The 57,671-nt window shown below is 67.6% G+C and carries 53 protein-coding genes and 1 tRNA gene (2 of these 54 only partly in view); 33 read left to right on the top strand and 21 right to left on the bottom strand.

What is annotated here, in order from left to right; genetic code table 11:
- On the top strand, window positions 1-1,383 hold the 3' portion of the coding sequence (locus RJ1_RS17260; protein WP_073361887.1) for an ABC transporter ATP-binding protein/permease. Its footprint begins 405 nt before the window's first position; 1,383 of the gene's 1,788 nt are visible here — the last part of the coding sequence; its start codon lies off the left edge, out of view; it ends in the stop codon at window positions 1,381-1,383.
- Window positions 1,384-1,389: 6 nt separating this feature from the next.
- Here the strand turns inward: RJ1_RS17260 and RJ1_RS17265 are convergent, their stop codons facing one another.
- The 3 genes from RJ1_RS17265 to RJ1_RS17275 all read right to left on the bottom strand — a co-directional run bounded on the left by RJ1_RS17265 (window position 1,390) and on the right by RJ1_RS17275 (window position 3,919).
- Window positions 1,390-2,415, bottom strand: coding sequence for a glycoside hydrolase family 183 protein (locus RJ1_RS17265; protein ID WP_073361889.1), 1,026 nt, complete (start codon window positions 2,413-2,415; stop codon window positions 1,390-1,392).
- A gap of 20 nt (window positions 2,416-2,435) precedes the next feature.
- Window positions 2,436-2,939, bottom strand: a complete 504-nt coding sequence (locus tag RJ1_RS17270; RefSeq protein ID WP_005260370.1) for an SRPBCC family protein — start codon at window positions 2,937-2,939, stop codon at window positions 2,436-2,438.
- 104 nt (window positions 2,940-3,043) lie between these two features.
- Window positions 3,044-3,919, bottom strand: coding sequence for a sigma-70 family RNA polymerase sigma factor (locus RJ1_RS17275; RefSeq protein ID WP_073361891.1), 876 nt, complete (start codon window positions 3,917-3,919; stop codon window positions 3,044-3,046).
- A 98-nt stretch (window positions 3,920-4,017) separates the two neighbouring features.
- Between RJ1_RS17275 and RJ1_RS17280 the strand changes: the two genes are divergently transcribed.
- Window positions 4,018-4,470: a carboxymuconolactone decarboxylase family protein gene (locus RJ1_RS17280; protein WP_073361893.1), complete on the top strand. Its 453-nt coding sequence runs from the start codon at window positions 4,018-4,020 to the stop codon at window positions 4,468-4,470.
- An 83-nt stretch (window positions 4,471-4,553) separates the two neighbouring features.
- Here the strand turns inward: RJ1_RS17280 and RJ1_RS17285 are convergent.
- Window positions 4,554-4,627: transfer RNA gene (locus RJ1_RS17285), tRNA-Leu, on the bottom strand.
- Between the two features lie 100 nt (window positions 4,628-4,727).
- Between RJ1_RS17285 and RJ1_RS17290 the strand changes: the two genes are divergently transcribed.
- Together RJ1_RS17290 and RJ1_RS17295 are read left to right on the top strand one after the other, a co-directional pair.
- Entirely contained in the window at window positions 4,728-5,357 is a 630-nt protein-coding gene (locus tag RJ1_RS17290) for an ANTAR domain-containing response regulator (RefSeq protein WP_143048877.1), read from the top strand.
- A gap of 322 nt (window positions 5,358-5,679) precedes the next feature.
- Window positions 5,680-7,002: an ABC transporter substrate-binding protein gene (locus RJ1_RS17295; RefSeq protein ID WP_073361896.1), complete on the top strand. Its 1,323-nt coding sequence runs from the start codon at window positions 5,680-5,682 to the stop codon at window positions 7,000-7,002.
- A gap of 66 nt (window positions 7,003-7,068) precedes the next feature.
- Here the strand turns inward: RJ1_RS17295 and RJ1_RS17300 are convergent, their stop codons facing one another.
- The 4 genes from RJ1_RS17300 to RJ1_RS17315 are packed head-to-tail and all read right to left on the bottom strand — an operon-like array spanning window position 7,069 to window position 11,233.
- On the bottom strand, window positions 7,069-7,863 hold the full coding sequence (locus RJ1_RS17300) for an ABC transporter ATP-binding protein (RefSeq protein ID WP_073361899.1): 795 nt from the start codon (window positions 7,861-7,863) through the stop codon (window positions 7,069-7,071).
- Complete coding sequence (locus RJ1_RS17305) at window positions 7,860-8,879, bottom strand: ABC transporter ATP-binding protein (protein ID WP_073361901.1); 1,020 nt, start codon at window positions 8,877-8,879, stop codon at window positions 7,860-7,862. Before RJ1_RS17305 ends, RJ1_RS17300 begins: the two co-directional genes overlap by 4 nt.
- Window positions 8,872-9,861: a branched-chain amino acid ABC transporter permease gene (locus RJ1_RS17310; protein ID WP_073361903.1), complete on the bottom strand. Its 990-nt coding sequence runs from the start codon at window positions 9,859-9,861 to the stop codon at window positions 8,872-8,874. The genes RJ1_RS17305 and RJ1_RS17310 overlap by 8 nt, the downstream gene beginning before the upstream one ends.
- Window positions 9,862-9,865: 4 nt before the next feature.
- Window positions 9,866-11,233, bottom strand: a complete 1,368-nt coding sequence (locus tag RJ1_RS17315) for a branched-chain amino acid ABC transporter permease (protein WP_073361905.1) — start codon at window positions 11,231-11,233, stop codon at window positions 9,866-9,868.
- Window positions 11,234-11,455: 222 nt separating this feature from the next.
- Here RJ1_RS17315 and polA point away from each other — a divergent pair, with 222 nt between their 5' ends.
- Window positions 11,456-14,185: a DNA polymerase I gene (gene polA, locus RJ1_RS17320; protein WP_083400449.1), complete on the top strand. Its 2,730-nt coding sequence runs from the start codon at window positions 11,456-11,458 to the stop codon at window positions 14,183-14,185.
- A gap of 19 nt (window positions 14,186-14,204) precedes the next feature.
- On the opposite strand, the gene trxA is transcribed toward polA, so the two are convergent.
- A complete protein-coding gene (trxA, locus tag RJ1_RS17325) occupies window positions 14,205-14,573 on the bottom strand; it encodes a thioredoxin (protein ID WP_005247443.1) in 369 nt (122 codons plus the stop codon).
- 73 nt (window positions 14,574-14,646) lie between these two features.
- On the bottom strand, window positions 14,647-15,645 hold the full coding sequence (locus tag RJ1_RS17330; RefSeq protein WP_073361990.1) for a helix-turn-helix domain-containing protein: 999 nt from the start codon (window positions 15,643-15,645) through the stop codon (window positions 14,647-14,649).
- Window positions 15,646-15,839: 194 nt separating this feature from the next.
- On the opposite strand from RJ1_RS17330, the gene RJ1_RS17335 reads away from it, so the two are divergent.
- Window positions 15,840-16,748 (top strand): DMT family transporter, encoded by a 909-nt coding sequence (locus tag RJ1_RS17335; RefSeq protein WP_073361909.1) that lies wholly within the window; start codon window positions 15,840-15,842, stop codon window positions 16,746-16,748.
- On the opposite strand, the gene RJ1_RS17340 is transcribed toward RJ1_RS17335, so the two are convergent.
- Window positions 16,749-17,270 (bottom strand): 2'-5' RNA ligase family protein, encoded by a 522-nt coding sequence (locus tag RJ1_RS17340; protein ID WP_073361911.1) that lies wholly within the window; start codon window positions 17,268-17,270, stop codon window positions 16,749-16,751.
- 19 nt (window positions 17,271-17,289) lie between these two features.
- Here RJ1_RS17340 and RJ1_RS17345 point away from each other — a divergent pair, with 19 nt between their 5' ends.
- The 4 genes from RJ1_RS17345 to RJ1_RS17360 all read left to right on the top strand — a co-directional run bounded on the left by RJ1_RS17345 (window position 17,290) and on the right by RJ1_RS17360 (window position 21,224).
- Window positions 17,290-18,384 (top strand): isocitrate/isopropylmalate dehydrogenase family protein, encoded by a 1,095-nt coding sequence (locus RJ1_RS17345; protein ID WP_073361913.1) that lies wholly within the window; start codon window positions 17,290-17,292, stop codon window positions 18,382-18,384.
- 148 nt (window positions 18,385-18,532) lie between these two features.
- Window positions 18,533-19,462, top strand: a complete 930-nt coding sequence (locus RJ1_RS17350) for an ABC transporter substrate-binding protein (RefSeq protein WP_005247432.1) — start codon at window positions 18,533-18,535, stop codon at window positions 19,460-19,462.
- 20 nt (window positions 19,463-19,482) lie between these two features.
- Entirely contained in the window at window positions 19,483-20,466 is a 984-nt protein-coding gene (locus RJ1_RS17355) for an amino acid ABC transporter permease (RefSeq protein WP_005247430.1), read from the top strand.
- Window positions 20,463-21,224 carry an amino acid ABC transporter ATP-binding protein gene (locus RJ1_RS17360; RefSeq protein ID WP_073361915.1) on the top strand — a complete coding sequence of 254 codons (762 nt, stop codon included), beginning with the start codon at window positions 20,463-20,465 and terminating at the stop codon, window positions 21,222-21,224. Before RJ1_RS17355 ends, RJ1_RS17360 begins: the two co-directional genes overlap by 4 nt.
- 42 nt (window positions 21,225-21,266) lie before the next feature.
- Here RJ1_RS17360 and RJ1_RS17365 read toward each other — a convergent pair whose 3' ends face one another.
- A complete protein-coding gene (locus RJ1_RS17365) occupies window positions 21,267-22,157 on the bottom strand; it encodes a class I SAM-dependent methyltransferase (protein ID WP_073361917.1) in 891 nt (296 codons plus the stop codon).
- A gap of 249 nt (window positions 22,158-22,406) precedes the next feature.
- Here RJ1_RS17365 and rpsA point away from each other — a divergent pair, with 249 nt between their 5' ends.
- Window positions 22,407-23,891 carry a 30S ribosomal protein S1 gene (gene rpsA, locus RJ1_RS17370; RefSeq protein WP_073361919.1) on the top strand — a complete coding sequence of 495 codons (1,485 nt, stop codon included), beginning with the start codon at window positions 22,407-22,409 and terminating at the stop codon, window positions 23,889-23,891.
- 87 nt (window positions 23,892-23,978) lie between these two features.
- On the opposite strand, the gene RJ1_RS17375 is transcribed toward rpsA, so the two are convergent.
- Window positions 23,979-24,197 (bottom strand): hypothetical protein, encoded by a 219-nt coding sequence (locus RJ1_RS17375; protein WP_073361992.1) that lies wholly within the window; start codon window positions 24,195-24,197, stop codon window positions 23,979-23,981.
- Between the two features lie 170 nt (window positions 24,198-24,367).
- Here RJ1_RS17375 and coaE point away from each other — a divergent pair, with 170 nt between their 5' ends.
- Complete coding sequence (gene coaE / locus RJ1_RS17385; protein ID WP_073361921.1) at window positions 24,368-25,582, top strand: dephospho-CoA kinase; 1,215 nt, start codon at window positions 24,368-24,370, stop codon at window positions 25,580-25,582.
- A 1-nt stretch (window position 25,583) separates the two neighbouring features.
- Here coaE and RJ1_RS17390 read toward each other — a convergent pair whose 3' ends face one another.
- A complete protein-coding gene (locus RJ1_RS17390) occupies window positions 25,584-26,102 on the bottom strand; it encodes a ribonuclease FAU-1 family protein (protein WP_073361923.1) in 519 nt (172 codons plus the stop codon).
- 78 nt (window positions 26,103-26,180) lie between these two features.
- On the opposite strand from RJ1_RS17390, the gene uvrB reads away from it, so the two are divergent.
- The 3 genes from uvrB to RJ1_RS17405 all read left to right on the top strand — a co-directional run bounded on the left by uvrB (window position 26,181) and on the right by RJ1_RS17405 (window position 29,886).
- Window positions 26,181-28,343, top strand: coding sequence for an excinuclease ABC subunit UvrB (gene uvrB, locus RJ1_RS17395; RefSeq protein ID WP_073361925.1), 2,163 nt, complete (start codon window positions 26,181-26,183; stop codon window positions 28,341-28,343).
- Window positions 28,344-28,372: 29 nt separating this feature from the next.
- Window positions 28,373-29,245, top strand: a complete 873-nt coding sequence (locus RJ1_RS17400; protein ID WP_073361927.1) for an SCO6745 family protein — start codon at window positions 28,373-28,375, stop codon at window positions 29,243-29,245.
- Window positions 29,246-29,433: 188 nt separating this feature from the next.
- The gene (locus tag RJ1_RS17405) at window positions 29,434-29,886 is read left to right on the top strand and encodes a universal stress protein (protein WP_073361929.1); all 453 of its coding nucleotides are present in this window, start codon (window positions 29,434-29,436) and stop codon (window positions 29,884-29,886) included.
- Between the two features lie 12 nt (window positions 29,887-29,898).
- Here the strand turns inward: RJ1_RS17405 and RJ1_RS17410 are convergent, their stop codons facing one another.
- From RJ1_RS17410 to RJ1_RS17425, 4 genes are all read right to left on the bottom strand, one after another.
- A complete protein-coding gene (locus RJ1_RS17410; RefSeq protein WP_073361931.1) occupies window positions 29,899-30,282 on the bottom strand; it encodes a DUF732 domain-containing protein in 384 nt (127 codons plus the stop codon).
- Window positions 30,279-32,561, bottom strand: a complete 2,283-nt coding sequence (locus RJ1_RS17415; RefSeq protein ID WP_073361933.1) for a HelD family protein — start codon at window positions 32,559-32,561, stop codon at window positions 30,279-30,281. Before RJ1_RS17415 ends, RJ1_RS17410 begins: the two co-directional genes overlap by 4 nt.
- Window positions 32,562-32,719: 158 nt before the next feature.
- Window positions 32,720-33,649: a DoxX family protein gene (locus RJ1_RS17420; RefSeq protein WP_073361935.1), complete on the bottom strand. Its 930-nt coding sequence runs from the start codon at window positions 33,647-33,649 to the stop codon at window positions 32,720-32,722.
- 167 nt (window positions 33,650-33,816) lie between these two features.
- On the bottom strand, window positions 33,817-34,506 hold the full coding sequence (locus RJ1_RS17425) for an MBL fold metallo-hydrolase (protein ID WP_073361937.1): 690 nt from the start codon (window positions 34,504-34,506) through the stop codon (window positions 33,817-33,819).
- 151 nt (window positions 34,507-34,657) lie between these two features.
- Here RJ1_RS17425 and uvrA point away from each other — a divergent pair, with 151 nt between their 5' ends.
- Complete coding sequence (gene uvrA, locus RJ1_RS17430; RefSeq protein ID WP_176582807.1) at window positions 34,658-37,648, top strand: excinuclease ABC subunit UvrA; 2,991 nt, start codon at window positions 34,658-34,660, stop codon at window positions 37,646-37,648.
- A gap of 6 nt (window positions 37,649-37,654) precedes the next feature.
- On the opposite strand, the gene RJ1_RS17435 is transcribed toward uvrA, so the two are convergent.
- Window positions 37,655-38,401, bottom strand: a complete 747-nt coding sequence (locus tag RJ1_RS17435; RefSeq protein ID WP_073361941.1) for an alpha/beta fold hydrolase — start codon at window positions 38,399-38,401, stop codon at window positions 37,655-37,657.
- 119 nt (window positions 38,402-38,520) lie between these two features.
- Here RJ1_RS17435 and RJ1_RS17440 point away from each other — a divergent pair, with 119 nt between their 5' ends.
- A complete protein-coding gene (locus RJ1_RS17440; protein WP_073361943.1) occupies window positions 38,521-39,222 on the top strand; it encodes a helix-turn-helix transcriptional regulator in 702 nt (233 codons plus the stop codon).
- 7 nt (window positions 39,223-39,229) lie between these two features.
- On the opposite strand, the gene RJ1_RS17445 is transcribed toward RJ1_RS17440, so the two are convergent.
- The gene (locus RJ1_RS17445) at window positions 39,230-39,643 is read right to left on the bottom strand and encodes a DUF1801 domain-containing protein (protein WP_073361945.1); all 414 of its coding nucleotides are present in this window, start codon (window positions 39,641-39,643) and stop codon (window positions 39,230-39,232) included.
- 1 nt (window position 39,644) lies between these two features.
- On the bottom strand, window positions 39,645-40,028 hold the full coding sequence (locus RJ1_RS17450; protein ID WP_073361947.1) for a DUF1844 domain-containing protein: 384 nt from the start codon (window positions 40,026-40,028) through the stop codon (window positions 39,645-39,647).
- 377 nt (window positions 40,029-40,405) lie between these two features.
- Here RJ1_RS17450 and infC point away from each other — a divergent pair, with 377 nt between their 5' ends.
- From infC to RJ1_RS17530, 16 genes are all read left to right on the top strand, one after another.
- A complete protein-coding gene (gene infC, locus RJ1_RS17455; protein ID WP_073361949.1) occupies window positions 40,406-41,062 on the top strand; it encodes a translation initiation factor IF-3 in 657 nt (218 codons plus the stop codon).
- Between the two features lie 57 nt (window positions 41,063-41,119).
- On the top strand, window positions 41,120-41,314 hold the full coding sequence (rpmI, locus tag RJ1_RS17460; protein WP_005247390.1) for a 50S ribosomal protein L35: 195 nt from the start codon (window positions 41,120-41,122) through the stop codon (window positions 41,312-41,314).
- A 64-nt stretch (window positions 41,315-41,378) separates the two neighbouring features.
- Window positions 41,379-41,768, top strand: a complete 390-nt coding sequence (rplT, locus tag RJ1_RS17465) for a 50S ribosomal protein L20 (protein ID WP_005247385.1) — start codon at window positions 41,379-41,381, stop codon at window positions 41,766-41,768.
- Between the two features lie 53 nt (window positions 41,769-41,821).
- On the top strand, window positions 41,822-42,631 hold the full coding sequence (locus tag RJ1_RS17470) for a TrmH family RNA methyltransferase (RefSeq protein ID WP_073361951.1): 810 nt from the start codon (window positions 41,822-41,824) through the stop codon (window positions 42,629-42,631).
- 94 nt (window positions 42,632-42,725) lie between these two features.
- The gene (gene pheS / locus RJ1_RS17475) at window positions 42,726-43,808 is read left to right on the top strand and encodes a phenylalanine--tRNA ligase subunit alpha (RefSeq protein WP_073361994.1); all 1,083 of its coding nucleotides are present in this window, start codon (window positions 42,726-42,728) and stop codon (window positions 43,806-43,808) included.
- A 67-nt stretch (window positions 43,809-43,875) separates the two neighbouring features.
- Entirely contained in the window at window positions 43,876-46,362 is a 2,487-nt protein-coding gene (gene pheT / locus RJ1_RS17480) for a phenylalanine--tRNA ligase subunit beta (RefSeq protein ID WP_073361952.1), read from the top strand.
- A 44-nt stretch (window positions 46,363-46,406) separates the two neighbouring features.
- Window positions 46,407-46,895 (top strand): hypothetical protein, encoded by a 489-nt coding sequence (locus RJ1_RS17485; protein WP_073361953.1) that lies wholly within the window; start codon window positions 46,407-46,409, stop codon window positions 46,893-46,895.
- A 67-nt stretch (window positions 46,896-46,962) separates the two neighbouring features.
- A complete protein-coding gene (gene argC / locus RJ1_RS17490; RefSeq protein ID WP_073361954.1) occupies window positions 46,963-48,018 on the top strand; it encodes an N-acetyl-gamma-glutamyl-phosphate reductase in 1,056 nt (351 codons plus the stop codon).
- Window positions 48,015-49,259 (top strand): bifunctional glutamate N-acetyltransferase/amino-acid acetyltransferase ArgJ, encoded by a 1,245-nt coding sequence (argJ, locus tag RJ1_RS17495; protein WP_073361956.1) that lies wholly within the window; start codon window positions 48,015-48,017, stop codon window positions 49,257-49,259. Before argC ends, argJ begins: the two co-directional genes overlap by 4 nt.
- Window positions 49,256-50,182, top strand: coding sequence for an acetylglutamate kinase (gene argB / locus RJ1_RS17500; protein WP_073361958.1), 927 nt, complete (start codon window positions 49,256-49,258; stop codon window positions 50,180-50,182). The genes argJ and argB overlap by 4 nt, the downstream gene beginning before the upstream one ends.
- Window positions 50,179-51,378, top strand: a complete 1,200-nt coding sequence (locus RJ1_RS17505) for an acetylornithine transaminase (RefSeq protein WP_073361960.1) — start codon at window positions 50,179-50,181, stop codon at window positions 51,376-51,378. The genes argB and RJ1_RS17505 overlap by 4 nt, the downstream gene beginning before the upstream one ends.
- Window positions 51,375-52,319: an ornithine carbamoyltransferase gene (gene argF, locus RJ1_RS17510; RefSeq protein WP_073361962.1), complete on the top strand. Its 945-nt coding sequence runs from the start codon at window positions 51,375-51,377 to the stop codon at window positions 52,317-52,319. Before RJ1_RS17505 ends, argF begins: the two co-directional genes overlap by 4 nt.
- Complete coding sequence (locus RJ1_RS17515; protein WP_073361964.1) at window positions 52,316-52,873, top strand: arginine repressor; 558 nt, start codon at window positions 52,316-52,318, stop codon at window positions 52,871-52,873. The genes argF and RJ1_RS17515 overlap by 4 nt, the downstream gene beginning before the upstream one ends.
- Before the next feature lie 47 nt (window positions 52,874-52,920).
- Window positions 52,921-54,120 carry an argininosuccinate synthase gene (locus RJ1_RS17520; RefSeq protein WP_073361966.1) on the top strand — a complete coding sequence of 400 codons (1,200 nt, stop codon included), beginning with the start codon at window positions 52,921-52,923 and terminating at the stop codon, window positions 54,118-54,120.
- Between the two features lie 2 nt (window positions 54,121-54,122).
- Complete coding sequence (argH, locus tag RJ1_RS17525; RefSeq protein WP_073361968.1) at window positions 54,123-55,541, top strand: argininosuccinate lyase; 1,419 nt, start codon at window positions 54,123-54,125, stop codon at window positions 55,539-55,541.
- A 105-nt stretch (window positions 55,542-55,646) separates the two neighbouring features.
- On the top strand, window positions 55,647-57,671 hold the 5' portion of the coding sequence (locus tag RJ1_RS17530; protein ID WP_073361970.1) for an acyl-CoA synthetase. Its footprint extends 960 nt past the window's final position; 2,025 of the gene's 2,985 nt are visible here — the first part of the coding sequence; it begins with the start codon at window positions 55,647-55,649; its stop codon lies beyond the right edge, outside the window.

The following is a 57,671-nucleotide window of genomic DNA, read 5'->3' on the forward strand; positions in this document are numbered from 1 at the left end:
CATCACCTCGTCGACGACTGGCTCGACAGCCGCGCGTACTACCGCGACCGGTTCCTGGACGACGCGATCGACAACCCGGACCAGCGCATCCAGGCCGACATCACCAACTTCGTGACCACGTCCCGCTCGCTGTCGATGGGGGCGGTGACGGCGGTGCTGTCGATCGTGTCGTTCACCGGAATCCTGTGGGACCTGTCCGGCCCGATGACCGTGTTCGGCGTCGAGATCTCGCGGGCGATGATCTTCCTCGTCTACATCTACGTGCTGGTGACCACGGTGGTCGCGTTCTGGATCGGCAAGCCCCTCATCAAGCTGAACTTCCTCAACGAGAAACTCGGCGCCAACTTCCGCTACGCGCTGATCCGGGTGCGGGAGTACGGCGAGAGCATCGCCTTCTTCCGCGGCGAGAACGTCGAGCGCCGTACCCTCGCCGGCCGATTCGCGGACGTCATCCGGAACATGTGGCAGATCGTCTTCCGGACCTTGAAGTTCAGCGGATGGAACCTCACCGTCAACCAGACGGCCGTCATCTTCCCGTTCCTCGTGCAGGGTCCGCGACTGTTCACCGGCCAGGTGTCGCTCGGTGACGTGATGCAGACGTCGCAGGCCTTCGGCCAGGTCCACGACTCGCTGTCCTTCTTCCGTGAGTCGTATGCCGACTTCGCGAGTTTCCGCGCCACCCTCATCCGACTCAACGGCCTCGCCAACGACAACCAGCACGCTGCCGAACTTCCGGTCCTGAAGACCGGCAAGTCGGGCGACGATCTCCAGGTCGAGAAGCTGGACGTGCGCATCCCGACGGGCGAGACGCTCATCGAGGGCCTCGCGCTCACCGTGAGCCCCGGCCAGTCGTTGCTGGTCAAAGGTCCTTCGGGGTCGGGAAAGACGACCCTGCTCCGCACCCTCGCCGATCTGTGGCCCTACGCCGACGGCACCGTGTCCCGGCCCTCGGGGGAGGCGATCTTCCTCTCCCAGCGGCCGTACCTGCCCCTCGGTTCCCTGCGGACCGCGCTGGCGTACCCGAAGGAGCCGACGGCGTCGGACGACGTCGTGCGCGACGCGCTGACGAAGGTGTCGCTGGGCAACCTGGGTGATCGCCTCGACGAGACCGCCGACTGGACGCGCATCCTGTCGCCGGGTGAGCAGCAGCGTCTCTCGTTTGCGCGGGTGCTGATCGCCCGGCCCGCGGTGATCTTCCTCGACGAGGCCACGTCGGCGATCGACGAGGGGCTCGAGCACACGCTCTACACCCTGCTCGGGACCGAACTCCCGGACAGCATCGTGGTGAGCGTCGGGCACCGCAGCACCCTGAACCAATTCCACTCCCGTGGGGTGGAACTCGAGGGGGAGGGGCGGTGGACGGAGTCGGAACTCGTCGGGTGAGGCCGGCTACCTCACGTCCAACCGTGTCCTGAACTGGAGGACGCGGTACGGGTCTCCCGTGGTCGTGTTCCATTGCGACACAAACAGATGCAGGTCGTCCCGGGTGGATGCGGGATGGATGTAGCCGCCGTAGATCTGCGCCCACGTTCCGTACGCGGCTCCCCAGTCGCCACCGGCGACCTGCACGATCGGCTCCGACCACGGGCCGTCGATACGCTCCGCGGTGCGGGTGACGATCGCGTGGACAGCGGGATCGAAGTACGCGAGGACCCAAGTGCCCGCGATGTTTCGCAGGCACATCTCGCCGACGGGCCCCGGCAGGATCGGCGTCGCGGGTTGGCCCCAGGCCCAGTCCGTGGCGGGGTCCCAGCCCCAGTCCTCGTAGGCTGCCGGATCGAGAATGTGCGCTTCGGGGACCCGCCGCAGAATCATCCCGCCCGGATTGGTGCGGTCGAACGCGCTGGAGATCACGTAGACGTAGCCGTCGTGGCGTTCCATGGTCCACAGTTGGTCGAGCGACCCGCCGCGGTTGTCCCAGCGGGCGGGTGTGCGGTGCCAATTCTCGCCGCCGTCGTCGGAACACGCGAGATATGTGAAGTTCGTCGGCCAGTCGGCCGACTTCCACGAGTGCACACTGACGACGGACAGATATGTCCGGTCGTCGATCGTGACGGCGTCCGCGGGAACGACGGTGAACTCACTGCCCGGCGAATCCCGGTCGGGGAGTTCGCGGACGTCGTGCGCGTTGGGAAGGATCTCCCGCGCCTTCCGGCCGCCCGCTGCGGATTCGAACTCGATGCCGGCGCGGAGATCGGTTGTGGCGGAGCGCAGCATCACGGGACTGCGCCACCCGCGGCCCTGTCGACCGTGTGAGCTGAACGTGTCGCCGAAGAAGAACGCGAACCTGCCGTCGGCCAGGCGCACGGGACAGCCGAGGTCGGTGCCGTGCACACCCCAACGCCGCGTCGCCGCGCCGGTGACCTCCTTGACGAAGGTCGCTGCCGGTGTGGTCGTGCTGCCCGGGATACGCACTCCTCCCAGTCGGTGAGCGGTCAGGACGTCTTGCGGTAGGACGCGGCGAGTTCGTCGGCGCGATCCCACGGCGACCAGTCGACCTCGCGGCCGTCGAGCTGCGCTTCGACCACTTCGAGTCCTGCGTGCCAGCCGGCGGCGTGCGCGTAGGCGGATTCTTCCTCTTCCACGGTGTGGGTGAGCGTCAGCCAGCAGCCGCCGCTACCGTCCGGAACGAGTTCCCAATGCAGCGTCTCCGCATCCCACAGATACTCGAGGATGTGCGCGGGGTGAACCGAGATGACCGTTCCGGTGGTGGTCTGATCGGCGGGCAGTCCGAATCGGCGCACCTGCTCCGGAGTGACCCGGAAGACGAGTTCGGCGCCCGGAGTGAGGTCGAATTCGACATCGGCGGGGAACCAGGCCTTCAGGTACTGCGGGTCGGTGAGAACACGCCACACCTTCTCCGGCGAGTGCGAGAGCGCTTGCTGGAATCGAAGGGCTACCCGCCCGTCGTAGGTGAATGTGACGGTGCCGAGCTCCATGGGTGACCTCCGTGCTCGAGGGCGTACCTGTCCCACCATGGTACTGGCAGGACGGCGCAGAACCCCAGGATCGGCCACAAAAAACAGCTGCTACCTGCGGGTCGTCAGTCGTCGACCGAGGACAGGCCCAGACGCTGCAGGCGGTGCGGGTCGGCGAGGATGTCGATCCGGGCGATCTTCCCGCCCACGACGGTGAAGGCCATGACCGACATGGCCTTTCCGTCGGGTGCGGCCACCACTCCGGCGGCGCCGTTCACCAGTGCGAGCCGGGCGAACGGAGCAAAGCGGGAGAAGGTGAGGGCCTGCTCGGTGACGGCGCGGGCGCCGCGCACCAGGGTGGATCCCGGCCCGCCGTGGTCGGCGCGTAGGACGATGTCCGGGTCGAGCAACTCCAGCAGGGCATCGAACCGTCCGCCGCGCGAGGCGGCCATGAATGCCTCGACGACCTCCCGCTGGCGGGCGAGATCGGCGTCCGGAACCGGTTCGGATCCCTGGACGCGGCGGCGTGCGCGGCTCGCGAGTTGCCGGGTCGCGCCGGGGGTGCGTCCGGCGATCGGAGCGATCTCGTCGAAGGAGAGGGCGAACATGTCGTGCAACACGAAGGCGAGCCGTTCGGCGGGCGCCAAGGTGTCGAGGACGACCAGCAGCGCGAGACCGACGGAGTCGCCGAGCACCGCCTCGTGTTCGGGATCGGCTCCATCGATCTCCCTCACGATCGGATCGGGCACGTGGATGTCCAGGGACTCCTCGCGCCGCGTCCTCCGTGAGCGGAGCATGTCGAGGCAGACTCGCGCGACGACCGTCGTCAACCATCCACGCAGGTTCTCCACCTCCGCCACCTCGGCGCGGCTGAGCCGGAGCCAGCCCTCCTGGACGGCGTCGTCCGCCTCGCTGAGCGAGCCGAGCATCCGGTACGCGACCGCTTTCAGATGCGTCCGGTTCTGCTCGAATCGGTGCGCCAGAAATTCGTTGTCGTCCATCTGTCACATTCTCTCGTCGCGGTCCGTCATACCAGTGACGAACGAAAACAAGCCGAGGTGACATCACATCACCCGAATACCTTTGGAGGCAGGCAATCATGAAAGCCCGAATGACCAACCCCGCGATGATCGTTCCCGATGCCATGAAGGCACTTCTCGCTCTGGGGAAGGCTGCGTCGAAGGCGGACGTGCCGCCCGTGACCCATGCCCTCGTGCACCTGCGATCGAGTCAGATCAACGGATGCAGCGTGTGCGTGGACATGCATGCGCGTGAGCTGGAAAAGGAGGGGGAGACCAACGAGCGGATCTTCGCCGTGTCGGCATGGCGGGAGGCGCCGTACTTCAGCGACGCCGAACGCGCGGCCCTGGCACTCGCCGAGTCGATGACCCGGTTGAGTGATCGCGCGGACGCGGTGCCCGACGACGTGTGGGACGAGGCCGCCCGGCACTACGACGAGGAGGCGCTCGCTGCGCTGGTCCTGTCGATCGCCACCGTGAACCTGTGGAACCGCCTCAACGCCGCCACCCGGCAGGTCGCGGGACAGTGGTGACACAGGCACCGTAAGGGGGAGGAGACGCGAATCGCAGGTCAGAGAAAGCATCTGACCTGCGGTCGCGGGTGAAATTCTGGCAGTGCCCTCGGTGAGACTCGAACTCACACTGGACGGGTTTTGAATCCGTTTCCTCTGCCAATTGGGATACGAGGGCGTGTTGCGCTGTACCACTGTAGAAGATCGCCGTCGGGAGTCAACCACCGGTACCCTTCTAACGTTCGCTCCCCGCGCCGGGGTCGTCCGAGCAGAGGAGAATGATGGCCATGAACGCTCCCCAGCAGCAAGGTGTGCCGTCGCAGCCGCGACGGGTCGTGGTGGCCGAGGACGAGGCGCTGATCAGGCTCGATCTGGTCGAGATGCTGCGGGAAGAGGGCTACGACGTGGTCGGTGAGGCGGGGGACGGCCAGGCCGCCGTCGACCTGGCGGTGGAGCTGAAACCGGACCTCGTGATCATGGACGTGAAGATGCCCCGTCGCGACGGCATCGATGCGGCGTCGGAGATCGCGGCGAAACGTATTGCGCCGGTGGTCATTCTCACAGCGTTCAGTCAGCGCGAGCTGGTGGAGCGGGCTCGGGACGCCGGGGCGATGGCGTATCTCGTCAAGCCGTTCTCCACGGCCGACCTGGTGCCTGCGGTCGAGTTGGCGGCGAGCCGGTTCAAGGAGGTGACGGCGCTCGAGCGGGAGATCTCCGATCTGTCGGAGCGACTGGAGACCCGCAAGATCGTCGAACGCGCCAAGGGCGTGCTGATGGAGAAGCAGTCGCTGACCGAGCCCGAGGCGTTCAAGTGGATCCAGCGGGCCGCGATGGACCGCCGGTCCACCATGAAGGCGGTCGCCCAGGTGGTCCTCGAGACCCTCGGCGGGGAAGCCCCCTCGAGCTGACCTCGCGAGTTCGGCGACAGCCGACGCGTTTTCGCCGGAGACGGTTCAGGCGCCGGCCGGGAAGTCCGCGGAGCGGCTGACGTCGGCCCACCGCAGGGTCTGGGTCTCCGGCATCAGGTTGTCGTCGACTCCGTGCGCCTCCTCGTCGCCGACTGAGGCCCGTCACGCTACGTCCGCGTAAACACTCGCGATTTTCAGATCACAGTAAGGTCACGAGGCTTTCCGGACGGATCGCGAAAGCCGCCGGACCGCTAGCGTCTGATCCCACAGCGGACGCCAACTCGGGTGGCGCCCGCACACAGGTGATCTAAGGAGAGTTTGGATGGCTAAACGGACCCTCGTGCGGGCGGCCGCGGTTCTCGGCGCGGCATCACTCGCACTGGCAGGTTGTAGTTCGGACAGTGGCGACGACTCCGCGAGTGGGAGTGACAGCTCTGCCTCGGCCACCACTGTTTCCACCGACTGCACCCCCGAAGAGGCGGCGGCAGCGGGTGCCCCGTCCACTGCGCCACTGAAGATCGGAACCCTGCTCCCCGACACGGGAAGCCTCTCCTTCCTCGGACCGCCGATGGTGGCGGGTACCCAGCTCGGTGTCAACGACGTCAATGCCGCCGGTGGGGTTCTCGGTCAGCCGGTCCAACTGATTCCCGGCGACTCGGGCGACACCACCACCGACACGGCGAACACCACCGTGGACAGGGAACTGGCCGCAGGCACGCAGGTGATCATCGGTGCGGCGTCGTCCTCGGTGTCGCTGAAGGTCATCGACAAGGTGTCCAGCGCCGGCGTCGTGATGTTCTCCCCGGCCAACACGTCCGACCAGTTCGTCTGCTACCCGGACAAGGGCCAGTACTTCCGTACCGCGCCGACCGATGTGCTGCAGGCTCAGGCCGTGTCGCAGCTCATCTCGGACGACGGCGGGCAGCGCGTGTCCATCCTGGCCCTCAACGACCCGTACGGAACCGGGCTCGCCGACAACATCCAGAAGAACCTCGTCGACGCCGGCATCCCCGAGGACCAGATCCAGAAGATCATCTACGACCCCAACGCGCAGTCCTTCAACTCGGAGGTCGACCAGGTCAAGGACTTCGCACCCGACGCCGTCGCGGTGGTCGGATTCGAGGAGTCGGCGAAGATCATCACCCGCATGCACGAGGTGGGCATCGGCCCGTCCGACGGCATGAAGGTCTACGGCGTGGACGGCAACATGGGTAACGCGCTCGGTGAGTCCGTCGCCGCGCCGCTGCTCGACGGCATGCAGGGCACCACGCCCCTCACCGACGTCGGTCCGGCCTTCCAGGACCGTCTCAAGGGCATCAACCCGGGGTTGATCGACTTCAACTACGCCGGTGAGTCCTACGACGCCGTCGTCATCGCCGCGCTCGCGGCGGAGTCGGCGAAGTCGACGGCGGGTCGCGACATCGCCGCCAACATCAACAACGTCACCGAGGGTGGCACTCCTTGCACGTCGTACCAGGAGTGCCTGCCGCTCGTGCAGGCCGGCACGGACGTCGACTACAACGGCATCACCGGCAAGCTCGACTTCGCCGCCGCCGGTGAGCCGTCGATCGGTTCGTACGGCAAGCTGAAGTTCGGTGCCGACAACAAGCTGACGACGGACGGGTACATCGTCGTCGGCGGGTGATCACACACACCTGAAACGGACTGTGGGCCAGGGAAACCTGGCCCACAGTCGTGTGTATGCAGTGAGCTACTTCTTCTCCTGACTTCCCGCCAGGGTCCCGAGGTACAGCTCGATCACCTTCGGGTCGTGCATCAGGTTGGGGCCGGAGTCGGTATAGGCGTTGCGGCCCTGATCCAGGACGTACCCGCGGTCGCAGATCTGCAGACACCGGCGGGCGTTCTGTTCCACCATGATCACCGAGACGCCCGCCGCGTTGATCTTCTTGCAGCGGATGAACACCTCGTCCTGGAACATCGGGGAGAGTCCGGCGGACGGCTCGTCGAGCAGCAGCACGGACGGGTCCATCATCAGCGCGCGGCCCATCGCGACCATCTGCCGTTCACCGCCGGACAGTGCGCCCGCCTTCACCTTCTTCCGCTCGGCGAGCAGCGGGAAGAGGTCGCCGACGAACGCGAACCGTTCGGCGAAGAGCTTGGGGCGCAGATACACCCCCATCTCCAGGTTCTCCTCGATGGTCAGCGACGGAAAGACGTTCTGCGTCTGCGGGACGTAACCGACGCCCTTCTGGACGAGGACGTGGGCCGGTTTGGACGTGATGTCCTCGCCGCGCAGGGTCACCGATCCCTCACGCACCGGAATCAGCCCGAACAACGACTTCAGGAGCGTGGACTTCCCGGCGCCGTTGGGGCCGATGATGCCGACGATCTCACCCTCGCGCAGAAAGAAGTTGCATTCACGCAGGATGTTGACGCCGGGGATGTAGCCGGCCACCACGCCGTCCGCACGGACGAGGGCGCCCTCGGCGAGCCGGGCATGCTCCTCGGGGGTGGCCGCGAATTCCGCTGGGGTCAGTTCGGTCATGGGTTCTCACGCCTCAGCTCGGTGATGTCGGGTTCGGAGAGGTCGCCGCCGGTCTCGAGGGTTTCGGCCTCGGCACTCTCGAGAGCTTCGGCCAGGACTGCCGTGGCGCCCACCGGGTTTCCCTCGGCGTCGAACTCGAGGGCCTGATCGTGGTGGCTGCCGAGATAGGCATCGACCACCGCGTTGTTGGACGAGAGATGCTCCGGCGTGGATTCGGCGATCACACTGCCCTGCGCCATCACGACCACCCAGTCGCTGATGTCGCGGATGACGTCCATGTCGTGCTCGACGAACACGACGGTCATGCCCTCGTCCCGCAGCGATTTGATGTGCCCCAGGAGGCTCTGCGTCAGTGCCGGATTCACCCCGGCCATCGGCTCGTCGAGCATCACCACGGTCGGTTCCGTCATCAGCGCCCGCGCCATCTCGAGCAGTTTGCGCTGACCGCCGGACAGCGAACCGGCGAGGTCGTCGGACTTGGTGTCGAGTGTGAATCGCGCGAGCAATTCGTTGGCGCGCTCTGTGACGGCGCGCTCCTGTCCCTTCCACGTCCACGGAAGCAGGGTGTTGAATATCCGCTCGCCGCGTTGCCCGGTGGCGCCGAGCCGCACGTTGTCGAGCACCGTCAGCTTCGACAGCGCCTTGGTGAGCTGGAACGTGCGGACGACGCCGCGGCGCGCCACCTGGTGCGGGTACATCCGGCCGAGGGACTGCCCGTCCATCGACCAGGTGCCGCTGTCCGGCCGGTCGAAACCGGTGAGGAGGTTGAACAGGGTGGTCTTGCCTGCTCCGTTGGGTCCGATCAATCCGGTGATGCAGCCGCGCTGAATCTCCAGATGCGCCACGTCGACGGCCTTGAGTCCGCCGAACGTACGGGACACGTTGTCGACGACGAGGATCGGGTCGGGTTTCGGTGCGCCGGGGGAGTGCGGGACGTCGGTGAAGATGGAGGCCCGTTCCTCGGCGGAGAGCACGGTGTCGGTTTGCAGATGATCCGGCAGTCTGTGGTCAGGCATTGAGCTGCACCTCCCGCTTGTTGCCCAGTATGCCCTGCGGCCGGAAGACCATCAGCACCGCGATCATGATGCCGAGGAGGACGAACCGCATGGCGCCGACCTGCTGTTCCGTCAGTGGCAACAGCGGTTCGGGCCCGGAGATGGCCTGCCGCAGCAGTGCGTCCGGGATGGCCAGCAGGAACCAGAACAGCATCGCACCGACCACCGGTCCGAAGACGGTGGCCGCGCCGCCGAGGATGAGCGCGCCGAACGCGAAGAACGTCTGGGCGGTGGAGTAGAAGTCGGGGTTGATCGACTTGGTCTGCAATGCGTTGAACACACCGCCGAGCCCGCCGATCATGCCGCCGAGGACCAGCGCCTGCATCTTGTAGACGAAGACGTTCTTGCCCAGCGCGCGGGCAGCGTCCTCGTCCTCGCGGACGGCCTTGAGGACGCGGCCCCACGGGCTGTGCGTCAGCAGGTACACGAACCCGCACAGCACGAGGACGAGGGTCCATCCGACGACCATCGACCAGAGGTCGTCGCCGTAGAACTTGACGCCGAGGAAGTTGTACTGCTTACCCGAATCGAACGGGCTGAGCGTGGTGAACGGATCCGCGAAACCGAACAGGCCGTTGGTGGATCCGGTGATGGAATCCGAAGCGGTGGACCGGAATATCAGCCGCAGGATCTCCGACGCGGCGATCGTGACGATGGCGAGGTAGTCGGCCCGCAACCGCAGCGTCGGGATACCGAGGACGACGGCCAGCAGCCCGGCGGCGGCGAGACCGACGAGGATGCCGACCCACAGCGGCTGATGGTAGGTGACGGTCATGATCCCGACGCCGTAGCCGCCGAGGAGTGCGAAACCGATCTGACCGAAGTTCAGCAGTCCGGCGTAGCCGAAGTGCAGGTTGAGGCCGATCGCGAGCAGCGCGTAGAAGATCGCCGACGGACCGATCAGCTGGGCGAGAGAGACCTGGAGTGCTCCTGTGACGTCCATGCCCTCACCCGATCCTTTGCCGGCTGCCGAGTATGCCCTGAGGTCGGACGACCAGGATGACGATCAAGATGAGCAGTCCTCCGATGTACTTGAGGTCGGGGTTGATCACCAGCGTCGACAGCTGGACGAGCAGACCGACGATCACGCAGCCGAGCAGCGCCCCGTAGGCGGTGCCGAGTCCGCCGAGCGTGATGCCGGCGAACATCAGCAGCAGGAGCTTGAAGCCCATCTCCCACTGCACGCGACCGCCGAGTTCGGAGATGCCGAACAGGACGCCGCCGAGGGCGGCGAGGCCGCCGCCGAGACCCCACACGAAGCGGATCACCCGTTCGACGTCGATGCCGGAGGACGCGGCCAGGTCGCGGTTGTCGGACACCGCGCGCATGGCCTTGCCGATGCGGGTCTTCTGCAGCAGCAGGGCCACTCCGACGAGGACGACGAGACTGATGGCGATGCTCACGAGGTTGGCGTCGGTGATCGCGATCGGTCCCCAGCTCCGTTCGACCTGCGCCTGGTAGTCGACGAACGGCTCCGCGCGATCGGAGAAGAAGATCAGGATCAGGTAACGCAGGGAGATCGCGAGGCCGATCGACACCACCAGCTGCGCGATCAGGCCGGTCTTGCGCCGCCGCAGCGGTTTCCAGATCGCGGCGTTGTTCAGCAGACCGATCAGGATTCCCACGATGACGGCGAGGATCGTGGCCGGGATCAGCTGCACCCCGAACGTCACGTTGATCACCCACGCCGCAACCGCTCCGAGGGTGACGAGTTCGCCGTGCGCGAAGTTCGTCAGGCCGGTGGTGCCGTAGATCAGGCTCAGTCCGACACCGGCGATCGCGATGACGAGGCCGAACCGGAGTCCGTCGATGGTCTGGCGAATCAGCTTCTCGTAGAACGGGACCGCGGAACCGGTCCGGGCCTCGCCGAACGAGAAGATCACCGTGTTGGTGCGACCGGCCACCACTTCGCGTTCCACCGTGCCCTGCACGCTGACGTCGTCGGGAAGGGACTCGGCGACGATCTCGAACGTGTACGTGCCGGGCGCGAGCTGGAGTTCCCAGCGGCCGTTGGACTCCGACGTCGCCTTCGCCACCTCGGTGCCCGAGGAATCGAGTGCGCGCACCTCGACGTCCGCGAGCCGTTCGCCGGCGTTGTTGAGATTGCCGCTGACCCGCACCGCGTTCTCCGGGGGCGTCGGTTGCCCGCTGGTTGCGGGTGGTGGTGGCGGGGTGGGTTCCTGTGCCGCCGCGGGACCGCCGAAAGCGATCGCCGCGACGAGGCCTAGCAGGACGAGGACGAACGCACGGCCGAGTTGCCGGGTGACCGACCCTCGCCTCGTGCGTCTCCTCGCGGATGTCGGTCGCGTCCTCACTGCTGGGAGTCGCTTCCTCACGGTTGGGGCCACGCAGGTCCTCCGGGGACGTGTAGTCGGTCAGGAACGTGCGGCGACGGACTCGACTACCGCCCGTGCCGCAATTTCCGGACTCTAACGGCTCCGGTCGCACGAAATCGGGTTCTCGGATTTCCGGCACGTTTCGGTTGGGTATCGCATCCGGCTGATCGGTGTCGGATCCGCTCCCTAGACTGGGCAACCGTGAGCCCTGCAACCACCCCCCGGTCCACCACGTCCCCCGCGTCGTCCGACGATCGCCCCACCCTGATGCTGCTCGACGGCCACTCGCTGGCCTTCCGTGCGTTCTACGCCCTGCCCGCCGAGAACTTCAAGACACACAGCGGTCAGGTCACCAACGCCGTCTACGGGTTCACGTCGATGTTGATCAACCTGCTGCGCGACGAACAGCCCTCCCACGTGGCGGCGGCGTTCGACGTGTCCAGGCAGACGTTCCGGGCGGAGCGGTTCCCGGAGTACAAGGCGAACCGCAGCAAGGCGCCGGACGAGTTCAAGGGACAGGTCGAGATCACCAAGGACGTGCTCGGGGCCCTCGGCATCCCGGTGATGGCCGAGGAGGGCTTCGAGGCCGACGACATCATCGCCACCCTCACCACCCAGGCCGAGGCGCTCGGATACCGGGTCCTCGTGGTCACCGGCGACCGGGACTCGCTGCAGCTGGTCACCGACGGGGTGACGGTGCTCTACCCCAAGAAGGGCGTCTCCGATCTCACCCGGTTCACGCCGGCAGCCGTCGAGGAGAAGTACGGGCTCACACCTGCGCAGTACCCCGACTTCGCGGCCCTGCGCGGCGACCCGAGCGACAATCTGCCGGGAATCCCGGGGGTGGGGGAGAAGACCGCCACCAAGTGGATCAAGGAGTACGGCGATCTCGTCGGTCTGGTCGACAACGTCGACAAGGTCCGCGGCAAGGTCGGGGACGCGTTGCGGGAGAACCTGCCGAACGTCCTGCTCAACCGGGAACTCACCGAGATGGTCCGCGACGTCCCGCTGCCGTACACCCCGGACCAGCTGATGCTCGCGCAGTGGGATCGGGAGAAGATCCACGCGCTGTTCGACGACCTCGAGTTCAAGGTGCTGCGTGATCGGCTGTTCGCCACGCTCGCCCCGGTCGAGGCGGAGGCCGAGGAGGGCTTCGAGGTGCGCGGTAGTGCGCTCGAACCCGGTGCGGTCGCGGACTGGTTGTCGGCGCACGCGTCGACGGGTGAGCGATCCGGCGTGTCGGTGGTCGGCACCCGCTCCCCGTACGGGGGAGACGTGACGGCGATCGCCATCGCGGCCGCCGACGGTGAGGGGGCGTACATCGCCACCGCCGCCGCCACCCCGGAGGACGAGAAGGCCCTCGGCGACTGGCTCGCCGACGCGGATCAACCGAAGGCCCTGCACGAAGCCAAGTGGGCGATGCACGCGCTCCGCGGACGCGGCTGGGTGCTGGGCGGTCTCACCAGCGACACCGCGCTGGCGGCCTACCTGGTGCGGCCGGGGCAGCGGACGTTCAACCTCGACGACCTGTCGCTGCGGTACCTGCGCCGGGAACTGCGGGTGGAGGAGACCGGCCAGGAGCAGCTGTCGCTGCTCGACGACGCCGATCAGGTCGACGCCGAAGCCGCCGAGACCGAAATTCTCAGCGCCCGCGCCGTCCTCGACCTCGCGGCCGCGCTCGACACGGAACTCGCGAACATCGAATCGACGGCTCTGCTGTCGGAGATGGAGTTGCCGCTCCTGGAGGTGCTGGCCGACATCGAGGCGTCCGGTATCGCCGTCGACGGCGACCACCTGCACGACCTGCAGAGCCGGTTCGCCGCGCAGGTCTCGGAGGCGGCCGAGGCGGCCTACGGGGTCATCGGCAAGCAGATCAACCTCGGGTCACCCAAGCAGTTGCAGGTCGTGCTGTTCGACGAGCTGGAGATGCCCAAGACGAAGAAGACGAAAACCGGCTACACCACGGACGCCGAGGCGTTGCAGAACCTGTTCGAGAAGACGTCGCACCCGTTCCTCGAGCACCTGCTCGCGCACCGCGATGCGACGCGACTGAAGGTGACCGTTGACGGTCTGCTGAAGACGGTCGCCGAGGACGGGCGCATTCACACGACGTTCAACCAGACCGTCGCGGCCACCGGCCGGCTCTCGTCCACCGAGCCCAACCTCCAGAACATACCGGTGCGGACCGATGCGGGCCGCCAGATCCGGGACGGCTTCGTCGTCGGCGAGGGTTTCGACTCGCTGCTCACCGCCGACTACAGCCAGATCGAGATGCGGATCATGGCCCACGTGTCCGGCGACGAGGGTCTGATCGAGGCGTTCAACACCGGGGAAGATCTGCACAGCTTCGTCGGTGCCCGCGCCTTCGGCGTGCCGATCGAGGAGGTCACGCCCGAGCTGCGCCGGCGGGTGAAGGCGATGTCCTACGGCCTGGCGTACGGGCTCAGCGCATTCGGGCTGGCAGCCCAGCTCAAGATCTCCACCGAAGAGGCGAAATCGCAGATGGAGGCGTACTTCGCCCGATTCGGCGGGGTTCGCGACTACCTGCACGAGGTCGTGGAGCAGGCCCGCAAGGACGGCTACACGTCGACGCTGTACGGGCGCCGCCGCTACCTGCCCGACCTCACCAGTGACAACCGCCAGCGGCGGGAGGTCGCCGAGCGGGCCGCGCTCAACGCCCCCATCCAGGGCACCGCCGCCGACATCATCAAGGTCGCCATGATCAACGTGCAGCGTTCGCTGCGCGAGGCGGGTCTGAAGTCGCGCATGCTGCTGCAGGTCCACGACGAACTCGTTCTCGAGGTCGTCGATGCGGAACGGGAACGGGTCGAGGAGCTGGTCCGCGACAAGATGTCCTCGGCCATCGAACTGTCGGTGCCGCTCGACGTGTCCGTCGGCACCGGTCGCAGTTGGGACGCCGCCGCACACTAGGCGGCGGCGCTCCTCCGCCCTATTCGGCCGGAGCCTGCTCGGCGATCTGCTTGCGCACCTCGTCCATGTCGAGAGCCTTGACCTGCGTGACCAGATCCTCGAGCGCCGCCGGCGGCAATGCGCCCGGCTGGCTGAACACCAGCACGCCCTCACGGAACGCCATGATCGTCGGGATCGAGCGGATGTTCGCCGCAGCGGCGATGCCCTGCTCCGCTTCGGTGTCGACCTTGGCGTGTACCACATCGGGGTGCTGCTCGGACGAGGCCTCGAACGTGGGCGCGAAGGAGCGGCACGGTCCGCACCACGATGCCCAGAAGTCGACCAGAACGACGTCGTTGCCGGTCACGGTCTCGTCGAAGTTCTGCTGAGTCAGTGTCTTGGTGGCCACGAGGGTCCTTTCGTTCGGTGACTGTGTTGCCTGTGCAACGCCGGGTCGCCGCCGATTCTTCCCTGCGTGCTTCTCAGCCGGTGCGCTCCGTGGCGCGGAACGTGCGGCGGTACGCCTGCGGGGTGGTGTGGCGGAGCCGCAGAAAATGCTGCCGCAGGACAGCGCCGCCGCCGAAGCCGACGCGCTCGGCGATCACGTCGACCGAGAGGTCCGAGTTCTCCAGCAGGTGCTGCGCGGCCAGCACCCGCTGGTCGCTGAGCCACCGGGCGGGGGTGGTCCCGGTCTCGGCCTGGAAGCGCCGCGCGAACGTGCGGGGTGACATGTTGGCCTTGGCGGCCACGGCGGTGACCGTGAGGTCGAGGGCGAGGTGCTCGGTCATCCAGTCGAGGAGCGGCCCGAGGGTGTCGATCGTCGTCGACGGCAGCGGCATCGCCACGTACTGGGCCTGGCCGCCGTCCCGGTGGGGCGGGACCACCATGCGCCGGGCGATGCCGTTGGCCACCCGGCTGCCCTGTTCCTTGCGCACGATGTGCAGGCACAGGTCGATGCCGGCGGCGGTGCCCGCGCTGGTCAGGACGGGATCGTCGTCGACGTAGAGGACGTTTGGGTCGACGGTGGCCGCGGGATGGAGTTCGGCGAGCCGCTGGGCGTGCCGCCAGTGGGTGGTGCATTTGCGTCCGTCCAGCAGTCCGGCCGCACCGAGCACGAACGCGCCGCTGCAGAGACTGGCGACCTTGGCGCCCCGGTCGACCGCCGCCCGGAGTTTGCCGAGGAGCGGATCCATGCACGGATCGGGGTCCTTCGCGCACACGAAGGTGCCGTCTGCCTCGGCGTAGGTTCCGCCCGCGGGGACGACGACGAGGTCGGCGTCGTCGAGCCGGTCGAGGTCGTACGGAACGTCGATGCCGTAGCCGAAGCGGGTGCGGATGGGTTCCGGAGAGCCGGCGACGAGAGAGAAGTCGTAGGTGGGCAGACCGTCGTCGGATCTGTCGAATCCGAACACCTCGCAGGCGACACCGAGTTCGAACGCCTCGGTGAGTGGCATGAGCGGTAGGACCACCTTTTTCAGCACCACACCAGTATGGCAGAAATACGGTCAACTATGTCATTTCTGCCACTTTTTCTCCGGGGCAAAGGGAACCAGGCTGAAGACATGACAATTCTGGTCGTGGTACTCCTCGTGTTCCTGGCGCTCGACGCGCTGGCGCTCGCCGGCCGCACGCCCGACACCCACAACGAAGTCACCCAGCACGGGGACTTCCGGTTTTGAGAGCGAATCTGGCGGTCCAGTACGCGGGCGCGGCGCTCGCCTGGGGCGCGAGTTTCCTCTTCATCAAGGTCGGGCTCGAGGGCCTGTCCTTCACCCAGGTCGTCCTGTGGCGGCTGGTGTTCGGGGCGCTGACCCTCGGTGCCGTGCTCGGGCTCACCCGGACGCGGTTGCCGCGTGACGCGATCACCTGGGCGCATCTGTCGGTGCTGGCGGTCGCGCAGTGCCTCGTGCCGTGGTTGCTGTTCAGCTGGGCCGAGCAGAGCATCAGTTCGGGCCTCGCCAGCATCTTCAACGCGACGACGCCGCTGATGACGATGTCGGTGGCCCTGGCGTTCCTGCCGGGGGAGAAGCTCACGGACGCAAAGCTGTTCGGGTTGCTCCTGGGATTCTCGGGTGTCGTGGTGGTGCTGGCGCCGTGGCAGGCGGGGATCGTCGGCAGCGTTCCCGCTCAGCTCGCGTGCCTGGGGGCCACCGCGTCGTACGGCGTCGCACTGGTCTACCTGCGGCGGTTCGTGCTTCCGCGGGGCGTCGACACGCCCACCATCGCGTTCATGCAGGTGTCGATCGCCGCAGCGGCCATGGTGCTCGTCACCCCGTGGGCGGCGAGCGCACCGATGCACCTGACGCCGGCGATCGTCGCGTCGATGATCGGACTCGGGGCGTTCGGCACCGGACTGGCGTTCGTGTGGAACACGAACGTCGTGCGAGGCTGGGGACCCACGGCCGCGTCCACCGTCACCTACCTGACGCCGGTGGTCGGTGTGGTGCTCGGTGCGGTCGCACTCGACGAGCACATCTCGTGGAACCAGCCGGTGGGGGCACTTGCGGTGATCGCGGGAATCGTCGTCACGCAACGGTCTTCGAGACGGGCGGCCGCGACGGCAACGCCCGCCGGTGTGTCGTGATCACGGTGGCGCGGTGATCACCCACTCCCGTTTGGCGTCCCCGTCCCACCGGCGCACCACCGACGCCCGGCCGATGATGTCGCCGCCGTCGAGCAACCGCGCGGCGTCCGCGATCTGATCGGCCGGGAGCCGCCGGGCCAGCGTCACGTGCGGCGTCCACTCGCCCGGGCGGATGTGCGGCGTGATCTCCGTGGAGTGCCCCGCGAGGTCGAACACGGTGTGGTGCAGAGACAGCAGGGCCTTCGACGGAACCACCAGCCGGGACAGCGTGACGTGCCGGCCACCGAACATCACGAGTCCGCCGAGCCGGACGTGGAACGACGGCGTCGGGATCCGGCGGCCCAGCAGTTCGTCGATCTCGGGTGGGATGTGGCGCGCCACGAACAGGGTGATGTGCGGCCGATTCGATTCGGCGCGCACCCGCGTGCGGCTGGGCATCCCGGCGTCCCACAGGCGTTGCCACTCGGCGCGAACGGCAACGTCGGTCGCTTCGTCGAACAGCAGTTCCACCGACTGGACCATGGTAGGCAATGATGGCCTCATGAGCGGTGCTACGGCAAACATTTCCGGGAGACGGATCGGGGTGCTCATCGGCGACGGCATCGGTCACGAGATCGTTCCGGCGACACAGCGGGTGGTCTCGGCCGCGGTCACCGCGGCCGGCAGCGACGTCGAGTGGGTGGAACTGCCCCTCGGCCTGGATGCCATCGAGTCGCACGGCACGCCGATCCCCGACTCCACGCTCGCGGCGCTGGACGCACTCGACGCCTGGATTCTCGGTCCCCACGACAGCGCCGCCTACCCGGAGCCGTTCCGCGGCCGGCTGACACCCGGCGGGGTGGTGCGCAAGCGGTTCGAACTCTTCGCGAACATCCGGCCTGCGCGCTCACTCGCGGGCGTCGCCGCGACGGTGCCCGGCATGGATCTCGTCATCGTGCGGGAGAACACCGAAGGGCTGTACGCCGATCGGAACATGTTCGCCGGGAGCGGCGAGTTCATGCCGACGCCCGACGTGGCGCTGGCCGTCGGCGTGGTGACTCGGCAGGCGTGTGAGCGCATCGCGCACACCGCATTCGAGCTGGCGCGGACGCGGCGCTCCCATGTCACGATCGTGCACAAGGCCAACGTGTTGTCGATGACCACGGGACTGTTCCGGGACGTGTGCCGCGAGGTGGGGGAGCGCGACTACCCGGACGTGCGGATCGACGACGAGCACGTGGACGCGATGACCGCGCATCTCGTGCGGCGGGGAGCCGATTTCGATGTCGTGGTCACGGAGAACATGTTCGGCGACATCTTGTCGGATCTGACGGGCGAACTGTCCGGCTCGCTCGGTACGGCGCCGTCGATCAACAGTTCCGAGACCAAGGTGATGGCGCAGGCGGCGCACGGCGCGGCACCCGACATCGCCGGGCACAACCGCGCCAACCCGACGGCGCTGATGCTGTCGGCCGCGATGATGCTGGAGTGGCTTGGGGACCGCCGCGCGGACCGGCATCTGGCCGGCGCGGCCCACCGGATCCGCGACGCCGTCCGCGCGACGATCGCATCCGGCGTCGCCACGGCTGACCTGGGTGGACTCGCGTCGACCAGTGAATTCACGGAGACCGTCCTCGCCCGCACACTCCGTCGCTGAAACCGCCGCCACAGGCCGCGGCAGGCCGTTAATGTTCGGTAACGACGTCCGCAGATGTGGGTGCCGTAACCTACCGTTCGACTATTCGGAGTTCGCGAGTTCTCCGTCGTCGTAGCTCGCTCGGTGTACCACGATTTCCTTGGAGGACATGCCAGTGTCTGGTCGATCCGTCTTCGCGCGAGGCCGAGTGGCCCGCACCATCTGTGCACTGGCGGGTGGCAGCGCTCTGCTGCTCGCCGGATGCGCCAGCAACACCGAAGGCGGTGGTACGCCGTCCGGCGAAGAGACCGTCGCCGTGGAAGTCGACAAGGTGGATGCCATCGCGGCGACGCTGCCGGAGGAGATCGCCTCGTCCGGCAAAATCATCGTCGGTGTCAATATTCCGTACTCGCCCAACGAGTTCAAGGATCCGAGCGGCAAGATCGTCGGCTTCGACGTCGACCTCGTCGATGCGGTGGGCAAGGTGCTCGGCGTGACACCGGAGTACACCGAGGCGGACTTCGACAAGATCATCCCGTCGATCCAGGCCGGCAGCTACGACATGGGTATGTCGTCGTTCACCGACACCAAGGAGCGCGAGCAGTCGGTCGACTTCACCACCTACTTCAGCGCCGGCGTGCAGTGGGCGCAGCCCGCCGGTAAGTCCGTCGACCCCACCAACGCGTGCGGCCTGCGGGTCGGCGTGCAGACCACCACCATCGAGGATCTCGAGGAGGTGCCCGCCAAGAGCGCGGCGTGCGTCGCGGCCGGGAAGCCGCCCATCGAGATCGTGAAGTTCGACAGCCAGGACGACGCCGCCAGCGCCGTCGCACTCGGCAAGGTCGACGCGATGTCCGCCGATTCGCCCGTCACCGCGTACGCGATCAAGCAGAGCGAAGGCAAGATCGAGGCTGCGGGCGAGGTCTTCGACGCCGCGCCGTACGGCTGGCCCGTCGCGAAGGGTTCGCCGCTCGCGCAGACCCTCCAGCAGGCGCTGCAGCACCTCATCGACGACGGCACCTACCGGACGATCGCGGAGAACTGGGGCGTCGAGGCGGGCGTCATCACGACTTCGCAGATCAACGGCGCCACGAGCTGAGCGGTTGACGAGTGTCTGACGTGGAGAAGGCCCCGGACCGGTCCGGCACCGAGCCGGGGCAGGAACCAGAGCCGATCAAGGCGATCCCGCTGCGGCGGCCCGGCCGCTGGATCGCCGCGATCGTCGTCGGCCTGCTGCTGGCGCTGTTCGTCAACGGTGCGCGCACCAACGAGGCGTACCGCTGGGACATCTACGCCCGCTATCTGTTCGATGCGCGGATCTCGGCCGCGGCGTGGAACACCATCCAGCTGACGATCCTGTCGATGGCGATCGCCATCATTCTGGGTGTGGTGCTCGCCGTCATGCGGCTGTCGCCGAACCCGGTGTTGAAGGCGGCGTCGTGGGGTTACCTGTGGATCTTCCGCGGGACCCCGGTCTACGTTCAGTTGGTGTTCTGGGGACTGTTCCCGTCCATCTACAAGCAGCTGGATCTGGGAATCCCGTTCGTCCACCAGTTCGTGCACATCGATCTGCAGGGCATCAACGCGGCGTTCCTGTTCGCGGTGATCGGGCTGGGACTCAACGAGGCCGCGTACATGGCCGAGATCGTCCGTGCCGGTGTGAACTCGGTCGCCGAAGGGCAGACCGAGGCGTCGGTGGCGCTCGGCATGACATGGTCGCAGACCATGCGCCGCACGGTCCTGCCGCAGGCCATGCGAGTGATCATCCCGCCCACCGGCAACGAGCTGATCAGCATGCTGAAGACGACGTCGCTGGTCACCGCGGTGCCGTACAGCCTGGAGTTGTACGGACGTGCCAGAGACATCTCCGGCGCGAACTTCCAGCCCATTCCGTTGTTGATGGTGGCCGCCACTTGGTACCTCGCCATCACCAGCCTGCTCATGATCGGCCAGTTCTACCTGGAGCGGTACTACTCGAAGGGTGCGTCCCGCAAGCTCACCCCGCGGCAATTGCAGGCACTCGCCGACGCGCAGGGCAAGCCGCTGGTGATCGAACCCGGTCCCGAGACCTTGCCCGACACACCCGGAGGGGAACGACGATGACGCAGATGGTCAAGGCGGACCGGGTCTGCAAGAACTTCGGTGCGCTGAAGGTACTCAAGGGCGTGTCGCTGGAGATCGACGCCGGCCAGGTCCTGTGCCTGGTCGGGCCCTCGGGCTCGGGGAAGTCGACGTTCCTGCGGTGCATCAACCACCTCGAGCAGGTCAACGCCGGGCGGCTGTACGTCGACGGCGAGATCGTCGGGTACTCCGAGCGGGGCGGCAAGCTCTACGAACTCCATCCCAGGGCTGCCGCGAAGCAGCGCCGCGACATCGGGATGGTCTTCCAGCACTTCAACCTCTTCCCGCACCGGACGGCGCTCGAGAACATCATCGAGGCGCCCATCCAGGTGAAGAGGCTGGGCAAGAAGAAGGCGCTCGAGCGAGGACGGGATCTCCTCGAGCAGGTGGGCTTGAGCGAGAAGGCGGACGCGTACCCGGCGCAACTGTCGGGTGGTCAGCAGCAGCGCGTCGCGATCGCCCGCGCGCTCGCGATGGACCCCAAGCTGATGCTGTTCGACGAGCCGACGTCCGCCCTCGACCCGGAATTGGTCGGGGAGGTGCTCACCGTGATGAAGGATCTCGCGGCCGGCGGCATGACCATGGTCGTCGTCACCCACGAGATGGGTTTCGCGCGCGAGGTCGCCGACCAGTTGGTGTTCATGGACGCCGGCGTCGTCGTCGAGTCGGGCAATCCCCGCGAGTTGCTGGCCAATCCGCAACACGACCGCACCAAGTTGTTCCTGTCGAAGCTCCTGTAATGGCCTTCGACCCCGTGAGTACTTACTAACCGCGGGCGGTTACTAAGTACTCACGGGTTTGCGGCAGCTGAAGATGGCGGTGCCGGGGAAGATCTGTCCCCGCAGAGGGCTCCACTGCCCCCATTCGCGGTCGAGCCACTCCGGCCACTCCGGCTCGATGATGTCGCGCACCTCGAGTCCGGCCGCGACGATCTCGCGGACCCGGTCGCCGATCGTCCGGTGGTGTTCGACGTAGGTGGGAACACCGTCGCCGTCGACCTCCACGTACGGCGTGCGGTCGAAGTAGGGGAGCGACGCAGTCAGCCCCCGCGGCCCCGGATCGTCGGGGAAGATCCAGCGGATCGGGTGGTTGACGGCGAACACCCACAGCCCGCCCGGACGAAGAACCCGCGCGACCTCACGCATCACCTGCTGTGAGTCCGCCACGAACGGAACCGCACCAAAAGCCGAACACGCGATGTCGAAGCTCGCGTCGGCGAAGGGGAGGTGCTCGGCTCCCGCATGCACCAGCGGCACGGTCGCGCCTCCCGCCCGCATCGCCTCGACTCCGCGGGTCAGCATCGACATCGACAGGTCAAGCCCGACCGCCCGGGCGCCCCGGCCGGCCAACCACCGCGCGCAGGGCGCCGAACCGCAGCCCACCTCGAGGACGTCCTTGCCCGCCACGTCACCGAGCAGGTGGTAGTCGCCCTCGTGAAGTCCCTCCGGGCACCAGACGAACTCGCCCTCGGTCGAGTCGACACCGAGGAACTCGCCGTGCGTGCGGTGGTAGTCGTCGGCGTCCGCGTCCCACCAGGCGCGGCTCGCGCGCTCACTGGATTCGGAATCGACGCGGACGCGGCTCACCCCGGTGGTTCCGAGGACGCTGTTGGCGGTGCCGTGACGGTCGTCTTCGGGGGAGAGGGGAGAACCGGACGGGCGGGGATCGGACATGGGCAACAGAGTAGAGCGTGGGAACGTGCCCGGGTTTGCCCAGCTTGCCCAGGGGCGCGTAGCCTATTGCACGCGAGTGTCTATGTGTGCGGCATCGGATCGGTTCAGTTCGAGTTCGTTCGGTTCCAGTCGGGTGTCGTTCATTGCGCTTGCGGTGATCTGATTCGGCGGGATTGTTTCGTCGGTTCAGGTTGCTTGTCCGACAGAACACCATCAACCGACCACAACCCGTCCGGAGCAACTCAACACATGCCCTCCACCACCGTGACCTCGCCGCAGGTAGCCGTCAACGACATCGGCTCCGCCGAGGACTTCCTCGCCGCCATCGACGCAACGATCAAGTACTTCAACGATGGCGACATCGTCGAAGGCACCATCGTCAAGGTCGATCGTGACGAGGTCCTGCTCGACATCGGTTACAAGACCGAAGGCGTCATCCCTTCCCGTGAGCTCTCCATCAAGCACGACGTCGACCCCAACGAGGTCGTCTCCGTGGGCGATGAGGTCGAAGCTCTCGTCCTCACCAAGGAGGACAAGGAAGGCCGACTGATCCTGTCGAAGAAGCGCGCTCAGTACGAGCGTGCCTGGGGCACCATCGAGGAGCTCAAGGAGAAGGACGAGGCCGTCAAGGGCACCGTCATCGAGGTCGTCAAGGGCGGCCTGATCCTCGACATCGGTCTGCGCGGCTTCCTTCCCGCTTCGCTCGTCGAGATGCGCCGTGTCCGCGACCTCCAGCCGTACGTCGGCAAGGAGATCGAGGCCAAGATCATCGAGCTCGACAAGAACCGCAACAACGTCGTCCTCTCACGCCGCGCATGGCTCGAGCAGACGCAGTCCGAGGTTCGCAGCGAGTTCCTGCACCAGCTGCAGAAGGGCCAGGTCCGCAAGGGCGTCGTGTCCTCCATCGTCAACTTCGGTGCCTTCGTGGACCTGGGCGGCGTCGACGGTCTGGTGCACGTGTCCGAGCTGTCCTGGAAGCACATCGACCACCCGTCCGAGGTTGTCGAGGTCGGCACCGAGGTCACCGTCGAGGTCCTCGACGTCGACCTGGACCGCGAGCGCGTTTCCCTGTCGCTCAAGGCCACACAGGAAGACCCGTGGCGTCAGTTCGCCCGCACGCACGCCATCGGCCAGATCGTGCCCGGCAAGGTCACGAAGCTGGTTCCGTTCGGTGCCTTCGTGCGCGTCGAAGAGGGAATCGAAGGCCTCGTCCACATCTCCGAGCTGGCCGAGCGCCACGTGGAGGTCCCGGACCAGGTTGTCGGCGTCAACGACGATGCACTCGTCAAGGTCATCGACATCGACCTCGAGCGTCGTCGAATCTCGCTGTCGCTGAAGCAGGCCAACGAGGATTACAACGCCGAGTTCGATCCGTCCAAGTACGGCATGGCGGACAGCTACGACGAGCAGGGCAACTACATCTTCCCCGAGGGCTTCGATCCCGAGACCAACGAATGGCTCGAGGGCTTCGACAAGCAGCGTGAAGAGTGGGAGAACCGCTACGCCGAGGCTGAGCGTCGTCACAAGATGCACACCGCTCAGATGGAGAAGACCGCTGCAGACGAGGCCGCCGAGGCTGCCACCGCTGCTGCCGGCTACTCCTCCGAGTCGGGTGCCGGCGACGCCGATGCCGCTTCGTCCTCCAGCGCCACGTCGTCCGAGTCGGCCGGTGGATCGCTGGCCAGCGACGCTCAGCTCGCCGCTCTGCGCGAGAAGCTGTCGGGCAACGCCTAGCAAGTCCGCCTGACTCGTCAGGCACAGCCGAAGACCCCGCCCCTGCATCGCAGGGGCGGGGTCTCGTCGTTGCGGGTGTGGGGGCGCTCAGTTCGCGGTGGCGGGTATCCAGTACCCGGGCGAAGACTGTACTTCGGCGCGCTTGCGCATGGATGCGAAGCTGTGCCTGCCCTGGCTGATGAATGTCGTGAGCCAGGTTCGCCGATGCTCGGCGAGTGCGGAGGCCACTTCGGGGATCTCTGTGCAGTGCACCCCGCCTGCGATGCCGAGGCGGTGCCGACCGAACTGGTTGCGGTGATCGCGCATGGCGTTCCTCTTCTTCGAGAAGGTGCAGGTCGGGTGCGTTCGCTAGAACATAACCGACCGTGTCGGGCTTCTGTGGTATTTGGGGCAGGTGAGTCTGCCGGGAGGGAAGAGGGTGAAGATCGGCAAGGGACGTGCGCGTTCGTTCCGCGGTGGATGCAACACTGGGAGACGTGTTGAGAATCGGCCTCACTGGAGGCATAGGAGCCGGTAAGTCCACCGTGTCGAAGGTCCTCGCCGAACTCGGGGCCGTGATCGTCGATGCCGATGTGATCGCGAGGGAGGTCGTGGAACCCGGTACACCCGGTCTCGCGGCGCTCGTCGAGCGGTTCGGCGAGGAGATCCGGACCGCGGACGGGACGCTGGACCGGCCCGCCCTGGCGGCGCGGGCCTTCGCCGACGACGAGTCGCGGCTGGCGCTGAATTCGATCGTCCACCCGCTCGTCGGGGCGCGCACTACCGAGATCATCGAGTCGGCACCCAAGGACGCCGTTCTCGTCCAGGACATTCCGCTGCTGGTCGAGGGCGGGATGGGCGCGGCTTTCCACCTCGTCGCCGTCGTGTTCGTCGATGCGGAGGAGCGCGTGCAGCGGCTGGTCGGGTCGCGGGGAATGCCCGAGACCGACGCGCGAGCGCGGATCGCCGCCCAGGCGGACGACGATCAGCGGCGGGCCGCCGCCGACGTCTGGCTGGACAACAGCGGCGCCCCGGGCGCGCTCGAGCCCGAGATCCGGGCGCTGTGGTCGGATCGTCTCGTGCCGTTCGAGTCGAACATCCGCACGCGGACGGTGGTCCGTGTCCTGCCCGAGCTGACTCCGCCGAATCTGCAGTGGCCGGCGCAGGCGGACAGGCTGATCGCCCGGTTGAGCCTCGTCTGCGGCGATCGTGCCGTGCGGATCGATCACATCGGGTCGACGGCGGTCGAGGGACTGCCCGCCAAGGACGTCATCGATCTGCAGGTGACCGTCGCGAACCTCGAGACGGCCGACGACCTGGCCGACGCACTCGCCGACGCCGGGTTCCCCCGCATCGAAAACATCACCGCCGACGACCCCAAGCCCGCGTACCAGGGCGGCGAGACCGATCCGGCGGTGTGGGGCAAGCGAATCCATGGCGGCGCCGATCCCGGGCGGCCGGTCAACATCCACCTCCGCGTCGACGGGTGGCCCGGACAGCAGTTCGCGCTCGTGTTCCGCGACTGGCTCCGGGCCGACGCCGACGCCCGCGCCGAGTACCTCGACCTCAAGGAGGGTGCGGCTGCGAAGGCGGCAACGCACACCGACTACCGGGAGGCGATCACCGCCTACGTCGACGCGAAGACCCCGTGGTTCGACCGCGCTTACCACCGGGCGTGGGAATGGGCCGAGCGGACCGGATGGAGCGCGTAGGTCACCGCCAGTCGATCGGCATGCCGATCGACGCCAGCCAGCGTCCGAGGTCGTGGCCGTGCGCGGCGATCCCGTCGATCGCCGTGGTCGCGGTGAGGATCGCCTGCTCGGCCGCCGACGTGTCGAGCAGGCCGGTGCTGTGCGCCTCCATCAGTTCGTCGACGTCGAGGAGTTCGGTGTCGCGGCCGGTGCGGATCACCAGATCCAGATAGTGGTCCTCGGACTTCCACACGTCGTCGCCCCGGGTGAAGGCGCCGATGTCGACGTAGTGGTCCTGATCGCGCTGGTGGTAGGGGTGGTAATGGAAGATCGACGCGCGCAGACCGAGGTCGGGGAGCAGCCACGACTCCAGGTAGTGGAACTGCCGGTGATCGGAGGTGCGCGCCATGTACAGCCCCCACGGCTCGACGCGGTAGTGATCGACGTGGCGGACGAAACCCTTGGGGTCGGTGTTGGTGTGATCTCGTAGGTCGAAGTACTCGACCTTCGGTGGGTGGATGCCGTGACTCGCGCCTGCCATGGTGGGGAACCTACCGGGATTTTTCAGCCGACGGAGATCGGCGGGGAGTTTGTCGGTACCTCGGCCTACCCTGGTTCCATGGCGTTTGCATCCGAGCACCCCGTGGTGGCACATTCCGAGTTCCGTCCCATCGGGGAGATCGAGCGGTCGGAAGCACGCTTCGAGGTCGTCAGTGACCACAAACCGGCCGGCGACCAGCCCACGGCGATCGCGGACCTCGAACGCCGGATCAACGCAGGTGAGAAGGATGTGGTCCTGCTCGGCGCCACCGGTACCGGTAAATCGGCGACCACGGCGTGGCTGATCGAGAAGGTGCAGCGGCCCACGCTGGTGATGGCGCCCAACAAGACGCTCGCCGCGCAGTTGGCCAACGAGTTGCGCGACATGCTGCCCCACAACTCAGTCGAGTACTTCGTCTCTTACTACGACTACTACCAGCCCGAGGCGTACATCGCGCAGACCGACACCTACATCGAAAAGGACTCGTCGATCAACGACGACGTCGAGCGGTTGCGGCACTCCGCGACGTCGAGCCTGCTCTCACGGCGGGACGTGGTCGTGGTGGCGTCCGTGTCCTGCATCTACGGCCTCGGCACCCCGCAGTCGTACCTCGACCGGTCGGTGCAGCTCGAGGTCGGTGTGGAGGTGCCCCGCGACGCTCTGCTGAGGCTGCTGGTCGACGTGCAGTACACCCGCAACGATCTGGCGTTCACCCGCGGATCCTTCCGGGTGCGTGGCGACACCGTCGAGATCATCCCCTCGTACGAGGAGCTGGCGGTGCGGATCGAGTTCTTCGGCGACGAGATCGAGGCGCTGTACTACCTGCACCCCCTCACCGGCAACGTCGTGCGGCAGGTCGACTCGGTGCGCATCTTCCCGGCCACGCACTACGTCGCGGGTCCCGAGCGGATGGAACGCGCCGTCAAGGACATCGAAGCCGAACTCGAGGAGCGGCTCGCCGACCTCGAGAACAAGGGTAAGCTTCTCGAGGCGCAGCGGCTCCGGATGCGCACTCAGTACGACCTCGAGATGATCAAGCAGGTCGGATTCTGCTCCGGCATCGAGAACTACTCGCGTCACATCGACGGCCGTGGGCCGGGCACGGCGCCCGCGACGCTCATCGACTACTTCCCGGAGGACTTCCTCCTGGTCATCGACGAGTCCCACGTGACGGTCCCGCAGATCGGTGCGATGTACGAGGGCGACATGTCGCGTAAGCGCAACCTCGTCGAGTTCGGCTTCCGGTTGCCGTCCGCCACCGACAACCGCCCGCTGACGTGGGAGGAGTTCACCCAGCGCATCGGGCAGACGGTGTACCTGTCGGCCACACCTGGCAAGTACGAGCTGGGGCAGGCCGGCGGCGAGTTCGTCGAGCAGGTCATTCGCCCGACCGGTCTCGTCGACCCCGAGGTCGTGGTCAAACCGACCAAGGGGCAGATCGACGACCTGGTGCACGAGATCCGCGAGCGGGCGGACCGCGACGAACGTGTCCTCGTCACTACACTGACGAAGAAGATGTCGGAAGACCTCACCGACTACCTCCTCGAGTTGGGAATCCGGGTGCGGTACCTGCACTCGGACATCGACACGCTCCGACGCGTCGAACTGCTCCGGCAGCTCCGGCTGGGGGAGTACGACGTTCTGGTGGGTATCAACCTGCTGCGTGAGGGTCTCGACCTTCCCGAGGTGTCGCTGGTAGCCATCCTCGACGCCGACAAGGAGGGCTTCCTCCGCAGTTCCACCAGCCTCATCCAGACGATCGGCCGCGCGGCCCGCAACGTCTCCGGCCAGGTCCACATGTACGCCGACAAGATCACCGACTCGATGCAGCACGCGATCGAGGAGACCGAGCGACGTCGCGAGAAGCAGATCGCCTACAACGAGAAGATGGGCGTCGATCCGCAGCCGCTGCGGAAGAAGATCGCCGACATTCTCGACCAGGTCTACGAGGAGGCCGAGGACACGGCCAGCGGGGTCGAGGTCGGCGGTTCGGGGCGCAACGCCACTCGCGGTCGCCGCGCCCAGGGCGAGGCGGGACGCTCGGTCAGTGCCGGCGTGTACGAGGGCCGCGATACGAAGTCGATGCCCAGGGCGGAGTTGGCGGATCTGGTCAAGGAATTGACCGATCAGATGATGAACGCGGCCCGCGATCTGCAATTCGAACTCGCCGGGCGACTCCGCGACGAGATCGCCGATCTGAAGAAGGAATTGCGCGGCATGGATGCTGCGGGCCTGAAATAGCGGGGAACCGAGGCAGTACGGTCGCAAGTATGGATGCACACAACGCAGGTCGTACGGCTCGGTCCTTGGAGTTGCTTCATTCGCTCAGCTACTTCGTTCCCGAAGTCGAGGAGCGGCTGATCGAGGCAGGTCTCGAACCGGGTCGGATGGGCTACTTCGCGGGACGTTCCGCGCCGATGGGCGCGGTCGGCGCGGGCGTCGTCACTGCCACCTTCTTCAACTTCAGTCCGGCGGCGATGGAGTCGATCATTCCGCGCGCCTGGGGTCTGGCCACGCCCGCGGCCATCGTGGAGGCGCGGTACCGGGGTGTCGGCGAGGCGTACGTGCGACTGCTCGGTGAATCGGTGACGAATTCGCCGGAGATGGCCGAGGCAGCCGAACTCGTGTCGATCGCGGCGCGGGGCATCCCGGGTGTCGAGGGAAGGCCGCTCTATGCGGGATACGCGGAGGTGGAGTGGCCGGACTCACCACACCTCGCGTTCTGGCATGCCCTCACATTGTTGCGCGAGTACCGCGGCGACGGTCACATCGCCGCCCTGCAGACGGCGGAACTGAGCGGACTCGAATCGCTGATCACGCACACCGCGACCGGATTCGGGTTCCAGAAGAAGTTCGCGATCACCCGCCGCGCCTGGACCCAGGATCAGTGGGATTCGGCGAGCGACAGCCTGCGCGACCGGGAAATCCTGGACGCCCGAGGCGAACTCACCGCCGAAGGCAAGGAATTGCGGGAACTGGTCGAGGACCTCACAGACGATCTCGCGTTGGCTCCGTGGGCCGCGCTGGGGGAGGACGGGGCAGCCCGGCTCGTCGAACTCGCGACCCCCTGGCGTGACGCGATCGTCGCTGACGGAGTGTTCCCCGCCGGCGTGTTCGGTCCCAAGGTCCGCACGTCATGCTGACGCCGATCACAGCCCGCGCGCACGCGGAATGTGATCCGTCATGCACTGGGGATATCCCCTGTGGCATGTGCTGCAAATGCACCTATCCGGGCACCGATACCGCTAGGGTCAGCGCAGTGGCTGCTGGGTCCAGGCATGACGTATGTCTGGACCCCGGCCAATTGACCACCGCAGACATGGAGGAATGAATGAGCGCCTACCGGACCGTTGTCGTCGGAACCGATGGCTCCGAGTCGTCGTTTCTGGCCGTCGAGAAGGCTGCCGCCATCGCGGCGGACGCCGGTGCCAAGCTGATCATCGCCTGCGCGTACTACCCGGCCGACCCGAAGGACGTCGGGCAGGCCGCCGACGCTCTCGGCGACGAGGCCTACCAGATCACCGGTTCGGCCCCGACGTACGAGATCCTGCGCACCGCGAAGGAGCGCGCCCACGCCGTCGGCACCAAGGAGGTCGTGGAACGCGCTGTCGTCGGTGCCCCCGTCGAGTCGCTGCTGAACCTGGTCGACGAGGTCGAGGCCGGTCTCCTGGTGATCGGCAACCGTGGACTCAACACCCTCACCGGACGACTCCTGGGCTCCGTTCCGTCCGACGCCGCGCGCAAGTCCACGTCCGACGTCCTCATCGTTCACACGGTGCGCTGACGCAGGAGAAGATCAGCAGTAATTCGCCTCGGCGGCATCGAGATAGACCCGCGCCACCTGCTCGGGGGTGAGGCCGCTGTCTGATGTCGCCGAGGCGAACTGCGCCATCGGGGTCAGATGCGCGAGGATTGTGGCCTCGTCGGTGCCCTCGGACAGCCGGCCGCAGATCCCGTTGGCCAGCGCCATGACCGTGTCGTCGGGCAGCGCCGGGATACCGGCGTCGATCAGCGATTCCTTGTAGCGCTGCCCGCGGGCGTCCAGATGTGACGCCGCCGTGGTGGAGGCAACCGAGGCCGACGGCGGGTCGGAGGCAGTCGCCTCCGAGCAGGCGGTCAGCACGATCGTGGTGAGGACGAGTCCGCACCCGATCAGCCGACCGCGACCGCCCGACGTCACGACTGGGTCCCGACCTCGGCCGGAGCGAGATCGGACAGTACCGCGGGCAAGGGCCTGGTGTGCACCACACCGAGCCGTTGCGTCGCGCGGGTCAGGGCCACGTAGAGGTCGTTCATTCCCCGCGGCGACTCGTCGAGGATGTCCTGCGGCTCGGCGATGAGCACCGAGTCGAACTCTAATCCCTTGACATCCCGCACCGTGAGGACGCTGACGGAGTCGGATCGCAGATCGGCGAGGGCGGCGACGAGGTCGTGGCCCCCGATCACGACAGTCGTGCCCGGTCCGGTTTCCCGGGACACACAGGTGCGCACGGTGTCGGGGAAGTCGTCCTCGGAGACCCCCAGTGCCCAGGGCGTGAAGCCGGATTCGCGGACCGACCGCGGTACGGTCTGTTCGGGGTCGATCTCGGCGAGAACCCGCCGCGCCGACGTCATGATCTCCGCCGGTGTGCGGTAGTTGACGGTCAGTTCCGTCAGCTTCCACCGCTTGGCGACATACGGCTCGAGGATCCGCTGCCATGACGACGTTCCCGCCGGGTCGCCGGTCTGCGCCGTGTCGCCGACGAGCGTCATCCACCGATTCGGTATGCGGCGCATCAGCATTCGCCAGGCCATTTCCGAGAGTTCCTGCGCCTCGTCGACGATCACGTGACCGTAGGTCCACGTTCGGTCGCCCGCGGCGCGCTCCGCGGTGGTCTGATGCTGTCCCACGTCGTGGCGCGCGGCCAACTGGCTGGCGTCGATCAGGTCGTAGGCCATCAGGATCTCGGGGTCCAGCTCGTCCTCGAGGTCCTGCGGGGCCGAACCCGTCAGGATGTCCAGGGCACCCTGGGCGTCCGCGATCTGCGCCCGCCACTGGCGACGGGCGCGTTCCCGTTCCGCGGCGTCGTCGACGCCGAGGAGTTCGGCCAGTTCGTCGAGCAGCGGGGCGTCGGCGGTGCTGAAGCCGCGCACTCCGGGTCGGCGTAGCGAGTCACGTTGCGCTTCGGTGAGATTCGGGGCGGCATCGGCCAGCCGCTTCGGCGAGGCGTACAGCTCGGCGAGCACCTGCTGCGGCGACAGTTCCGGCCACAGCGCGCTGATCGCCCTCATGATCTCCGGATCTTCCCGCATCTCGTCACGCATGTCGGCGATATCGTCCCGGCTCAGCAGGTTGCCGCCGTCGACGACGTTGGCACCCAACGCGTCCGCGAGTTGCTGGGCGAGCGCCTCGATGACGGCCGACACGAAGATGGGGCGGGCCAGGTTGTGCGGGCGCCGCGACGATCGCGCGCGGCCGCGAGCACGGGTGACGACCTTGCGGTCGAGGGTGACCTGGTAGGTGTCGAACGTCAGCTCGACCGGTCGCGACGGCACTTCCTGCCGATCCCGGACCGCCTTCTTGAGGACGTCCAGCATGTCGAGTGAGCCCTTGATCTCGCCGGCATCGAGGCTGTCCTCGACGGTGGCGCGGACACCGGGGTAGAGGTCGCCGATGGTCGACAGCAGGACACCCGTCTCGCCGAGTGAGGGGAGCACCTGGCCGATGTAGTCGAGGAACGTGGCGTTGGGGCCGATGATCAGGACGCCGGCCTTCGCCAGCTGCTGGCGGTAGGTGTACAGCAGGTAGGCGGCGCGGTGCAGCGCGACCGCGGTCTTGCCGGTCCCGGGACCGCCCTGGACCACCAGCACGCTTTTGTGCTCGGACCGGATGATCGTGTCCTGCTCGCCCTGGATCGTTTCGACGATGTCGTTCATCTGACCGGTGCGGGCCGCGTTCAACGCCGCGAGCAGTGCGCTCTCACCGGCCACGCCGTCGGAGCCGGTGACGGTGCCCGCGGCCTCCGCCGCCGCCAGGTCGAGGTACTCGTCGTTGACGGCGGTCACACGGCGGCTTCGGGTACGGATGTGCCGTCGACGGGAGACCCCGTCGGGGGCTGCCGGGGTGGCGAGGTAGAACGGGCGGGCAAGGGGCGCACGCCAATCGAGAAGCATCGTCTCGTAGTCGTTCTCCTCGTCGAGGATTCCGAGGCGCCCGATGTAGCGGTGCTCGCCGTCGAGGTCGATGCGCCCGAAGCAGAGCCCGTTCTCGGCGGCGTCGTACTTGGCGAGGTCTTCGGTGTAGAGCTGATTGAAGGACTCCCGCTCACTGCGGGCCTGCGGCGTCCCCCCGGTTTCGAGCAGTACACGGCTCAGCCGGTTCGCCGCGTACCGGCGAAGCCCGTCCAGTCGGGTGTAGAGCATCGTCACGTACTGCTGCTCGAGCTCGCGCTCGTGGCGTGACGTGTCCTCGTCGGGCAAGAGGTCTCCTTGACTGGTTCGGCTGCAACCGGAACGGCTGCAAAAGTGCCTGGACAGTCTAGTCGGCCCCGGAGCGATGCCGCTGACGTCGCAGGTCAGCGGTGATCTCCGGGGCCGATCAGAGCGAATATCCGGCGCGGTCGGCGCCGCGGCTCGGGTCAGTGGGACAGTTCGTCCCGCTTGGCCCGTGCCTTCTCGAGCGCGGCTTCCGCTTGCTTGCGGGCCCGCTTGCCCAGGACCTCGCTGCGTTCCGCGGCGGTGCCGGCCCATTCGCCGCCCTTCTCCCGGGCGACCTCGGCCAGTTCGGGTCCGCGTTCCTTCGCGACGTCGACGAGTTCCGCGCCGCGCTCCTTTGCCAGTTCGACGAGTTCCGCGCCGCGCTCCTTGGCGATCTCGGCCCACTCGGAGCCGTGTTCCTTGGCGACGTCCGCCCACTCGGGGCCGCGATCCGCCGCGACCTTCGCGAGTTCGGCGCCACGGTCTTTCGCGACCTCGAGGAGTTCGGATCCGCGCTCGGCGGCCTCTTCGGTCAAGATGCGGGCACGCTCCGACGCTACGGCCAACGCCTCCGCGATCTCGGGACCGTGATGGTCGTGACCCGATCCGAGCGGCAGGGCCGCGACCACGGTCTCCTGAGCGTGCCGGGCGGCGCGGCGTCCACGCCAGCCGAGGGATGGTTTGCCCTCGGTGTCGACGGCGGCGATCAGCAGTCCGCCGAGCAGGCTGACGTTCTTGAGGAACTGAGTGCGCTGTGCCGCCTTCTTGGCCGGGTCGGTCTCGTTCCAGAAGTCGTGCCCCACAACGGTAGTGGGCACGAGGCTGCCGGCCAGTACGAGCGACGCGAGTCGCGGCGCCTTCCCGGTGGCAAGGAGCACTCCGCCGCCGATCTGCACGGCGGCGTTGATCTTGACCAACGTCTCCGGGTCGGACGGGATCTTCTGAGTGACGGACTCGGGAAGCGCCTCGGTGGACTTGTCGATCAGTGGTGCGGCGGCCTGTGCTCTCTGCGCCGGATTTCGAAGTGCATCGATCCCTCCGCTGATGAAGACTGCGGACAGCAGTGGGCGAGCGATACGACGGACAAGCATTCCTGGCCTCCCAATGTCGAGTTCTCCCGTCTCACACTAACGAGAGTTCTGGGCAGTCGTCGGCGTACGACACTGTTGCCGAACCGACGGTCCGCCCATTCACCAGTACCCAGGGAGGCCGATCGCCAATCGCGGGCCGTCCGGCGCGCGATCGGCGATCGGGTGCGTCACCAGCCGCGCTCGCGCCACTCCCCGAGGTGGGGGCGTTCCGCGCCGAGGGTGGTGTCGTCGCCGTGGCCGGGGTAGACGACGGTGTCGTCGCCGTAGCGGTCGAAGAGCTTGGATTCGACGTCGGAGAGCAGCGATGCGAATGCGTCGGCGTCGGCGGTCTTGCCCACACCGCCGGGAAAGAGGGAGTCGCCGGTGAAGAGGTGGGTGCGTCCGCCGCCCGCTTCCGTGAGCGCGAGCGCGATGGAGCCGGGGGTGTGGCCGGCGAGGTGGATCACGTCGAGGGTGACCTCTCCGACGCCGACCGTGTCGCCGTCGTCGAGGAGGCGGTCGGGTCGGACGGGGAGCGCGGCGGCGTCGAGCGGATGGGCGGCGGTGTCGACGCGTGTGGCCGCCGCGACGTCCTCGAGGGCCAGCCAGTGGTCGCCGTGCTGGTGGGTGGTGACGATCAATTCGAGGGACGGGGCGTGTTCGTCGATCAGTTGGTTGACGCGGTCGGCCTCGTTGGCGGCGTCGACGAGGACGGATTTTCCGGTTGCGGAACAGACGACCAGGTACACGTTGTTGTCCATGGGGCCGACGGACATCTTCGTGATCGTGGCTCCCGGAACCGTGCGGCGCTGCGGCGCCGAACCGGGGGAGACGTGGCCGGTGTACGAGTCTTCTATCACCATGGGCTGCTCGGTCATGATGGGGAGGCTACCGTCGAATACAGGCAGGTGAGTGGCAGGGCGGCCATCCGTCCCACAGAACGTGTCGGTGCCCCCGTTTACCATGGCACGGCCAGAGGGCTCAGCGTTGCTGCGCGTCCTCGGCTGTCGAACAATGAAGGGACTTGGAGTGGCGGATCGCCTGATCGTGCGGGGTGCCCGTGAGCACAATCTGCGAGGGGTCGATCTCGATCTACCCCGCGACAGCCTGATCGTGTTCACCGGGTTGTCGGGCTCGGGTAAGTCGAGTCTCGCGTTCGACACGATCTTCGCCGAGGGCCAGCGACGTTACGTCGAGTCGCTGTCGGCGTACGCGCGCCAGTTTCTCGGTCAGATGGACAAGCCGGACGTCGACTTCATCGAAGGTCTGTCACCGGCGGTGTCCATCGACCAGAAGTCGACCAACCGGAACCCGCGGTCCACGGTCGGCACCATCACCGAGGTCTACGACTACCTCCGCCTGCTGTATGCGCGGGCGGGCACCGCGCACTGCCCGGTGTGCGGCGAGCAGATCGCGCGGCAGACGCCGCAGCAGATCGTCGACCAGGTACTCGACATGGAGGAGGGCACCCGCTTCCAGGTGCTCGCCCCGGTGGTGCGGACCCGCAAGGGTGAGTTCGTCGACCTGTTCGACCAGCTCAACGTGCAGGGTTACTCCCGGGTGCGGGTCGACGGCGTGGTGCACCCGCTCACCGATCCGCCGAAGCTCAAGAAGCAGGAGAAGCACGACATCGAGGTCGTCGTCGACCGCCTCACCGTCAAGGCAAGTTCCAAGCAGCGGCTCACCGACTCCGTCGAGACCGCGTTGCGGTTGGCGGAGGGCATCGTCGTCCTCGACTTCGTCGACCGCGAGGAGAACGCCGCCGACCGGGAACGCAGGTTCTCGGAGAAGTTGGCCTGTCCGAACGGCCACGCGCTGTCCATCGACGATCTCGAACCGCGGTCGTTCTCGTTCAACTCCCCGTACGGCGCCTGCCCCGAGTGCACCGGTCTCGGAATCCGCAAGGAGGTCGACCCCGACCTCGTGGTCCCCGACCCGGAACTGTCGCTCGAAGACGGCGCCATTGCACCCTGGTCGATGGGGCAGAGTTCCGAATACTTCGGCCGTCTGCTGTCCGGTCTCGGCGACATCCTCGGCTTCGACATGAAGACGCCGTGGAACAAACTCCCCGCGAAGGCACGCCGGGCGATCCTCGAGGGCAGCGAGGAGCAGGTCCACGTCCGGTACAAGAACCGGTACGGGCGTACCCGTTCCTATTACGCCGAGTTCGAGGGCGTCATGCCCTTCCTGCACCGCCGGCTCGAGCAGACCGAGTCGGACCAGATGAAGGAACGCTACGACGGCTACATGCGCGACACCCCGTGTCCCGCGTGTGGTGGCGCTCGCCTGCGCCCCGAGATCTTGTCGGTGACGATCGCGAACGAGAAGTTCGGCATGAAGTCGATCGCCGAGGTCTGCGAACTGTCGATCTCCGATTGCGCCGACTTCCTGAACAGCCTCACGCTCGGCAGCCGCGAGGAGGCCATCGCCGGTCAGGTGCTCAAGGAAGTCCAGGCCCGCCTCGGCTTCCTGCTCGACGTGGGCCTCGAGTACCTGTCGCTCGCACGCGCCGCCGGGACACTGTCCGGTGGTGAGGCGCAGCGTATCCGTCTCGCCACCCAGATCGGTTCGGGTCTGGTGGGTGTCCTGTACGTGCTGGACGAGCCGTCGATCGGTCTGCATCAGCGCGACAACCGGCGTCTCATCGAGACCCTGACGCGCCTGCGCGACCTCGGGAACACGCTCATCGTGGTCGAGCACGACGAAGACACGATCCGCACGTCCGACTGGGTGGTCGACATCGGACCGCTCGCGGGCGAGCACGGCGGAAAGGTCGTCCACAGCGGGCCATACCAGGAGCTGCTCGACTGCGAGGAATCCCTGACCGGTGCCTACCTGTCGGGTCGCAGCCACATCGAGATCCCCGCGATCCGCCGTCCCGTCGACCGCAAGCGGCAGGTCACGGTGATCGGTGCGCGCGAACACAACCTCGGGGGCATCGACGTCAGCTTCCCGCTGGGCGTACTTACGTCGGTGACCGGCGTGTCCGGGTCGGGTAAGTCGACGCTCGTCAACGACATCCTTGCCACGGTGATGGCCAACAAGCTCAACGGCGCCCGCCAGGTGCCAGGCCGGCACACCCGTATCAACGGGCTCGACCAGTTGGACAAGCTCGTGCAGGTCGACCAGTCGCCGATCGGCCGCACCCCGCGTTCCAACGCGGCCACCTACACGGGGGTGTTCGACAAGATCCGCACCCTGTTCGCCGCGACCACCGAATCCAAGGTGCGTGGCTACCAGCCGGGCCGGTTCTCGTTCAACGTCAAGGGCGGCCGGTGCGAGGCCTGCTCCGGCGACGGCACGCTGAAGATCGAGATGAACTTCCTGCCCGACGTGTACGTACCGTGCGAGGTGTGCCACGGGGCTCGGTACAACCGGGAGACGCTCGAGGTCCACTACAAGGGCAAGACCATTGCCGAGGTCCTGGACATGCCGATCGAGGAGGCCGCGGACTTCTTCGAGCCCATCACCTCGATCCACCGGTACCTCAAGACCTTGGTCGAGGTCGGTCTCGGATACGTCCGGCTGGGGCAGCCCGCGCCGACGCTGTCCGGTGGTGAGGCACAGCGTGTGAAGCTCGCCGCAGAACTGCAGAAGCGTTCGACGGGCCGCACGGTGTACATCCTCGACGAGCCCACGACGGGTCTGCACTTCGAGGACATCCGCAAGCTGCTGGGGGTCGTCAACGGGTTGGTCGACAAGGGCAACACGGTGATCGTGATCGAGCACAACCTCGACGTGATCAAGACGTCCGACTGGGTGGTCGACATGGGCCCCGAGGGTGGGTCCGGCGGCGGAACCGTTGTGGCACAAGGCACCCCGGAGGAGGTGGCGCAGGTACCGGAGAGCTACACGGGGCGGTTCCTCGAGAGCGTCCTCGCGGTGCCGGCGCCTGTTGCCGCAAAGCCGAAGGCGGCCAAGTCGTCGGCCACCCGGAAGTCCGCGTCGGCGAAGAAGACCGCCGCGGCCTCCGCGGCACCGCGCAAGCGGGCGCCGAAGAAGGCCGCAGCAGTCAGCTGAGTTCGGTCAGACCGTGGCGGCCGCGTTGATCGCGTTCGCCAGATCTGCCGGCCGCGACCACATCGGCCAGTGGCCGGTCGGCAGATCGAAATAGTCGACCTTCGCGATCTGCGCGAGCTCGGCGGCCATCGGGTGACCGGCCTCGGCCATCTGTCGGATGACCTCCGACGGGAAGCTGGTGCAGATCACTGTGGTCGGCACGTCCAGTCGGCTGCCGTCGCGGAGGTCGAGTCTGTCCCTCGCAGGACCGGCCGGTTCCGGCACCGCCCGGCTGCGGAACATGTCGAGCGTGGCGTCGTCCAGTCCGTCGAGACTGCTGCCTTCGGCCTCGAGTTCGGACCACGACGGAAGCGGGATCTCGGTGACCGCAGGATCGAGATCCTCACGGAGTGCGGCGCCGTCCTGCAGCGGGCCGGAGTCGACGTAGACCAGCCGGGCCAGTCGTTCGGGAACCCGGTCGCTCGCGGCGTAGGCGACCGGCCCGGCGCCGCTGTGTGCGACCACGACCGCACGCTCCGACGGCGGCGTCGCCGACACCGCGTCGACGACGGCGGAGATGTGGTCTTCGAGACGGATGGTGCTGCGATCGGTGTCCACCGAGTCGAGGCCGGGCAGGGTCAACGTCGTGACGTGATGTCCGTGGCCGGCGAGGTCGGATGCCACCGACTCCCAGGCCCACGCGCCGAGCCAGAATCCGGGAACCAAAATGATGTGAGTGGTCGAGTTGCCGGGTACTTCGCTTGTCCGAGTCATGAGACAACTGTGAACCCGCAACGGTGACATCAGCGTGTCACCGTATTTGTCACGGTCGCATAACGGAATTCGTCGGCGAGAATCGAGACTCTGTCGTGGTCGTTCGGCAGACTGCCCTCATGGACCGCCCAGCTCGCCTCCACGCCCTGACGGAAGAACTACGCCGGGCGGGGGACCGGGGCCGCACTGCGGAGCAGTTGGCCGCCCAGTTCGAGGTGACCACCCGCACGATCAAGCGGGACATCGCGGTGCTGCAGTCCTCCGGCGCGGCGATCCGGGCCACCGCGGGGCCGGGCGGGGGTTACGGGATCGTCGGGAACGGCACGCTGCCTCCGGTGAATTTCACGCCCGCCCAAGCGGTCTCGGTGGCTCTCGCCCTCACGGCGTGTCGCGACGCGCCGTTTGCGACCGACGGCCGGGCGGCGCTGGCCAAGTTGCTGGACGTGATGGACGCGGAGTCGAGGGAGCGGGTGGAGCGGCTCGGCGCGAAGGTGTGGATCCGGCGTGACGCCGAACTCGACAGCGCGGAACCGCCGATCCGCCGCGTCGTCGAAGAGGGTTTGCAGCGCGAACTGATGGTGTCGCTGCGCTATGTGGACCGGGACGGCGGCCGCACCGAGCGGGTCGTCGAACCACACCTGCTCGCTCACACGAGGGGGTCGTGGTTCCTGATCGCGTGGTGTCGGAGCCGGTCGGGTGTCCGGTGGTTCCGGCTCGACCGGGTGTCCGACGCCACCCTCACCGGCCGGTCGTTCGTCCCCCGCGATCCAGACCTCTTCGGCGAACCGCCGCGCGACGCCCACACCGTGTTCGACCGGTGAGGTCCGATCAGAGCGCGCGGGCAGCCGCCACGGATCGGTTCAGCAGCGACACGAGGACCGACTCGTCGACGTCGGCGAGTTTCTTGACGTAGAGGCAGCCCTTGCCGAGCTTGTGCTTGCCGAGTGCGGCGAGTTCGGCCTCGTGCTCGGTGAAGTCGAGCGAGAGGTACAGGGTGAGCGCCGAGGCCCGGGGGGAGAAGCCGATCAGGGCGGTATCGCCCTCGTGCCCGCTGGCATACCGGTAGTGACGGGAACCGAATCCGATGATGCTCGTGCCCCACATCGCGGGCGGCTCACCGCTCGCCGCGGTGAGCAGTTCCACCAGTCGCACACTGTCGGCGCGCTTGACCGGGTCGGCGACGGTGTCGAGAAAGTCGTCGACTCCGGCCGGCGTCTTCCGGGTCTTGTTGCTGCTCGCCATGTCAGTACACGGGGCCGGTGTACTTCTCGCCGGGACCCTTGCCGGGCTCGTCGGGGTGCGAGGATGCTTCGCGGAACGCCCGCTGCAATGCCTGGAGGCCTTCGCGGATCGGTCCGGCATGCGGTCCGAGGTACTCGATCGATGCGGTCACCAACCCGGCGAGGGCGGTGATGACGCGCCGGGCCTCGTCGAGGTCGAGGTGCGGGCTGGACTCGGGATCGGGGTCGGACAGGCCGAGCTTCTCGGCTGCCGAACTCATGAGCATGACCGCGGCGCGGCTGATGACCTCGACCGAGGGAACGTCGGCCAGCTCCCGGACGTCGGTATTCTGGTCGCCGCCGGCCGGGGTGCCTTCGTTCGGGGTGTGATCGCTGTTGTCCGTCATGCCTTAGAGGATTCCACCAGTGTCCGGCGGCGCAACGTCCCGGTATCGATTAGCTCACGACGTGCGCAAATGTTACCCTTGACGCAACGACCGCCTTCGGATTTGTCGGGGGCAGCAAGTGGAGTCCGACTCCCACCTCTGCGCGGCAGGTGAAACTGCAGCTCAGTGGTCCGGTCGCTCGGTCCGAGGCTACTCGGGTCGAGTTCCTCGAGTGTGAGGAGATGAGGGATCGGCGTGAGCCGTGAGTTCGTCTGATCGGTCGACATCGGGCCCCGCATGGTGAGAAGAATTCACCGCAGCGGGGCTTTTTTGTTGGGAATCCGGGCGTACGGGCTGCCGGCGGTCTCGAGACAAGACCGTTCAACCTAGGAGGCCCCATCAGCACTGAGACCCGCATCAACGATCGCATCCGAGTTCCTGAGGTCCGCCTCGTCGGACCCGGAGGTGAACAGGTTGGCATCGTGCGTGTTGAAGATGCACTCCGCTTGGCCCTCGAGGCCGATCTCGACCTGGTCGAGGTGGCCCCCGACGCTCGCCCGCCGGTCTGCAAGATCATGGACTACGGCAAGTTCAAGTACGAGGCCGCGCAGAAGGCGCGTGAGTCGCGCAAGAACCAGCAGCTCACGGTCATCAAGGAGCAGAAGCTCCGCCCCAAGATCGACGATCACGACTACGAGACGAAGAAGCGCAACGTCGTTCGCTTCCTCGAAGCCGGATCCAAGGTCAAGGTCACGATCATGTTCCGCGGACGTGAGCAGTCGCGTCCGGAACTCGGATTCCGACTGCTGCAGCGTCTCGGTGCAGACGTCGCGGATCTCGGGTTCGTGGAGACGTCCGCCAAGCAGGACGGTCGAAACATGACGATGGTGCTCGCTCCGCACAAGGGCGCGAAGACCCGTGTCAAGGCGCAGGAAAGCGCCGCGGCGCCGCCGGCGCAGCGGGCTGCTCCGGCACCTGCCGAAGCGGCACAGGCTCCGGCGACACCTGCGGAGCAGGCGGGCGGCAGTGCGCCCGGCGAAGCGCCGACCAGCTAGTCCGACTACACCAGCACGACCCGGATCACGGTCCGGAAACAGAGAACTGAGGACTCCATGCCCAAGTCGAAGACCCACAGCGGCACCGCGAAGCGATTCAAGGTGTCCGGCAGCGGAAAGATCCTGCGCCAGAAGGCCGGTCGCCGCCACCTGCTCGAGCACAAGGCCACGAAGGTGACCCGTCGCCTCGATGGCGTGGCTGTCGTCAGCAAGGCTGACACTCCTCGCATCAAGCGCCTGCTCGACATCTGAGTCGACACCCCTTTTACTGACCACCCGGGGCAGCTCACCGCCCCAAGATTGACAGGATTTTTCAGTGGCACGCGTAAAGAGGGCGGTAAACGCCCAGAAGAAGCGTCGTTCGATTCTCGAAGCCTCCAGCGGCTACCGCGGACAGCGCTCGCGCCTGTATCGCAAGGCCAAGGAACAGCAGCTCCACTCGCTGACCTACGCCTACCGTGACCGCCGTGCGCGCAAGGGCGACTTCCGCAAGCTGTGGATCACGCGTATCAACGCTGCTGCACGGGCGAACGACATCACGTACAACCGCCTGATCCAGGGTCTGCGTCTGGCCGAGATCGAGGTCGACCGCAAGAACCTCGCCGAGCTGGCTGTCTCCGACGCGGCGGCATTCGCCGGCCTCGTGGCACTGGCCAAGGCGGCGCTCCCGGCCGACGTGAACGCTCCCGCCGGAGAAGCAGCCTGAGTCTCGTACCCCGGCCTTTCGAGCCCCGGCCTATTGAGCCTCGGAAACGACCCGTGGACCCGCTCACCGAGCGCACCCCACGGGTCGTTTCTGCTGTCAAGCTGCTGAGAACGGCGGAGCGCCGCAAGGTCGGACGTTTCCTGGTGGAGGGCGAGAACTCCGTCGGCGAGGCACTCGGCACCCGGGCCGTGCACGACCTCTTCTACACCGAGGACGCGGAGCAGCGGTATGCCGGGTTGATCGACCGTGCGCACACCGCGGGTGTCCGCACGGCGCTGGTGACGGACCGGGCGGTTCGGGCGCTGAGCGATACCGTGACCCCACCGGGTCTCGTCGCGGTCTGCGACCTTCTCGACGTACCGCTGGCCGACGCGGTGCGACCCGGAATCCGTCTGCTCGCGGTTCCGGTCGCGGTCGCGGAGCCGGGCAACGCGGGAACCGTCATCCGGGTCGCGGACGCGGTGGGCGCGGACGCGGCGATCCTCGCGGGCGACAGTGTCGACCCGCACAACGGCAAATGCGTCCGGGCATCCGCGGGCAGCCTCTTCCACCTTCCGGTGGTGCGAGAGCGGGACACCGCCGCGGTACTCGACAGCATCAGCGCGGCCGGAATTCAGTTGCTCGCCACGGCGGCGGACGGCGAAGTCGATCTGGACGACGCCGACGAACTGCTGGCCCGCCCCACAGCGTGGCTGTTCGGCAACGAGGCGCACGGTCTCGACGCGGCCATCTCGGCGCGGGCGGACCACCGTGTGCGGATTCCGATCCACGGCCGTGCCGAGAGTCTCAACCTGGCGACGGCGGCGTCGATCTGCCTGTACTCGAGCGCGCGGATCCAGAACCGCAGGCGAACCGACAGCTGAAACGGCGAAAATCGGATCGCATAAGATTTGACGGCGAGCTGTTTCGGTTTCGTCGTGAGTGTTGACTGAAAGAACTTAAGGAGTGGCACCGGTCGTGGCTAAAAAAGAGGGCGCTGCCTCGGGGTTCGAAGGCAACGCGGTCGATGCGAGCGCGCTCACCGACGACGCTCTGACTGCGGCAGCGGAGAGCGCCGAGAAGGCGTTCGCTTCGGCAGCGGATCTCGACGACCTGGCGAAGGCCAAGGTCGAACACATGGGTGACAAGTCGCCGATCGCCCTCGCCCGCCGCGGACTCGGAGCCCTCCCGGGTAAGGAGAAGGCCGACGCGGGCAAGCGCGTGAACGTCGCCCGTACCCGGATCTCCGCGGCATTCGACGATCGCCGCGCCGTGCTGCTCGCCGAGCGCGACGCCGCCGTCCTCGTCGCCGAGTCCATCGACGTGACGCTGCCGTCGCAGCGTCAGCCGGTCGGCGCCCGCCACCCGATCAGCATCATCTCCGAGCAGGTCGAGGACGTGTTCGTGGCCATGGGCTGGGAGGTCGCCGAGGGCCCGGAGGTGGAGACCGAGCACTTCAACTTCGATGCGCTCAACTTCCTGCCGGATCATCCCGCGCGGACGATGCAGGACACGTTCCACCTCGCGCCGGAGGGCTCACGCCAGGTGCTGCGCACACACACGTCGCCGGTGCAGGTACGCACGATGCTGTCGCGCGAGGTGCCGATCTATGTGGTGTGCCCGGGACGGACGTTCCGCACCGACGAACTCGACGCCACACACACCCCGGTCTTCTCCCAGGTGGAGGGGCTCGCCGTCGACAAGGGCCTCACCATGGCTCACCTGCGCGGCACGCTCGACGCGTTCGCCCGCGCACTGTTCGGTCCCGAGACTCGCACACGGATGCGCCCGAACTACTTCCCCTTCACGGAACCATCCGCCGAGGTGGACGTGTGGTTCCCGAACAAGAAGGGCGGCGCGGGCTGGGTCGAGTGGGGCGGCTGCGGCATGGTCAACCCGAATGTGCTGCGCGCCTCCGGAATCGACCCCGACGTCTACACCGGATTCGCGTTCGGCATGGGACTCGAGCGCACGCTGCAGTTCCGGAACGGGATTCCCGACATGCGCGACATCGTCGAGGGCGACGTGCGATTCACGCTGCCCTTCGGTGTCCAGGGCTGACCCGGCGTCACCCGAATCCCGCCCACCACAGTCACGACATTTTCACGAACGAGAGAGCTGAGCAGACGTGCGAGTAGCGCAATCCTGGCTGACCGAGATCCTGCAGCGTGCCACCCCGGACTGGGACGTCACCGCGGAGGAGTTGGACGCAGGTTTCGTCCGGGTCGGGCTCGAGGTCGAGGAAGTCGACCGGCTCGAGCTCGTCGACGGCCCGCTCGTGGTCGGCAAGGTTCTCGAGATCACCGAGCTCACCGAATTCAAGAAGCCGATCCGTTTCTGCAAGGTCGACGTGGGGGCGGCCGAGCCGCAGGGCATCGTGTGCGGCGCCCGGAACTTCGCCGAGGGCGACCTCGTCGTGGTCGCTCTGCCAGGCGCGGTCCTTCCCGGCGGTTTCGCTATCGCGTCCCGTAAGACGTACGGCCAGGTCTCCGACGGAATGATCTGCTCGGTCGCCGAACTCGGAATCGGCAAGGACCATTCGGGCATCCTCGTCCTCGAGCCGGGCACCGCGCTGCCGGGCGCGGACGCCAACGAGCTGATGGGCCTGCACGACACCGTCATCGAACTCAATATCACCCCGGACCGCGGCTACTGCTTCTCGGTGCGCGGGCTCACGCGTGAACTGGCGTGCGGCTTCGACCTCGACTTCGCCGACCCGGCGTCGGTGGCGCGGTACCCCGCGGAGGGGGAGGCGTGGCCGATCCGCGTCGAAGCCGAGTCGAAGGCGCGGCGGTTCGCCGCCCGCCGGGTCACCGGTATCGATCCGACGGCGGTCAGTCCGTGGTGGCTGCAGCGCCGGTTGCTGCTGTCGGGCGTTCGCCCGATCTCGCCGGCCGTCGACGTCACCAACTACGTGCTGCTCGAACTGGGCCAGCCGTTGCATGCGTTCGACGCCGCGAAGATCAGCGGTGAGCTCGTGGTGCGGCGTGCGGTGGCCGGCGAGAAGCTGACGACTCTCGACGAGGCCGAGCGCGTCCTCGACCCCGAGGACGTCGTCATCGCCGACGACTCGGGCGTCGTGTCGCTGGCCGGTGTCATGGGCGGCGCGTCCACCGAGGTCGGGTCGGATACCACCGACATCCTGCTCGAGGCGGCCACGTGGGATCCGCTCGCGGTGTTCAAGACCGCGCGCAGGCACAAGCTGTCGAGTGAGGCGAGCAAGCGTTTCGAGCGCGAGGTCGACCCGGAGATTCCGGTGGCGGCACTGGACCGGGCGGCGTCGCTGCTCGTGGACATCGCCGGCGGCCGAGTCGAGTCGGTGCTCACCGACATCGGTGAGGTCACCCCCCACGAACCCATCCACATGGACATCGACCTTCCGGACCGCGTGGCGGGGGTCGATTACCCCAACGGCACGGCAGCACGCCGGCTGACGCAGATCGGCTGCAACGTCGAGGTCGGTGTCAGCGACAGCGGTCACGGCCAACTCGTTGCCGGTCCGCCGTCGTGGCGCCCCGACCTGGTGCAGCCTGCCGACCTGGTGGAGGAGGTGCTGCGCCTGGAGGGTCTCGAGAAGATTCCGTCGGTGCTGCCCGCCGCACCGGCGGGTCGCGGGTTGACGTCTGCTCAGCGTCGCAAGCGTGCTGTGGGCCGTGCCCTCGCGTTCTCGGGGTACGTCGAGATCCTTCCGCCTGTCTTCCTGCCCACCGCGGTCTTCGACACGTGGGGCCTGGACGCCGAGGATCCGCGCCGAACCACCAGCAGGGTCCTCAATCCGCTCGAATCGGATCGGCCGGAACTCGCGACCACGCTGCTGCCCGGACTTCTCGAGGTCCTCGCCCGCAACGTCTCCCGTGGTCAGCGCGATCTGTCGTTGTTCGGCGTCGCGCAGGTCGTGCTGCCGGGCCCCGACACCAAGCCGGTCGAGGCGCTTCCGGTGGACCGGCGTCCGACCGACGAGCAGATCGGAGCGCTGCTGCAGTCGCTGCCGGACCAGCCGGTGCACGTGGCCGCGGTGCTCACCGGTCAGCGTGAGCCCAGCGGTCCGTGGGGTGCGGGACGGGCCGCAGACGCCACCGACGCGTTCGCCGCTGCCCGGACGATCGCGGCGGCGGCGGGTGTCGATCTGGAGTTCCGCGCCACGCAGTACCTGCCGTGGCACCCGGGCCGCGGCGCGGAGCTTCTCGTCGACGGCGCCGTCGTCGGACACGCGGGCGAGCTGCACCCGGCTGTGCTGGAGCGGTCCGGTCTTCCTCCGCGGACGTGTGCCGTGGAGATCGATCTCGACGCGTTGCCGCTCCGGGGGAATCTGCCCGCGCCGAAGGTCTCGCCGTTCCCGGCGGTCCTTCAGGACGTGGCGGTTGTGGTCGACACCGCGGTACCCGCGGCTGAGGTCCAGGCGGCCCTGCGGTCGGGTGGCGGCGACCTTCTCGAGGACATCCGGCTGTTCGACGTGTTCGAAGGTGAGCAGGTCGGGGACGGCCGGAAGTCGCTGGCGTTCGCGCTGCGATTCCGCGGCGTCGATCGCACGCTGACCGAGGACGAGGCGAGCGCCGCCCGCGATGCCGCCGTCGCCGCCGCGTCTGCCGCGGTGGGTGCCGAACTGCGCAGCTGACCCGTAGCCTGGGTGGTGGGCCCGAGGCGGTGAGGAGCAGTGCGATGAGCGAAGTGCGCGACGTCGTGGCGGCGGCGAGTCAGCTGACCGACGCGGAGTTCCTCGAGGTGGTGCGGGCGGTCGCCGCAGGTCGTCCGGGTCTCGGTGCGCTCCTCGCCGCCGTCGACGTCGGTGCTGCGGTACCGGCGGAGGATCCGGTGACGGCGGAGGTCGTGCCCCACTTCGCGCCCGGTGTGCCCGAGCCCGACTACACCGCGGGCGGTGTGCCCGAGCCCGACTACACCGCGGGCGGTGTGCCCGAGCCCGACTACACCGCGGGCGGTGTGCCCGAGCCCGACTACACCGCGGGCGGTGTCCCGACGTTCGATCGCGTGCGCGACCGGATCGAGAACCGGTTCGGGACGGCGATGGGGTCTTCCGAACTGGCGCACGAGAGTCCGTCGGGGCAGTCGCTGGACGAGGCGTGGGAAGCGCGGGAGAAGGCGGGAAAGGCAAAACTCGACGAGATCCGGCGGTCGCTCGGCAAGCAGTGACCGCGGACGGCGCTTCTAAGGCGACCACGTTGTGTATTAGCTTGCATGATGATGCATAATCAATCGTATGACTGAGCACGCGGGAAAACCGATCAGGATCGCCGTCGCCGGCGCGAGCGGATACGCCGGTGGCGAAGTGCTGCGTCTGTTGCTGGGGCACCCGTCGTACGCGGACGGCTCGCTCGTCATCGGCGCGCTCACCGCCGGCGGCAACGCCGGATCGACCCTGGGCTCGCACCATCCGCACCTGCTGCCCCTCGCTGATCGGGTTCTCGAGGACACCACCGTCGAGACCCTCGCCGGACACGACGTCGTGTTCCTCGGTCTGCCGCACGGCAATTCGGCGCAGTACGCGAAGGCGCTGCCCGAGTCCACGGTCATCATCGACTGCGGCGCCGACTTCCGGTTGACGAACGCGGAGGACTGGGAGCGGTATTACAAGAGCCCGCACGCCGGTAGCTGGCCGTACGGACTTCCCGAACTCCCGGGCGCCCGCGAGAAGTTGGCCGGTGCCACCCGCATCGCCGTCCCCGGGTGCTTCCCGACGGTGTCGAGCCTCGCGATGGCCCCCGCGGTCGCGGCGGGTGTCGTCGAACCGCGGGTCACGATCGTCGCCGTCACCGGCGCCTCCGGCGCGGGACGCGCGCCCAAGGCCGATCTGCTCGGTTCCGAGGTGATGGGTTCGGTCCGTGCCTACGGCGTCGGCGGAGTGCACCGCCACACCCCGGAGATCATCCAGAACCTCTCCGAACTCGCCGGTGAGCGGGTCACCGTGTCGTTCACCCCCGTGCTCGCGCCCATGCCGCGCGGCATCCTCGCCACGTGCACCGCGGCCACCACCGCGTCCGAGGAGGAGGTGCGTGCGATCTACGAAAAGGCTTACGCGGACGAGCCGTTCGTGCACGTGCTGCCCCAGGGCGTGCTGCCGCAGACCGGGGCGGTCGTCGGATCGAACGCCGTCCAGATCGCGGTGACGGTCGACGCCGACGCCGGTCAACTCGTCGTGGTCGCGGTGATCGACAACCTCGCGAAGGGCACCGCCGGGGGAGCGGTGCAATCGATGAATCTTGCACTTGGACTACCCGAGACCGCCGGTCTCTCGACAGTGGGAGTTGCCCCGTGAGCAGTGACAGCACGATCGACACGCACCCGACTCGGGAGGTCGCCGGCGGCACCCTGGTCCGAAGCCAGGGAGTGTCGGGGCCCGCGGGCTTCCGTGCGTCCGGGATCAAGGCGGGAATCAAGGCGAACGGCAACGCCGACCTGGCCCTCGTCGTCAACGAGGGACCGGAACTCGCGGCCGCCGGTGTCTTCACCGCGAACAAGGTGAAGGCCGCCCCGGTGCTGTGGTCGCAGCAGGTGCTCACCACGGGCAGGCTGCGCGCCGTGGTGCTCAATTCCGGCGGGGCCAATGCGTGCACCGGTGCGGGCGGCTTCCAGGACTCGCACAAGACGGCCGAGGAAGTGGCGTCCGCGCTGAGCAACTGGGGTACCGAGACCGGCGCCGTCGAGGTCGCGGTGTGTTCCACGGGTCTGATCGGCGACCGCCTGCCCATGGACAAGGTCCTGGCGGGCGTGACGGAGGCGGTGCACGAACTCGCCGGGGGAATCTCGGGTGGCACCGACGCCGCGTACGCGATCATGACCACCGACACGGTGCCGAAGCAGGCTGCCCTGCACCACGCGGGCAAGTGGAACGTGGGCGGGATGGCGAAGGGCGCCGGCATGCTGGCACCCGCGCTGGCGACCATGCTGTGTGTCGTCACGACCGACGCCGTCGCGACCGCGGCGCAACTCGACGCCGCGCTGCGTGCGGCCACCCGGCTGACGTTCGATCGCCTGGACGTCGACGGAGCCACCTCGACCAACGACACGGTGCTGCTGCTCGCGTCCGGTGCGAGCAACGTGACACCGACCCAGGAAGAACTGGATGCGGCCGTGACGGCCGTCTGCGACGATCTGGCCGATCAGATGATGGCCGACGCGGAGGGCGTCACCAAGCGGGTGCGGGTCACGGTCCGCGGCGCGGCCAGCGAGGACGACGCCCTGATCGGCGCCCGGACGGTGGCCCGGGACAGCCTCGTGAAGACGGCGCTGTTCGGGTCCGACCCCAACTGGGGCCGGGTGCTCGCCGCGATCGGCATCGCGCCGATCGAACTGGACCCCGACAAGATCTCGGTGTCGTTCAACGGCGCCCCCGTGTGCATCGACGGCGTCGGCGCACCGGGTGCGCGGGACGTGGACCTGAGCGCCATGGACATCGCGCTCGACATCGACCTCGGGCTGGGCGAACACGCGGTGACCATCCGGACCACCGACCTGTCGCACGCGTATGTCGAAGAGAACTCGGCGTATTCGTCATGACGGCGACCAGCGAGGCGCTCACCGGCATCACCGATCACCAGAAGGCGCACGTCCTGGCGGAGGCGCTGCCGTGGCTGCAGCAGTTCCGCGACAAGGTCGTCGTCGTGAAATACGGCGGCAACGCCATGGTCGACGACGCGCTCAAGACGGCGTTCGCCGCCGACATGGCGTTCCTGCGGACGGTCGGAATTCAACCGGTCGTCGTGCACGGCGGCGGTCCCCAGATCAATGCCATGCTCGGAAAGCTAGGCATGACAGGGGAATTCAAGGGCGGCTTCCGCGTCACCACCCCCGAGGTGATGGACGTCGTCCGGATGGTGCTGTTCGGTCAGGTCGGCCGCGAACTGGTCGGACTGATCAACGCGCACGGACCGTATGCCGTCGGTATCTCCGGTGAGGACGCGCATCTGTTCACCGCCACCAAGCGCACCGTGATGGTCGAGGGCCGTCCGACCGACATCGGTCTGGTCGGCGACGTGACGACCGTGAACCCGGAGGCGGTCCTCGACCTGATCCGCGCGGGCCGAATTCCCGTGGTGTCCACGATCGCCCCCGACTCGGACGGCGTGGTGCACAACATCAACGCGGACACCGCCGCCGCCGCGCTCGCCGAGGCCATCGGCGCCGAGAAGCTGGTGGTCCTCACCGATGTGGAGGGGCTGTACACGAACTGGCCGGACCGCGATTCGCTCGCCACCGAGATCGACGTGGACGCGCTCGCCCAACTGCTCCCCAGCCTCGACGCCGGCATGGTGCCCAAGATGGAAGCCTGCCTGCGCGCGGTCCGCGGGGGAGTACCCACCGCGCACGTGATCGACGGACGTGTCGCGCATTCCGTTCTTCTCGAACTGTTCACCGGCGAGGGCATCGGCACGATGGTCACGCCCGGCCCGACGTCACCTACCGAGGGAGTTGCCTCATGACCGGAACCCCGGAACTCCAGCAGCGCTGGTCCGGCGCTCTGATGAACACGTACGGCGTCCCCCGGGTGGCACTGACGCGCGGCCAGGGCGCGGTGCTCACGGACGCCGACGGCAAGGAGTACGTCGACTTCCTCGCGGGCATCGCCGTCAACATCCTCGGACACGCACACCCGGCGATCATCGAGGCCGTCACGGCGCAGCTGTCGACCCTCGGGCACGTGTCGAACCTGTACGCCAGCGAGCCGGCGATCGAACTGGCCGAGAAGCTGCTCTCCCATCTCGGCGCCCCCGGCCGCGTGTTCCTGTGCAACTCCGGGACGGAGGCCAACGAGGCCGCGTTCAAGCTCGCGCGGGCGACGGGCCGACCGAAGATCATCGCAGCGGAGAACTCCTTCCACGGCCGGACGATGGGCGCCCTCGCGCTCACCGGGCAGGCCGCCAAGCGTGCACCGTTCGAGCCGATGCCCCCGGGTGTCGAGCACGTGCCCTACGGCGATCTCGACGCCCTCGACCGTGCCGTCGACACCGACACCGCGGCCGTCTTTCTGGAGCCGCTGATGGGCGAGGGCGGTGTCGTCGTGCCGCCGGAGGGGTACCTTGCGGGCGCACGGCAGATCACCGCCGATCGCGGGGCCCTGCTCGTGCTCGACGAAGTGCAGACCGGGATCGGCCGGACGGGCTGGTTCTACGCGCATCAGGCGGTCGGGATCGTCCCCGACGTCATGACTCTCGCGAAAGGCCTCGGGGGTGGGATGCCGATCGGTGCGTGCATCGCGACCGGTGCGACCGCGGACCTCTTCGGGCCGGGCAAGCACGGCACCACGTTCGGCGGCAACCCCGTCTGCGCGTCCGCCGCACTCGCGGTGCTGCGGACGATCGCCGAGGACGACCTCATCTCCCGCGCCGACACGCTCGGCAAGTCGCTGTCCGCCGGTATCGAGGGTCTCGGACATCCGTTGATCGACCAAGTCCGCGGTGCCGGACTGCTGCTCGGCATCGTCCTCACCCAGGACGTGGCGCCCGCGGTGGAGAACTCCGCGCGGGAAGCCGGATACCTGATCAACGCCGCACAACCCGGCGTTGTCCGGCTCGCTCCGCCCCTGGTCCTCACGGACGATCAGGCCGAAGGTTTCGTCGCGGCACTGCCCGCGATTCTCGACAACGCGCAATCGGCCGCTCAGCCGGGAAAGCAGTGACGACCGTGAAGCACTTTCTCCGGGACGACGACCTCACGCCCGCGCAGCAGGCCGAGGTCCTCGAACTCGCCGCCCGACTGAAGAAGGCCCCGTACGCCGAACGTCCGCTCGAAGGGCCCCGCGGGGTCGGCGTGATCTTCGAGAAGAACTCGACGCGCACCCGGTTCTCCTTCGAGATGGGCATCGCGCAACTCGGCGGGCACGCGATCGTCGTCGACGGCCGCAGCACCCAGCTCGGCCGCGAGGAGACGCTGCAGGACACCGGCCGCGTCCTGTCGCGGTACGTCGACGCCGTCGTGTGGCGCACGTTCGGGCAGAAGCGACTCGAGGCGATGGCCTCGGGCGCGGACGTCCCGATCGTCAACGCGCTGTCGGACGAATTCCACCCGTGCCAGGTCCTCGCCGACCTGCAGACCCTCGCGGAGCGGAAGGGGTCGCTGAAGGGGCTGAAGCTCACCTACCTCGGCGACGGCGCCAACAACATGGCGCACTCTCTCATGCTGGGCGGCGTGACCGCCGGTGTCGACGTGACCATCGCCAGCCCCGACGGGTTCGCCCCGCTGCCCTGGGTGGTCGAGGCAGCCCGGGCGCGGGCAGCCGAGACCGGCGCGACCATCACCCTCACCGACGACCCGCAGACGGCCGTCGTCGGCGCGGACGCGCTCGTGACCGACACGTGGACGTCGATGGGCCAGGAGAACGACGGACTCGACCGGGTCGGCCCGTTCCGCCCCTTCCAGATCAACGAGGCACTGCTCGCGAAGGCCGCCGCCGACGCGGTGGTCCTGCACTGCCTGCCCGCCCACCGCGGCGAGGAGATCACCGACGACGTCCTCGACGGACCGCAGAGCGTCGTCTGGGACGAGGCGGAGAACCGCCTCCACGCGCAGAAGGCACTGCTGGTGTGGCTGCTCGCGCAGCGAACCGGTGACCGTCCGTGACTGCTCAGCCGCAGCGTGCAAATGCGGCTCAGCCGCAGCGGGCAGGTGCGGCTCAGCCGCAGCGCGCCGCGAACGCTGCCACGGCACCGACCCGGGCCGGACGACAGGCGCGCATCGTCGCGATCCTGTCGAACAATCCGGTCCGCAGCCAAACGGAACTTGCGACGCTGCTCGCGACCGAAGGCATCGATGCCACCCAGGCCACGCTGTCGCGTGACCTCGAAGAACTGGGTGCCGTGAAGCTCCGCGCCGCAGACGGCGGTGCCGGGGTGTATGTGGTGCCCGAGGACGGGAATCCCGTCCGCGGCGTCTCCGGCGGAACCGACCGGCTGTCGCGGTTGCTGGGGGAGTTACTGGTGTCGACCGACGCCAGTGGCAACATGGCGGTGCTGCGAACTCCCCCGGGGGCAGCGCACTATCTGGCGAGTGCACTCGATCGGGCATCATTACCTGACGTCGTGGGAACCATCGCGGGGGATGACACCATTCTCGTGGTGGCACGCGAGCCGCTGAGCGGGGCGGAACTCGCGGCCAAGATCGAATCCCTCGCCTGACAACTGAATCATCTCTACAGATCTTCAACCTAAGGAGCACAAGGACCATGGCCGATCGCGTCGTACTCGCCTACTCGGGCGGGCTGGACACCTCAGTCGCCATCAGCTGGATCGGCAAGGAGACGGGCAAGGAAGTTGTCGCTGTCGCCATCGATCTCGGCCAGGGCGGCGAGGACATGGAGGTCGTGCGTCAGCGTGCACTCGACTGCGGTGCGGTCGAGTCGGTCGTGGTGGATGCGCGCGACGAGTTCGCCGACGAATACTGCCTGCCGACCATCCAGGCCAACGCTCTCTACATGGACCGCTACCCGCTCGTGTCGGCGATCAGCCGGCCGCTGATCGTCAAGCACCTCGTCGAGGCTGCGCGCGCCCACGGCGGCACCACGGTCGCGCACGGCTGCACCGGCAAGGGCAACGACCAGGTCCGGTTCGAGGTCGGCTTCGGGTCGCTCGCCCCCGACCTCGACGTGATCGCGCCGGTCCGCGACTACGCATGGACCCGTGAGAAGGCCATCGCGTTCGCCGAGGAGAACGAGATCCCGATCAACGTCTCCAAGAAGTCGCCGTTCTCGATCGACCAGAACGTCTGGGGACGCGCCGTAGAGACCGGGTTCCTCGAGGACCTGTGGAACGCGCCGACCAAGGACGTCTACGACTACACCCAGGACCCGACGGTCAACTGGCAGGCCCCGGACGAGCTGATCATCAGCTTCGAGGCAGGCCGCCCGGTCGCGATCGACGGCAAGCCGGTTACCGTCCTCGAGGCCATCCAGGAACTCAACCGCCGCGCGGGCGCGCAGGGCGTCGGCCGCCTGGACGTCGTCGAGGACCGTCTCGTCGGCATCAAGAGCCGCGAGATCTACGAGGCCCCCGGCGCGATGGTGCTGATCAACGCCCACCAGGAACTCGAGCACGTCACGCAGGAGCGTGAGCTGGGCCGCTACAAGCGGCAGACCGAGCAGCGCTGGAGCGAGCTGGTGTACGACGGCCTGTGGTTCTCGCCGCTGAAGGTCGCGCTCGACACGTTCATCGAGAAGACCCAGGAACGCGTCTCCGGCGACATCCGCCTGGTGCTGCACGGTGGCGCGATCATCGTCAACGGCCGTCGCAGCAACCAGTCGCTGTACGACTTCAACCTGGCCACCTACGACGAGGGCGACACGTTCGACCAGTCGTACGCCAAGGGATTCGTGCAGATCCACGGGCTGTCCTCGAAGGTCGCGGCGAAGCGCGATCTGGGCCTCTAGGTATGAGTGCTCACGGCACCAACGAAGGAGCCCTCTGGGGTGGCCGGTTCGAGTCCGGACCGGCCGCCGCCATGGCGGCACTGAGCAAGTCCACCCACTTCGACTGGGTGCTGGCTCTGTACGACGTGCGCGCGTCCCAGGCGCACGCCCGGGTGCTGCACAAGGCAGGCCTGCTCGCTGACGAAGATCTGGCGGCGATGCTCGACGGTCTCGGCCGGCTCGCGGCCGACGTCGCGAGCGGCGACTTCGTCCCGAGCGAATCTGACGAGGACGTGCACGGGGCACTCGAGCGCGGCCTGATCGATCGGGTCGGTCCGGAGGTCGGGGGACGCCTGCGCGCCGGGCGTTCCCGCAACGATCAGGTGGCGACGCTGTTCCGGATGTGGCTGCGGGACGCCGTCCGCCGGGTGGCCGAGGGCGTCCTCGACGTCGTCGACGCCCTCGCGACGCAGGCCGCCGCGCACCCGTCCGCAGTGATGCCGGGTAAGACGCACCTGCAGGCCGCACAGCCGGTTCTGCTCGCGCACCATCTGCTGGCACACACGCACCCGTTGCTCCGCGACGTCCAGCGGCTGCGGGACTTCGATGTGCGAGCGGCCGTGTCGCCGTACGGTTCCGGCGCGCTGGCCGGCTCTTCTCTCGGGCTCGATCCCGAGGCCATCGCCGCGGAACTCGCCTTCGATTCTTCGGCCGAGAACTCGATCGACGCCACGTCGTCACGGGACTTCGCGGCCGAAGCGGCATTCGTGCTCGCCATGATCGGAGTCGACCTGTCACGGATGGCGGAGGAGGTCATCCTCTGGAGCACCCCGGAATTCGGATACATCACGCTCGCCGACGCCTGGTCGACCGGTTCGTCGATCATGCCGCAGAAGAAGAATCCGGACGTGTCCGAGCTGACCCGCGGCAAGTCCGGTCGGCTGATCGGAAACCTGACCGGTCTGCTGGCCACCTTGAAGGCGCAGCCGCTCGCGTACAACCGGGATCTCCAGGAAGACAAGGAGCCGGTCTTCGATTCGGTGGCGCAGCTCGAGTTGCTGCTGCCGGCGATCACCGGGCTGGTCGCCACTCTCGAATTCCACACGGACCGAATGGCGGAACTGGCACCGGCAGGATTCACGCTGGCCACCGACATCGCTGAGTGGCTCGTGCGGCAGGGTGTCCCGTTCCGGGTCGCGCACGAGGCGGCGGGGACGTGCGTCCGCGTCGCCGAGGCACGTGGCGCCGGACTCGAGGATCTCACCGACGAGGAACTCGCCGGGGTCGACCCGGCTCTCACTCCGGACGTGCGGGAGGTGCTCACCGTGGAAGGCTCGATCGCCTCGCGTAACGCCCGCGGCGGTACGGCCGGTATCCGTGTGGCCGAACAGTTGGGCGGGGTCCGTCAGCTGTCCGAGTCGCTGCGCGAGTGGTGTCGATGACACCGGCGTCGGACGCCCCGGATTAGGGGCTTTGTGACGCGTCGAGCGCAGTAGGGTGAGGGCGGGCGGCAGTGCGTCACGGAGCGAGAGTCTGGGAGAGTATTCGTGGGATTGAATACCGAAACGGTGATGGGCCCGATCCGTCGCGTGGTGGCGACGGCGCAGAACGGGTTGGAGGTGGTCCGTCTCGGTGGACTCGAGACGGACCTCACGACATCGCCGTTCGAGGTGGTCGAACGCGCACCGATGTATCGGCTCCGGCGGTATTTCCCCGACACGGACCCTGCCGACGCCGGACCGCCGATCGTCCTGGTTCCGCCGATGATGATGTCGGCCGACGTGTACGACGTGACGCGGGATCAAGGCGCGGTCGGCATCCTCCGCGGAATGGGTATCGATCCCTGGGTGGTCGACTTCGGATCACCGGATTCCGAAGAGGGAGGCTGGGATCGGAATCTCGCCGACCACATCGTCGCGATCAGCGAGATCATCGACCAGGTGCGGGCGCACACGGGTCGCGACGTGTACCTCTCCGGGTATTCGCAGGGCGGCATGTTCGCATATCAGGCTGCGGCGTACCGCCGAAGCCGCAACATCGCCGGTCTGGTCACGTTCGGGAGTCCGGTCGACACACTCGCCGGGCTGCCGTTCGGTATCCCGGCGGGTTTCGCCGCCGACGCCGCGGGCTTCCTCGCCGACCACGTCTTCAACCGCCTCGCGGTGTCGGGGTGGATGGCGCGCACCGGTTTTCAGCTCCTCGATCCCGTCAAGACACTGAAGTCGAGGCTCGACTTCCTGCGTCAGCTGCACGACAGGGAAGCGCTCCTGCCGCGGGAGCAGCAGCGACGATTCCTCGCGACCGACGGCTGGGTGGGGTGGTCCGGTCCGGCCGTCGCAGAACTGCTCACCCAGTTCATCGTGCACAACCGCATGATGACCGGCGGGTTCGTGATCAAGGACCAGGTGGTCTCCCTCGCGGAATTGACCTGCCCCATCCTCGCGTTCGTCGGTGAAGTCGACGACATCGGTCAGCCGTTGGCCGTCCGCGGCATCCGCCGCGCCGCCCCGCGCGCGAACGTATACGAATCGACTTTGAGGGCAGGACATTTCGGTCTCGTTGTCGGTTCGTCCGCAGCGACCCACACGTGGCCCACGACCGGCAAGTGGGTGCTGTGGAACGAGGGGCTCGGCGCGCGGCCCGCCGACATCGATCTCATGCGCTACGACGAGCACTTCGGCAGCGAGTCCGGAGTCTCCATCAGCGACCGCATCATTCACACCGTGGCCTCGGTCGCCGAGGTCGGTGTCGGTGTCGGCAAGGGGATCAGCGATTTCGCGTCCGGCGCGCTGCGCGGAACCGTGGAGCTGTCCGGCGAGGCCACGCGTGCGCTGCCCCGGCTGGCGCGGCTCGGGCAGATCCAGCCGCACACCCAGATCTCGCTCAGCCGGCTGCTGGCCGAACAGCGTCGGAAGGCGCCGGGCGGCGAATGCTTCCTCTTCGACAACCGCGTCCACACCTACGAGGCCGTCAATCAGCGGATCGACAACGTGGTGCGCGGTCTGATCCACGCCGGTGTCCGCCCCGCCGCGCACGTGGGCCTCGTGATGCAGACGCGTCCGAGCGCCCTCGCCGCCATCGTCGCGCTGTCCCGTCTCGGGGCCGTCGCGGTCCTCCTGCCCCCGGGCCGGGAGGTCCACACCGCCCTCCGCATCGACGGTGTCGAGCGCGTCGTCACCGACCCCGAGAATCTGGACGCGGCGATCGCGACCGGCATGCAGGTGCTGGTACTGGGCGGCGGCGCCCAGCGCGACCTCGACGTGGACGCCTCGGCCGACGTCGTGGATCTCGAGAAGATCGATCCGGACGCAGTGACGTTGCCGGGCTGGTACCGGCCGGATCCCGGTCTGGCGCGCGAGTTGGCGTTCATCATCTGTAGTGAGTCCAACGGGCACTGGGAGACCAAGCAGATCACCAACTACCGGTGGGCGCTGTCCGCGTTCGGGACGGCCTCCGCCGCCGACCTCGATCGCGGTGACACCGTGTACTGCCTTGCACCGCTGCATCATTCGTCGAGTTTGCTCGCCGCGATCGGGGGCGCGGTGGCGGGGGGTTCCCGGATCGCGCTGTCG

This window comes from Rhodococcus jostii NBRC 16295 (genome assembly GCF_001894825.1).
Classification (GTDB): Bacteria; Actinomycetota; Actinomycetes; order Mycobacteriales; family Mycobacteriaceae; genus Rhodococcus_F; species Rhodococcus_F jostii.

Coding starts and splice junctions, on each gene's coding strand:
- RJ1_RS17270 (WP_005260370.1), bottom strand. CDS start 2,939: ATGGAGCTCGGCACCGTCACATTCACCTACGACGGGCGGGTAGCCCTT.
- RJ1_RS17275 (WP_073361891.1), bottom strand. CDS start 3,919: ATGGACGACAACGAATTTCTGGCGCACCGATTCGAGCAGAACCGGACG.
- RJ1_RS17280 (WP_073361893.1), top strand. CDS start 4,018: ATGAAAGCCCGAATGACCAACCCCGCGATGATCGTTCCCGATGCCATG.
- RJ1_RS17290 (WP_143048877.1), top strand. CDS start 4,728: ATGATGGCCATGAACGCTCCCCAGCAGCAAGGTGTGCCGTCGCAGCCG.
- RJ1_RS17295 (WP_073361896.1), top strand. CDS start 5,680: ATGGCTAAACGGACCCTCGTGCGGGCGGCCGCGGTTCTCGGCGCGGCA.
- RJ1_RS17300 (WP_073361899.1), bottom strand. CDS start 7,863: ATGACCGAACTGACCCCAGCGGAATTCGCGGCCACCCCCGAGGAGCAT.
- RJ1_RS17305 (WP_073361901.1), bottom strand. CDS start 8,879: ATGCCTGACCACAGACTGCCGGATCATCTGCAAACCGACACCGTGCTC.
- RJ1_RS17310 (WP_073361903.1), bottom strand. CDS start 9,861: ATGGACGTCACAGGAGCACTCCAGGTCTCTCTCGCCCAGCTGATCGGT.
- RJ1_RS17340 (WP_073361911.1), bottom strand. CDS start 17,270: ATGGTCCAGTCGGTGGAACTGCTGTTCGACGAAGCGACCGACGTTGCC.
- RJ1_RS17345 (WP_073361913.1), top strand. CDS start 17,290: ATGAGCGGTGCTACGGCAAACATTTCCGGGAGACGGATCGGGGTGCTC.
- RJ1_RS17350 (WP_005247432.1), top strand. CDS start 18,533: ATGCCAGTGTCTGGTCGATCCGTCTTCGCGCGAGGCCGAGTGGCCCGC.
- RJ1_RS17360 (WP_073361915.1), top strand. CDS start 20,463: ATGACGCAGATGGTCAAGGCGGACCGGGTCTGCAAGAACTTCGGTGCG.
- RJ1_RS17365 (WP_073361917.1), bottom strand. CDS start 22,157: ATGTCCGATCCCCGCCCGTCCGGTTCTCCCCTCTCCCCCGAAGACGAC.
- rpsA (WP_073361919.1), top strand. CDS start 22,407: ATGCCCTCCACCACCGTGACCTCGCCGCAGGTAGCCGTCAACGACATC.
- RJ1_RS17375 (WP_073361992.1), bottom strand. CDS start 24,197: ATGCGCGATCACCGCAACCAGTTCGGTCGGCACCGCCTCGGCATCGCA.
- RJ1_RS17390 (WP_073361923.1), bottom strand. CDS start 26,102: ATGGCAGGCGCGAGTCACGGCATCCACCCACCGAAGGTCGAGTACTTC.
- uvrB (WP_073361925.1), top strand. CDS start 26,181: ATGGCGTTTGCATCCGAGCACCCCGTGGTGGCACATTCCGAGTTCCGT.
- RJ1_RS17400 (WP_073361927.1), top strand. CDS start 28,373: ATGGATGCACACAACGCAGGTCGTACGGCTCGGTCCTTGGAGTTGCTT.
- RJ1_RS17405 (WP_073361929.1), top strand. CDS start 29,434: ATGAGCGCCTACCGGACCGTTGTCGTCGGAACCGATGGCTCCGAGTCG.
- RJ1_RS17420 (WP_073361935.1), bottom strand. CDS start 33,649: ATGCTTGTCCGTCGTATCGCTCGCCCACTGCTGTCCGCAGTCTTCATC.
- RJ1_RS17425 (WP_073361937.1), bottom strand. CDS start 34,506: ATGACCGAGCAGCCCATGGTGATAGAAGACTCGTACACCGGCCACGTC.
- RJ1_RS17435 (WP_073361941.1), bottom strand. CDS start 38,401: ATGACTCGGACAAGCGAAGTACCCGGCAACTCGACCACTCACATCATT.
- RJ1_RS17440 (WP_073361943.1), top strand. CDS start 38,521: ATGGACCGCCCAGCTCGCCTCCACGCCCTGACGGAAGAACTACGCCGG.
- RJ1_RS17445 (WP_073361945.1), bottom strand. CDS start 39,643: ATGGCGAGCAGCAACAAGACCCGGAAGACGCCGGCCGGAGTCGACGAC.
- RJ1_RS17450 (WP_073361947.1), bottom strand. CDS start 40,028: ATGACGGACAACAGCGATCACACCCCGAACGAAGGCACCCCGGCCGGC.
- rpmI (WP_005247390.1), top strand. CDS start 41,120: ATGCCCAAGTCGAAGACCCACAGCGGCACCGCGAAGCGATTCAAGGTG.
- RJ1_RS17485 (WP_073361953.1), top strand. CDS start 46,407: ATGAGCGAAGTGCGCGACGTCGTGGCGGCGGCGAGTCAGCTGACCGAC.
- argC (WP_073361954.1), top strand. CDS start 46,963: ATGACTGAGCACGCGGGAAAACCGATCAGGATCGCCGTCGCCGGCGCG.
- argB (WP_073361958.1), top strand. CDS start 49,256: ATGACGGCGACCAGCGAGGCGCTCACCGGCATCACCGATCACCAGAAG.
- RJ1_RS17505 (WP_073361960.1), top strand. CDS start 50,179: ATGACCGGAACCCCGGAACTCCAGCAGCGCTGGTCCGGCGCTCTGATG.
- RJ1_RS17520 (WP_073361966.1), top strand. CDS start 52,921: ATGGCCGATCGCGTCGTACTCGCCTACTCGGGCGGGCTGGACACCTCA.
- argH (WP_073361968.1), top strand. CDS start 54,123: ATGAGTGCTCACGGCACCAACGAAGGAGCCCTCTGGGGTGGCCGGTTC.